This is a genomic window from Bacillus sp. FSL K6-0255, assembly GCF_045040725.1.
Lineage (GTDB): Bacteria > Bacillota > Bacilli > Bacillales > Bacillaceae > Bacillus > Bacillus subtilis.
This window is the reverse complement of the sequence record NZ_CP150278.1, coordinates 3,115,172-3,172,842: the sequence shown is the minus strand read 5'-3', so window position 1 is coordinate 3,172,842 and position 57,671 is coordinate 3,115,172. Positions and strand designations below refer to the sequence as shown.

53 protein-coding genes (2 of these 53 running past the window's edge) are annotated in these 57,671 nt (G+C 44.6%); 31 read left to right on the top strand and 22 right to left on the bottom strand.

What is annotated here, in order from left to right; translation table 11 throughout:
* From besA to MHB62_RS16545, 7 genes are all read left to right on the top strand, one after another.
* Window positions 1-586, top strand: the 3' portion of a protein-coding gene (besA, locus tag MHB62_RS16575; protein ID WP_032722448.1) for a ferri-bacillibactin esterase BesA. The gene continues 284 nt to the left of window position 1, outside the view; the window shows 586 of its 870 coding nt (coding positions 285-870); its start codon lies off the left edge, out of view; the stop codon is at window positions 584-586.
* Between the two features lie 192 nt (window positions 587-778).
* On the top strand, window positions 779-1,564 hold the full coding sequence (locus MHB62_RS16570) for a 2,3-dihydro-2,3-dihydroxybenzoate dehydrogenase (RefSeq protein WP_014480725.1): 786 nt from the start codon (window positions 779-781) through the stop codon (window positions 1,562-1,564).
* Window positions 1,565-1,589: 25 nt separating this feature from the next.
* Entirely contained in the window at window positions 1,590-2,786 is a 1,197-nt protein-coding gene (dhbC, locus tag MHB62_RS16565) for an isochorismate synthase DhbC (RefSeq protein ID WP_019712937.1), read from the top strand.
* 28 nt (window positions 2,787-2,814) lie between these two features.
* Window positions 2,815-4,434 carry a (2,3-dihydroxybenzoyl)adenylate synthase gene (locus tag MHB62_RS16560; protein WP_032722446.1) on the top strand — a complete coding sequence of 540 codons (1,620 nt, stop codon included), beginning with the start codon at window positions 2,815-2,817 and terminating at the stop codon, window positions 4,432-4,434.
* A gap of 27 nt (window positions 4,435-4,461) precedes the next feature.
* Window positions 4,462-5,400, top strand: coding sequence for an isochorismatase (locus tag MHB62_RS16555; protein WP_019712935.1), 939 nt, complete (start codon window positions 4,462-4,464; stop codon window positions 5,398-5,400).
* A 19-nt stretch (window positions 5,401-5,419) separates the two neighbouring features.
* Complete coding sequence (gene dhbF, locus MHB62_RS16550; RefSeq protein WP_019712934.1) at window positions 5,420-12,556, top strand: non-ribosomal peptide synthetase DhbF; 7,137 nt, start codon at window positions 5,420-5,422, stop codon at window positions 12,554-12,556.
* A 15-nt stretch (window positions 12,557-12,571) separates the two neighbouring features.
* Window positions 12,572-12,781: an MbtH family protein gene (locus tag MHB62_RS16545; RefSeq protein WP_003228753.1), complete on the top strand. Its 210-nt coding sequence runs from the start codon at window positions 12,572-12,574 to the stop codon at window positions 12,779-12,781.
* Window positions 12,782-12,824: 43 nt separating this feature from the next.
* Here MHB62_RS16545 and MHB62_RS16540 read toward each other — a convergent pair whose 3' ends face one another.
* The 3 genes from MHB62_RS16540 to adeR all read right to left on the bottom strand — a co-directional run bounded on the left by MHB62_RS16540 (window position 12,825) and on the right by adeR (window position 16,121).
* A complete protein-coding gene (locus MHB62_RS16540) occupies window positions 12,825-13,502 on the bottom strand; it encodes a YukJ family protein (protein ID WP_003228755.1) in 678 nt (225 codons plus the stop codon).
* A gap of 111 nt (window positions 13,503-13,613) precedes the next feature.
* A complete protein-coding gene (gene ald / locus MHB62_RS16535; protein WP_014480718.1) occupies window positions 13,614-14,750 on the bottom strand; it encodes an alanine dehydrogenase in 1,137 nt (378 codons plus the stop codon).
* 102 nt (window positions 14,751-14,852) lie between these two features.
* Window positions 14,853-16,121 carry a sporulation transcriptional activator AdeR gene (gene adeR / locus MHB62_RS16530; protein ID WP_010886604.1) on the bottom strand — a complete coding sequence of 423 codons (1,269 nt, stop codon included), beginning with the start codon at window positions 16,119-16,121 and terminating at the stop codon, window positions 14,853-14,855.
* Between the two features lie 520 nt (window positions 16,122-16,641).
* On the opposite strand from adeR, the gene MHB62_RS16525 reads away from it, so the two are divergent.
* The 9 genes from MHB62_RS16525 to MHB62_RS16485 all read left to right on the top strand — a co-directional run bounded on the left by MHB62_RS16525 (window position 16,642) and on the right by MHB62_RS16485 (window position 28,810).
* The gene (locus MHB62_RS16525) at window positions 16,642-16,935 is read left to right on the top strand and encodes a WXG100 family type VII secretion target (protein WP_003220661.1); all 294 of its coding nucleotides are present in this window, start codon (window positions 16,642-16,644) and stop codon (window positions 16,933-16,935) included.
* 69 nt (window positions 16,936-17,004) lie between these two features.
* A complete protein-coding gene (yukD, locus tag MHB62_RS16520) occupies window positions 17,005-17,244 on the top strand; it encodes an ESX secretion system protein YukD (protein ID WP_003228763.1) in 240 nt (79 codons plus the stop codon).
* 14 nt (window positions 17,245-17,258) lie between these two features.
* Window positions 17,259-18,614 (top strand): type VII secretion protein EssB, encoded by a 1,356-nt coding sequence (gene essB / locus MHB62_RS16515; protein ID WP_003228765.1) that lies wholly within the window; start codon window positions 17,259-17,261, stop codon window positions 18,612-18,614.
* A gap of 60 nt (window positions 18,615-18,674) precedes the next feature.
* Entirely contained in the window at window positions 18,675-23,162 is a 4,488-nt protein-coding gene (essC, locus tag MHB62_RS16510; RefSeq protein WP_019712933.1) for a type VII secretion protein EssC, read from the top strand.
* Window positions 23,159-26,389: a type VII secretion protein EsaA gene (gene esaA / locus MHB62_RS16505; protein ID WP_019712932.1), complete on the top strand. Its 3,231-nt coding sequence runs from the start codon at window positions 23,159-23,161 to the stop codon at window positions 26,387-26,389. The genes essC and esaA overlap by 4 nt, the downstream gene beginning before the upstream one ends.
* Window positions 26,390-26,420: 31 nt before the next feature.
* Window positions 26,421-26,876 (top strand): type VII secretion protein EssA, encoded by a 456-nt coding sequence (gene essA / locus MHB62_RS16500; RefSeq protein WP_080015537.1) that lies wholly within the window; start codon window positions 26,421-26,423, stop codon window positions 26,874-26,876.
* A 62-nt stretch (window positions 26,877-26,938) separates the two neighbouring features.
* On the top strand, window positions 26,939-27,670 hold the full coding sequence (locus MHB62_RS16495; RefSeq protein WP_015251328.1) for a (S)-benzoin forming benzil reductase: 732 nt from the start codon (window positions 26,939-26,941) through the stop codon (window positions 27,668-27,670).
* 197 nt (window positions 27,671-27,867) lie between these two features.
* On the top strand, window positions 27,868-28,398 hold the full coding sequence (locus MHB62_RS16490; protein ID WP_003244444.1) for an HD domain-containing protein: 531 nt from the start codon (window positions 27,868-27,870) through the stop codon (window positions 28,396-28,398).
* A gap of 175 nt (window positions 28,399-28,573) precedes the next feature.
* Complete coding sequence (locus MHB62_RS16485; protein ID WP_003220677.1) at window positions 28,574-28,810, top strand: YuzF family protein; 237 nt, start codon at window positions 28,574-28,576, stop codon at window positions 28,808-28,810.
* Between the two features lie 40 nt (window positions 28,811-28,850).
* On the opposite strand, the gene MHB62_RS16480 is transcribed toward MHB62_RS16485, so the two are convergent.
* Window positions 28,851-29,240 (bottom strand): DUF2283 domain-containing protein, encoded by a 390-nt coding sequence (locus tag MHB62_RS16480; RefSeq protein ID WP_032722441.1) that lies wholly within the window; start codon window positions 29,238-29,240, stop codon window positions 28,851-28,853.
* A 114-nt stretch (window positions 29,241-29,354) separates the two neighbouring features.
* Between MHB62_RS16480 and MHB62_RS16475 the strand changes: the two genes are divergently transcribed.
* The 7 genes from MHB62_RS16475 (at window position 29,355) to pdeH (ending at window position 35,038) form a co-directional block, all read left to right on the top strand.
* Entirely contained in the window at window positions 29,355-30,464 is a 1,110-nt protein-coding gene (locus tag MHB62_RS16475) for an AI-2E family transporter (protein ID WP_015483636.1), read from the top strand.
* A 59-nt stretch (window positions 30,465-30,523) separates the two neighbouring features.
* A complete protein-coding gene (locus MHB62_RS16470) occupies window positions 30,524-30,745 on the top strand; it encodes a spore germination protein (RefSeq protein ID WP_014477839.1) in 222 nt (73 codons plus the stop codon).
* 72 nt (window positions 30,746-30,817) lie between these two features.
* Window positions 30,818-31,066 carry a YueH family protein gene (locus tag MHB62_RS16465; RefSeq protein ID WP_021480501.1) on the top strand — a complete coding sequence of 83 codons (249 nt, stop codon included), beginning with the start codon at window positions 30,818-30,820 and terminating at the stop codon, window positions 31,064-31,066.
* A 71-nt stretch (window positions 31,067-31,137) separates the two neighbouring features.
* Complete coding sequence (locus MHB62_RS16460) at window positions 31,138-31,536, top strand: YueI family protein (protein ID WP_015251331.1); 399 nt, start codon at window positions 31,138-31,140, stop codon at window positions 31,534-31,536.
* A gap of 96 nt (window positions 31,537-31,632) precedes the next feature.
* Entirely contained in the window at window positions 31,633-32,184 is a 552-nt protein-coding gene (locus tag MHB62_RS16455; protein ID WP_014477836.1) for a cysteine hydrolase family protein, read from the top strand.
* Window positions 32,185-32,199: 15 nt separating this feature from the next.
* On the top strand, window positions 32,200-33,672 hold the full coding sequence (locus tag MHB62_RS16450; protein WP_003228788.1) for a nicotinate phosphoribosyltransferase: 1,473 nt from the start codon (window positions 32,200-32,202) through the stop codon (window positions 33,670-33,672).
* 136 nt (window positions 33,673-33,808) lie between these two features.
* Window positions 33,809-35,038, top strand: a complete 1,230-nt coding sequence (gene pdeH, locus MHB62_RS16445) for a cyclic di-GMP phosphodiesterase (protein WP_003243525.1) — start codon at window positions 33,809-33,811, stop codon at window positions 35,036-35,038.
* Here pdeH and MHB62_RS16440 read toward each other — a convergent pair.
* Complete coding sequence (locus MHB62_RS16440) at window positions 35,014-35,382, bottom strand: hypothetical protein (RefSeq protein WP_014477834.1); 369 nt, start codon at window positions 35,380-35,382, stop codon at window positions 35,014-35,016. The genes pdeH and MHB62_RS16440 overlap by 25 nt on opposite strands.
* A gap of 113 nt (window positions 35,383-35,495) precedes the next feature.
* Complete coding sequence (locus tag MHB62_RS16435) at window positions 35,496-35,621, bottom strand: hypothetical protein (RefSeq protein ID WP_003228793.1); 126 nt, start codon at window positions 35,619-35,621, stop codon at window positions 35,496-35,498.
* Between the two features lie 221 nt (window positions 35,622-35,842).
* Here MHB62_RS16435 and degQ point away from each other — a divergent pair, with 221 nt between their 5' ends.
* The 6 genes from degQ (at window position 35,843) to MHB62_RS16405 (ending at window position 40,706) form a co-directional block, all read left to right on the top strand.
* Window positions 35,843-35,983, top strand: coding sequence for a degradation enzyme regulation protein DegQ (gene degQ / locus MHB62_RS16430; protein ID WP_003220708.1), 141 nt, complete (start codon window positions 35,843-35,845; stop codon window positions 35,981-35,983).
* Window positions 35,984-36,167: 184 nt separating this feature from the next.
* The gene (locus tag MHB62_RS16425) at window positions 36,168-37,031 is read left to right on the top strand and encodes a polyprenyl synthetase family protein (protein WP_032722437.1); all 864 of its coding nucleotides are present in this window, start codon (window positions 36,168-36,170) and stop codon (window positions 37,029-37,031) included.
* 1 nt (window position 37,032) lies between these two features.
* Window positions 37,033-37,254, top strand: coding sequence for a competence pheromone ComX (gene comX, locus MHB62_RS16420; RefSeq protein WP_014480704.1), 222 nt, complete (start codon window positions 37,033-37,035; stop codon window positions 37,252-37,254).
* A gap of 15 nt (window positions 37,255-37,269) precedes the next feature.
* Complete coding sequence (locus MHB62_RS16415; protein ID WP_032722435.1) at window positions 37,270-39,582, top strand: histidine kinase; 2,313 nt, start codon at window positions 37,270-37,272, stop codon at window positions 39,580-39,582.
* Between the two features lie 80 nt (window positions 39,583-39,662).
* Window positions 39,663-40,307 carry a two-component system response regulator ComA gene (gene comA / locus MHB62_RS16410; protein WP_003220716.1) on the top strand — a complete coding sequence of 215 codons (645 nt, stop codon included), beginning with the start codon at window positions 39,663-39,665 and terminating at the stop codon, window positions 40,305-40,307.
* Between the two features lie 18 nt (window positions 40,308-40,325).
* Complete coding sequence (locus MHB62_RS16405) at window positions 40,326-40,706, top strand: hotdog fold thioesterase (protein WP_017695528.1); 381 nt, start codon at window positions 40,326-40,328, stop codon at window positions 40,704-40,706.
* Between the two features lie 38 nt (window positions 40,707-40,744).
* Here MHB62_RS16405 and mnhG read toward each other — a convergent pair whose 3' ends face one another.
* From mnhG to MHB62_RS16370, 7 genes are read right to left on the bottom strand one after another with little or no spacing between them, the layout of a single operon-like run.
* Window positions 40,745-41,119, bottom strand: coding sequence for a monovalent cation/H(+) antiporter subunit G (gene mnhG, locus MHB62_RS16400; RefSeq protein WP_003244302.1), 375 nt, complete (start codon window positions 41,117-41,119; stop codon window positions 40,745-40,747).
* On the bottom strand, window positions 41,103-41,387 hold the full coding sequence (locus tag MHB62_RS16395; protein ID WP_003228814.1) for a Na(+)/H(+) antiporter subunit F1: 285 nt from the start codon (window positions 41,385-41,387) through the stop codon (window positions 41,103-41,105). The genes mnhG and MHB62_RS16395 overlap by 17 nt, the downstream gene beginning before the upstream one ends.
* Entirely contained in the window at window positions 41,387-41,863 is a 477-nt protein-coding gene (locus tag MHB62_RS16390; RefSeq protein ID WP_003228815.1) for a Na+/H+ antiporter subunit E, read from the bottom strand. Before MHB62_RS16390 ends, MHB62_RS16395 begins: the two co-directional genes overlap by 1 nt.
* A 5-nt stretch (window positions 41,864-41,868) precedes the next feature.
* Window positions 41,869-43,350 (bottom strand): Na+/H+ antiporter subunit D, encoded by a 1,482-nt coding sequence (locus MHB62_RS16385; RefSeq protein WP_029725869.1) that lies wholly within the window; start codon window positions 43,348-43,350, stop codon window positions 41,869-41,871.
* Window positions 43,343-43,684 carry a Na(+)/H(+) antiporter subunit C gene (locus MHB62_RS16380; RefSeq protein ID WP_003220730.1) on the bottom strand — a complete coding sequence of 114 codons (342 nt, stop codon included), beginning with the start codon at window positions 43,682-43,684 and terminating at the stop codon, window positions 43,343-43,345. Before MHB62_RS16380 ends, MHB62_RS16385 begins: the two co-directional genes overlap by 8 nt.
* Window positions 43,684-44,115, bottom strand: a complete 432-nt coding sequence (locus tag MHB62_RS16375) for a Na(+)/H(+) antiporter subunit B (protein ID WP_003228819.1) — start codon at window positions 44,113-44,115, stop codon at window positions 43,684-43,686. The genes MHB62_RS16380 and MHB62_RS16375 overlap by 1 nt, the downstream gene beginning before the upstream one ends.
* Window positions 44,108-46,513 (bottom strand): Na+/H+ antiporter subunit A, encoded by a 2,406-nt coding sequence (locus MHB62_RS16370; protein ID WP_019712489.1) that lies wholly within the window; start codon window positions 46,511-46,513, stop codon window positions 44,108-44,110. The genes MHB62_RS16375 and MHB62_RS16370 overlap by 8 nt, the downstream gene beginning before the upstream one ends.
* A gap of 230 nt (window positions 46,514-46,743) precedes the next feature.
* On the opposite strand from MHB62_RS16370, the gene MHB62_RS16365 reads away from it, so the two are divergent.
* Window positions 46,744-46,959: a hypothetical protein gene (locus MHB62_RS16365; RefSeq protein ID WP_029318493.1), complete on the top strand. Its 216-nt coding sequence runs from the start codon at window positions 46,744-46,746 to the stop codon at window positions 46,957-46,959.
* 35 nt (window positions 46,960-46,994) lie between these two features.
* On the opposite strand, the gene maeN is transcribed toward MHB62_RS16365, so the two are convergent.
* The 7 genes from maeN to maeL form a co-directional block, all read right to left on the bottom strand.
* The gene (gene maeN / locus MHB62_RS16360) at window positions 46,995-48,341 is read right to left on the bottom strand and encodes a sodium/malate symporter MaeN (RefSeq protein WP_029725866.1); all 1,347 of its coding nucleotides are present in this window, start codon (window positions 48,339-48,341) and stop codon (window positions 46,995-46,997) included.
* 154 nt (window positions 48,342-48,495) lie between these two features.
* Window positions 48,496-49,455 carry a guanosine ABC transporter permease NupQ gene (nupQ, locus tag MHB62_RS16355; RefSeq protein ID WP_032722433.1) on the bottom strand — a complete coding sequence of 320 codons (960 nt, stop codon included), beginning with the start codon at window positions 49,453-49,455 and terminating at the stop codon, window positions 48,496-48,498.
* Window positions 49,456-50,502, bottom strand: a complete 1,047-nt coding sequence (gene nupP, locus MHB62_RS16350) for a guanosine ABC transporter permease NupP (RefSeq protein WP_029318495.1) — start codon at window positions 50,500-50,502, stop codon at window positions 49,456-49,458.
* Window positions 50,495-52,027: a guanosine ABC transporter ATP-binding protein NupO gene (gene nupO / locus MHB62_RS16345; protein WP_032722430.1), complete on the bottom strand. Its 1,533-nt coding sequence runs from the start codon at window positions 52,025-52,027 to the stop codon at window positions 50,495-50,497. The genes nupP and nupO overlap by 8 nt, the downstream gene beginning before the upstream one ends.
* A 75-nt stretch (window positions 52,028-52,102) precedes the next feature.
* On the bottom strand, window positions 52,103-53,182 hold the full coding sequence (nupN, locus tag MHB62_RS16340) for a guanosine ABC transporter substrate-binding protein NupN (protein ID WP_015384509.1): 1,080 nt from the start codon (window positions 53,180-53,182) through the stop codon (window positions 52,103-52,105).
* A 474-nt stretch (window positions 53,183-53,656) separates the two neighbouring features.
* Entirely contained in the window at window positions 53,657-54,364 is a 708-nt protein-coding gene (maeM, locus tag MHB62_RS16335) for a two-component system response regulator MaeM (protein ID WP_014477821.1), read from the bottom strand.
* Window positions 54,357-55,958: a two-component system sensor histidine kinase MaeL gene (maeL, locus tag MHB62_RS16330; RefSeq protein WP_032722428.1), complete on the bottom strand. Its 1,602-nt coding sequence runs from the start codon at window positions 55,956-55,958 to the stop codon at window positions 54,357-54,359. The genes maeM and maeL overlap by 8 nt, the downstream gene beginning before the upstream one ends.
* A 177-nt stretch (window positions 55,959-56,135) precedes the next feature.
* Here maeL and MHB62_RS16325 point away from each other — a divergent pair, with 177 nt between their 5' ends.
* Entirely contained in the window at window positions 56,136-56,693 is a 558-nt protein-coding gene (locus tag MHB62_RS16325; RefSeq protein ID WP_003228837.1) for a YufK family protein, read from the top strand.
* Between the two features lie 202 nt (window positions 56,694-56,895).
* Here MHB62_RS16325 and MHB62_RS16320 read toward each other — a convergent pair whose 3' ends face one another.
* Window positions 56,896-57,309 (bottom strand): thiol-disulfide oxidoreductase DCC family protein, encoded by a 414-nt coding sequence (locus tag MHB62_RS16320; protein WP_032722426.1) that lies wholly within the window; start codon window positions 57,307-57,309, stop codon window positions 56,896-56,898.
* A 20-nt stretch (window positions 57,310-57,329) separates the two neighbouring features.
* A protein-coding gene (locus MHB62_RS16315) for a transglycosylase domain-containing protein (RefSeq protein ID WP_080287629.1) crosses the window boundary here: on the bottom strand, window positions 57,330-57,671 show its 3' end. 1,533 nt of this gene lie beyond the right edge of the window; the window shows 342 of its 1,875 coding nt (coding positions 1,534-1,875); its start codon lies beyond the right edge, outside the window; the stop codon is at window positions 57,330-57,332.

Genomic DNA, 57,671 nt, shown 5'->3' with positions numbered 1-57,671 from the left:
AGCGGAGCCGTTCTCCTCAGCACGCCACCGGGATTTTACAATGCCAACAGCCCAATCGAAGCTGCCGGAAAGGCCCGACGGCAGAGAATGGCCGGAGCATGGCGGAGCGGAGGGCTTTTTCAGATTTATTGAAGAGGATTTAAAACCGGAGATAGAACGAGATTACCAGATTGATAAAAAAAGACAAACAATCTTTGGCCATTCGCTCGGAGGGCTTTTCGTGCTGCAGGTGCTGCTAACAAAGCCCGATGCGTTTCAAACGTATATCGCGGGAAGTCCGTCCATTCATTGGAATAAACCGTTTATTCTCGAGAAAACGGACCATTTCGTCTCTCTCACCAAGACAAACAATCAGCCTATCAATATCCTGCTTGCCGCAGGAGAATTGGAGCAGCATCATAAAAGCCGGATGAACGACAATGCGAGGGAGCTTTATGAGCGGCTGGCCGTTTTATCTGAACAAGGCATACGGGCGGAATTTTGCGAGTTTTCAGGAGAAGGACATATTTCAGTTCTTCCTGTTTTGGTCAGCCGGGCGCTGCGTTTTGCGCTTCACCCTGACGGACCGCATCTTTCAATGGGCTGAGACATACTCAGCCTTGCCTTTAAAAAATATTTGTCACTGAAATTATATTTGACTGTCACATGACATTTGGATATGATTATTTTTATAATTGATAATGATAATCATTATCAATAGATTGCGTTTTTCAAGGCGCAGCAGTCTTTTGCGCTGGATGTCTGTTCGGCATTTAGAGCGAAGAAAGGAATTGATGATATGAATGCAAAGAGTATAGAGGGAAAAATTGCTTTTATAACAGGGGCTGCCCAAGGAATAGGCGAAGCTGTTGCGCGGACGCTTGCCAGTCAAGGCGCACATATTGCGGCAGTTGATTATAATCCTGAAAAGCTGGAAAAGGTTGTGAGCAGCCTCAAAGCAGAAGGCCGCCATGCAGAAGCTTTTCCTGCGGATGTGAGAGACAGCGCAGCGATTGATGAGATCACGGCGCGCATCGAACGTGAAATGGGGCCGATTGATATTTTAGTGAATGTAGCGGGTGTCCTTCGCCCGGGACTGATCCATTCGCTTAGCGATGAGGAATGGGAGGCGACGTTCTCAGTGAATTCGACTGGCGTATTTAACGCCTCGCGTTCAGTCAGCAAATATATGATGGACCGAAGATCGGGTTCGATTGTAACAGTCGGATCGAATGCTGCCGGTGTACCAAGAACATCTATGGCGGCATATGCGTCTTCAAAGGCTGCGGCTGTGATGTTTACGAAATGCCTTGGCCTTGAGCTTGCAGAATACAATATTCGCTGCAACATTGTATCTCCCGGATCAACGGAAACAGACATGCAGTGGTCATTATGGGCCGACGAGAATGGAGCGGAGCAAGTCATAAAAGGATCACTTGAGACATTTAAAACAGGGATCCCGCTCAAAAAACTAGCCAAGCCTTCGGATATTGCGGATGCGGTGCTCTTTTTGGTTTCTGGCCAGGCAGGGCATATTACGATGCATAATTTATGCGTAGATGGTGGCGCGACCTTAGGCGTGTAACTGAATTTAAAGGAGGTTCATGAGAATGTTGGATCAAAACGTTATAACAGAAACAAAAGCGGAGCATTTGCTTCATGAATATCAGCCGGGCGCCTTTTTCTTAGCGTCTCCTCATCGTGTACTGTTAGCGAAAGGCATATGTGAAATCGTACCGGAGGCAGACGGGCAAAACCAAATGGAAACCCTTTCTGGCCGAATTGCAGAGACGCTGCGTCAGACAAAACAATCAGGGCAAAGCCGGCCGCTTGTTGTCGGGGCCGTTCCTTTTGATCAAGTAAAACCAGCGCGGCTCGTTGTACCTGAAGAAGTGCGCTGGTCAGGACCGCTTCAATTTGATCATGAGGAAAAGGAACAGCAGGCTGGGCATACATACCACATAAAGCCTGTTCCTGAACCTGAGGATTATAAAAATGGTGTTGAACAAGGGCTGGCGCGCATTGCCGATGGAACACTCAGCAAAATCGTCCTGTCCAGATCACTGCATTTGACATCGCCTGAACCGATTCAGACGGATGAATTGCTTCGCCATCTGGCTCAGCATAACACGCATGGCTACACGTTTGCCGCAGACGTGTCCAGTCAGGAGGAAACGTCTCCCCGCCGAACATTGCTCGGAGCAAGTCCGGAGCTTCTCGTTTCAAGGATGGGAACACAGGTCGTTTCCAACCCATTAGCCGGCTCAAGGCCGCGCAGTAATGATCCTGTTGAAGACCAGCGCCGGGCAGCTGAATTGCTTTCTTCCGCAAAGGATCTTCATGAGCACGCGGTTGTCGCTGACGCGGTTGCGGCAGCGCTGAGACCTTTCTGCCGGACGCTGGAGGTTCCGGAGAAGCCTTCACTGATCAAAACGGAAACGATGTGGCACCTGTCCAGCGTGATTAAGGGAGAGCTTTCCGATCCGTCTGTAACCGCACTTGAATTGGCGGCGGCGCTCCACCCGACGCCAGCCGTCTGCGGAACACCGACTGATCTTGCAAGAGAAGCGATTCTCAGCATTGAACCATTTGACCGCGGTTTCTTTACCGGCATGGTCGGATGGTGTGACGATGCCGGTGACGGAGAATGGATCGTGACCATCCGTTGTGCAGAAGCAGAAGAACGCTCACTCCGCCTGTATGCTGGAGCTGGTGTTGTGGCCGGTTCAAAGCCTGAGGACGAGCTTCAGGAGACGTCCGCAAAGTTTCGGACAATGCTGCGGGCAATGGGCGTGGATCACATATGAACAGAATGAATTGCTGGAGGGATACAACATGCTGAAAGGATTTACGCCTTGGCCTGATGAGTTAGCTGAGACCTATCGAAAGAACGGCTGCTGGGCCGGTGAGACGTTTGGAGATTTGTTAAGGGACCGGGCAGCCAAATATGGTGATCGCATTGCCATTACATGCGGAAACACCCATTGGAGCTATCGAGAGCTTGACACAAGGGCTGATCGCCTGGCTGCCGGATTTCAAAAGCTCGGCATTCAACAGATGGATCGTGTTGTGGTGCAGTTGCCAAATATCAAAGAGTTTTTTGAAGTCATTTTCGCGCTTTTCCGTCTGGGGGCGCTTCCAGTCTTCGCACTGCCTTCTCATCGAAGCAGTGAAATTACATATTTTTGCGAGTTTGCTGAAGCGGCTGCATATATCATTCCCGACGCTTATTCCGGTTTTGACTACCGTTCGCTTGCCAGACAGGTTCAAAGCAAGCTGCCGACTTTGAAAAACATCATTGTCGCAGGTGAGGCAGAGGAATTTTTACCGCTGGAGGATTTGCATGCAGAAACTGTAAAACTGCCTGAAGTCAAATCATCGGATGTGGCGTTCCTCCAGCTTTCTGGCGGGAGCACCGGGCTATCGAAACTGATTCCGAGGACCCACGATGACTACATATACAGCCTGAAGCGGAGTGTGGAGGTCTGCTGGCTCGACCACAGCACGGTGTACTTGGCCGCGCTGCCGATGGCACACAATTATCCGCTGAGCTCACCCGGCGTTCTCGGCGTATTATACGCTGGAGGAAGAGTGGTATTATCTCCTTCTCCAAGTCCAGATGACGCATTTCCTTTAATTGAACGGGAAAAGGTCACGATAACCGCTCTTGTTCCGCCTCTTGCGATGGTATGGATGGATGCGGCATCCTCACGCCGTGATGATTTATCCAGCCTTCAAGTGCTGCAGGTCGGCGGTGCCAAGTTTAGTGCTGAAGCCGCGCGCAGGGTAAAAGCTGTTTTCGGCTGCACGCTGCAGCAGGTGTTCGGAATGGCAGAGGGTCTCGTCAATTATACGAGATTGGATGATCCTGAGGAGATCATTGTCAACACCCAAGGAAAACCGTTGTCTCCATATGATGAAGTGCGTGTTTGGGATGATCATGATCGCGACGTAAAACCTGGTGAAACAGGCCATCTGCTGACGCGGGGGCCGTATACAATTCGAGGTTACTATAAGGCAGAAGAGCATAACGCCGCTTCATTTACTGAGGACGGTTTTTACCGTACGGGTGATATCGTCAGGCTGACACGAGACGGGTATATTGTCGTTGAAGGCCGGGCGAAGGATCAAATTAACCGTGGAGGAGAAAAGGTTGCGGCTGAAGAGGTGGAAAATCATCTGCTGGCGCATCCGGCTGTCCATGATGCGGCAATGGTCTCCATGCCTGATCAATTTCTTGGCGAAAGATCTTGTGTGTTCATTATTCCCCGGGATGAAGCCCCAAAAGCCGCAGAGCTCAAAGCATTTTTGAGAGAGCGCGGACTGGCGGCATATAAAATCCCTGACCGAGTTGAATTTGTCGAATCCTTTCCGCAGACAGGGGTAGGAAAGGTAAGCAAAAAGGCTCTTCGTGAAGCCATTTCCGAGAAACTTCTTGCAGGGTCAAAAAAATAAATCAACAATTTGAGAGGAAGTGTTCATATGGCTATACCTGCCATTCAGCCGTATCAAATGCCGACAGCATCTGATATGCCGCAAAACAAAGTATCATGGGTGCCTGATCCGAATCGGGCTGTCTTGTTAATACACGATATGCAAAACTATTTTGTCGATGCTTTCACAGCGGGAGCGTCTCCGGTAATAGAGCTTTCAGCGAATATACGAAAGCTGAAGAATCAATGTGTTCAGCTTGGGATTCCTGTTGTCTATACCGCACAGCCGGGAAGCCAAAATCCGGATGACCGTGCGCTGCTGACAGACTTTTGGGGCCCGGGATTAAACAGCGGTCCTTATGAGGAGAAAATTATAACCGAGCTGGCACCAGAGGATGATGATCTTGTGCTGACAAAATGGAGATACAGCGCGTTTAAGAGAACGAATCTGCTTGAAATGATGCGCAAAGAGGGACGCGATCAGCTGATCATTACAGGAATTTACGCCCATATCGGCTGTCTTGTTACAGCATGTGAAGCATTTATGGAGGATATTAAAGCCTTTTTTGTGGGAGATGCAGTTGCTGATTTTTCATTAGAAAAACATCAAATGGCGCTGGAATATGCGGCTGGACGCTGTGCGTTTACCGTGATGACTGACAGTCTTCTTGATCAGCTGCAGAATGCGCCGGCAGACGTTCAAAAAACGTCAGCAAACACTGGCAAAAAGAACGTGTTTACATGTGAGAATATCCGTAAACAAATTGCTGAGCTTCTACAAGAAACACCGGAAGACATCACAGATCAAGAGGATTTGCTCGATCGTGGTCTTGATTCGGTAAGGATCATGACATTGGTGGAACAATGGCGCCGTGAAGGGGCAGAGGTGACTTTCGTGGAATTGGCTGAACGCCCAACGATCGAAGAATGGCAGAAATTGCTCACAACCCGCAGCCAGCAAGTGCTGCCAAACGCGGATTATTTATAAAAGGAGGGTAAACAAACGGATGCCTGATACAAAAGATCTTCAATATTCTTTGACCGGGGCGCAAACTGGCATATGGTTTGCTCAGCAGCTTGATCCGGACAATCCAATCTACAATACAGCGGAATATATAGAAATCAATGGACCAATCAATATTGCTCTTTTTGAAGAAGCTTTGCGGCACGTGATCAAGGAAGCGGAATCGCTGCATGTCCGCTTCGGTGAAAATATAAACGGGCCTTGGCAGATGATAAACCCGTCTCCGGATGTACAGCTGCACGTCATTGACGTCAGCTCTGAGCCTGATCCGGAAAAAACAGCATTAAACTGGATGAAAGCTGATTTAGCAAAGCCGGTTGATTTAGGGTATGACCCTTTGTTCAATGAAGCTCTGTTTATTGCCGGGCCTGATCGTTTCTTTTGGTATCAGCGCATTCACCATATAGCGATCGACGGCTTCGGTTTTTCCCTGATAGCCCAGCGTGTGGCAAGTACATATACTGCGCTTATAAAAGGACAAACAGCTAAAGGCCGTTCCTTTGGGTCTCTCCAGGCCATTTTGGAGGAGGATACAGATTATCGCGGATCAGAGCAGTATGAGAAGGATCGTCAATTCTGGCTGGACCGTTTTGCAGATGCACCTGAAGTTGTGAGCTTGGCTGATCGGGCGCCGAGAACATCTAACAGTTTTCTTCGTCATACGGCATATCTGCCTCCGTCTGATGTAAACGCGTTAAAAGAAGCGGCTCGCTATTTCTCAGGAAGCTGGCATGAAGTTATGATTGCGGTGTCAGCTGTTTATGTGCACCGTATGACCGGCTCTGAGGATGTTGTGCTTGGCCTGCCCATGATGGGTCGGATAGGGTCCGCGTCACTGAATGTACCGGCTATGGTGATGAACCTTCTCCCGCTCCGGCTGACGGTAAGCTCTTCGATGAGCTTTTCTGAACTGATTCAGCAAATTTCCCGGGAAATCCACAGCATTCGGCGACATCATAAGTATCGCCATGAAGAGCTTCGGCGCGATCTGAAATTGATAGGAGAAAATCATAGATTATTTGGCCCTCAAATCAATCTTATGCCGTTTGATTACGGTCTCGACTTTGCCGGCGCCCGGGGCACAACGCATAATCTTTCAGCCGGTCCTGTTGATGATCTATCAATCAATGTATATGACAGAACAGACGGCAGCGGGCTGCGAATTGATGTTGATGCGAATCCCGAGGTATACAGTGAGTCTGATATTAAGCTTCATCAGCAGCGTATCCTGCAGCTGCTGCAAACGGCTTCTGCCGGAGAGGACATGCTGATTGGGCAATTGGAGCTTCTGTTGCCAGAGGAGAAAGAAAAAGTCATTTCTAAATGGAATGAGACGGCAATATCCGAGAAGCTGTTCAGCCTTCAGGACATGTTCGAAAAGCAGGCAGTTCTTACGCCAGAACGTATCGCTCTCATGTGTGATGACATTCAAGTCAACTATCGAAAGCTCAATGAAGAGGCAAACCGCCTCGCGCGTCTGTTGATCGAAAAAGGGATTGGTCCGGAGCAATTTGTCGCTTTGGTGCTGCCGCGTTCCCCTGAGATGGTGGCTTCAATGCTTGGTGTGCTCAAGACTGGTGCGGCGTATCTCCCCCTTGATCCGGAGTTTCCAGCCGACCGCATTTCTTACATGCTGGAGGATGCGAAACCTTCATGCATCATAACGACTGAGGAAATAGCAGCCAGTCTGCCTGATGACCTGGCTGTACCTGAGCTTGTGCTTGATCAGGCTGTTACACAGGAGATTATAAAACGCTATTCGCCGGAAAATCAGGATGTATCGGTTTCGCTTGACCATCCTGCGTATATCATCTATACCTCAGGATCAACAGGAAGACCGAAGGGAGTCGTTGTGACACAGAAAAGCTTAAGCAATTTTCTGCTGTCTATGCAGGAGGCATTTTCTCTAGGAGAAGAAGACAGGCTGTTGGCTGTGACGACTGTCGCTTTTGATATTTCAGCATTGGAGTTATATCTTCCGCTGATTAGCGGAGCGCAAATCGTGATCGCAAAGAAAGAAACGATCCGTGAGCCGCAGGCATTAGCTCAAATGATTGAAAATTTCGATATTAACATTATGCAGGCGACACCGACACTGTGGCACGCTTTGGTAACGAGTGAACCTGAGAAACTTCGGGGGCTTAGAGTGCTTGTAGGAGGCGAGGCGCTGCCGAGCGGTCTTTTGCAGGCGCTTCAAGACCTTCATTGTTCAGTCACGAACTTATACGGTCCCACTGAAACAACGATTTGGTCTGCCGCAGCTTTTCTTGAAGAAGGGCTGAAGGGCGTTCCTCCGATTGGGAAACCGATTTGGAACACGCAGGTGTATGTGCTTGATAATGGATTGCAGCCGGTGCCGCCGGGCGTTGTCGGAGAGCTTTATATTGCAGGCACCGGCTTGGCCAGAGGTTATTTCCATCGTCCTGATTTAACGGCGGAGCGCTTCGTTGCAGATCCATACGGACCGCCGGGAACTCGGATGTATCGGACCGGAGACCAGGCCCGCTGGCGCGCCGATGGGTCTTTGGATTATATCGGGCGGGCGGATCATCAAATCAAAATTCGCGGATTCCGAATTGAACTTGGAGAAATTGATGCCGTGCTTGCCAATCACCCGCACATTGAACAGGCCGCGGTTGTCGTACGGGAAGATCAGCCGGGAGACAAACGATTGGCGGCTTATGTAGTCGCTGATGCTGCTATTGATACTGCAGAGCTTCGTCGTTATATGGGGGCCAGTCTTCCTGATTATATGGTACCGTCGGCGTTTGTGGAGATGGACGAGCTGCCGTTAACACCTAATGGCAAGCTTGACCGGAAAGCACTGCCGGCACCAGACTTCAGCACATCTGTCAGTGATCGGGCCCCGCGGACTCCTCAGGAAGAGATATTGTGTGACTTGTTTGCAGAGGTTCTCGGTTTGGCACGCGTCGGTATCGATGACAGTTTCTTCGAGCTTGGGGGCCATTCTCTTCTTGCAGCCCGTCTGATGAGCCGCATTCGCGAGGTAATGGGAGCCGAACTTGGTATCGCCAAGCTCTTTGACGAACCGACAGTAGCCGGACTCGCTGCCCATCTTGATTTGGCGCAGAGTGCACGTCCCGCTTTGCAGAGAGCTGAGCGGCCTGAAAAGATCCCGCTCTCATTTGCCCAGCGCCGGCTATGGTTCCTGCATTGTCTGGAAGGACCGAGTCCTACTTATAATATTCCGGTTGCTGTCCGTTTGTCAGGTGAGTTGGATCAAGGATTGCTGAAAGCGGCACTTTATGACCTCGTCCGCCGTCATGAAAGTCTTCGGACGATCTTCCCTGAATCACAGGGGACATCCTATCAGCATATTTTAGATGCCGATCAAGCCTGTCCCGAGTTACATGTTACTGAAATTGCTGAGAAGGAGCTTTCTGATCGGCTTGCCGAAGCTGTACGCTACAGCTTTGATCTTGCAGCTGAACCTGCTTTTCGTGCCGAGCTTTTTGTGATCGGTCCTGACGAGTACGTGCTACTTCTTCTCGTCCATCATATTGTCGGGGACGGCTGGTCCTTAACACCGCTGACCCGAGACCTTGGGACGGCTTATGCGGCTCGCTGCCACGGACGATCTCCCGAATGGGCGCCTCTTGCTGTGCAGTATGCAGACTATGCGCTTTGGCAGCAAGAACTGCTTGGAAACGAGGATGATCCAAATAGCTTGATTGCCGGACAGCTTGCTTTCTGGAAAGAAACCTTGAAAAACCTGCCTGATCAGCTTGAACTGCCAACCGATTATTCACGTCCGGCTGAGCCGAGTCATGATGGAGATACGATTCATTTTCGTATTGAGCCCGAGCTTCACAAGCGATTGCAGGAGCTGGCTCGCGCAAATAGGGTGAGCCTGTTTATGGTGCTTCAATCCGGTCTCGCCGCTTTATTGACAAGGCTCGGGGCGGGCACCGACATTCCGATCGGCAGTCCGATCGCGGGACGGAATGATGATGCGCTGGGCGATCTTGTAGGGCTGTTCATTAATACATTGGTGCTCAGAACTGATACGTCCGGTGACCCAAGCTTTCGTGAGCTTCTAGACAGAGTACGGGAAGTGAATCTGGCCGCCTATGACAATCAGGATCTGCCGTTTGAGAGACTTGTAGAAGTGCTCAATCCGGCTCGTTCGCGTGCGACGCATCCTTTATTCCAAATCATGCTTGCGTTCCAAAATACACCGGACGCTGAACTGCATCTTCCTGATATGGAGAGCAGCCTGCGAATCAACAGTGTCGGTTCTGCTAAGTTTGATTTGACGCTGGAAATCAGTGAAGATCGCCTTGCTGACGGGACACCAAACGGAATGGAAGGACTGCTTGAATACAGCACTGATCTTTTCAAGCGGGAAACTGCTCAGGCTCTTGCTGACCGATTGATGCGCCTGTTGGAGACTGCCGAGTCTGATCCTGACGAGCAAATCGGAAATCTGGATATTCTTGCGCCAGAGGAACGCAGCAGCATGGTGACTGATTGGCAAAGTGTATCTGAAAAGATTCCACACGCATGTTTGCCAGAGCAGTTTGAGAAGCAGGCAGCTTTACGTCCTGATGCCATTGCCGTTGTATATGAAGATCAGGCACTGAGCTATGCAGAGCTGAATGAAAGAGCAAACCGGCTTGCCCGAATGCTGATTAGTGAAGGTGTCGGGCCGGAGCAATTTGTGGCATTGGCACTGCCCCGATCGTTGGAAATGGCTGTCGGCCTATTGGCGGTGCTAAAGGCCGGGGCAGCTTATCTCCCTCTTGATCCGGATTATCCGGCTGATCGAATTGCTTTTATGCTAAAAGATGCACAGCCTGCGTTTATCATGACGAACACTAAAGCTGCAAATCACATTCCGCCAGTTGAAAACGTGCCGAAAATCGTGCTGGATGATCCCGAGCTGGCAGAGAAACTAAACACGTACCCTGCAGAGAATCCAAAAAATAAGGATAGGACTCAGCCGCTTTCGCCTTTGAATACGGCGTATGTCATTTATACATCCGGCTCAACAGGTGTTCCAAAAGGTGTGATGATTCCTCACCAAAATGTAACACGTTTATTTGCAGCGACCGAGCACTGGTTCCGTTTCAGCTCAGATGATATCTGGACCATGTTCCATTCCTATGCGTTTGATTTTTCGGTGTGGGAGATCTGGGGTCCTCTGCTGCATGGCGGACGTCTTGTAATCGTGCCTCACCACGTCAGCAGATCGCCAGAAGCGTTTCTGCGCCTGCTTGTCAAAGAGGGGGTGACTGTTCTGAACCAGACACCGTCTGCTTTCTATCAGTTTATGCAGGCGGAACGGGAACAGCCGGATCTCGGACAGGCACTCAGTCTGCGCTATGTCATTTTTGGCGGAGAAGCGCTTGAACTCAGCCGTTTAGAGGATTGGTACAACCGCCACCCTGAAAATAGACCGCAGCTTATCAATATGTATGGTATTACAGAAACGACGGTGCATGTGAGCTATATTGAATTAGACCGAAGCATGGCAGCTTTACGGGCAAACAGCTTGATCGGCTGCGGCATTCCCGATCTTGGTGTATACGTGCTGGATGAACGCCTGCAGCCGGTTCCGCCGGGTGTTGCCGGAGAGCTGTATGTATCAGGAGCGGGGTTAGCACGAGGTTATCTAGGCCGGCCTGGTTTAACATCTGAACGCTTCATAGCTGATCCGTTCGGTCCTCCAGGCACCCGGATGTACCGCACTGGGGATGTGGCCCGCCTCCGCGCTAACGGTTCTCTCGACTATGTAGGACGTGCAGACCATCAAGTGAAAATTCGGGGATTCCGGATTGAATTGGGAGAAATTGAAGCCGCGCTTGTTCAGCATCCGCAGCTTGAAGATGCGGCAGTGATCGTTCGTGAGGATCAGCCGGGAGATAAACGGTTGGCAGCTTATGTCATCCCTTCGGAAGAAACATTTGATACGGCGGAACTGCGCAAATATGCTGCGGAGAGACTGCCGGATTACATGGTGCCTGCTGCCTTTGTGACGATGAAAGAATTGCCGCTGACACCGAATGGAAAGCTTGATCGTAAAGCACTGCCCGCTCCGGATTTCGCAGCGGCAGTGACAGGGCGAGGACCGAGAACGCCGCAGGAAGAAATTCTCTGTGACCTCTTTATGGAGGTGCTTCACTTGCCGCGTGTCGGCATTGATGACCGTTTCTTTGATTTAGGCGGACATTCCTTGCTTGCTGTACAGCTCATGAGCCGCATTCGTGAAGCGCTCGGCGTTGAACTCAGCATCGGCAACTTGTTCGAAGCACCTACTGTAGCCGGGCTCGCTGAAAGACTTGAAATGGGATCAAGCCAAAGCGCTCTTGACGTTCTGCTGCCGCTCCGAACAAGCGGAGACAAGCCTCCTTTATTCTGTGTTCATCCGGCAGGGGGGCTCAGCTGGTGTTATGCCGGTTTGATGACCAATATAGGAACAGATTATCCAATCTACGGCTTGCAGGCACGGGGAATCGGGCAGCGCGAGGAGCTTCCGAAAACACTTGATGACATGGCTGCCGATTACATTAAACAAATCCGAACGGTCCAGCCAAAAGGCCCATACCATCTGCTGGGCTGGTCCCTGGGCGGGAATGTCGTTCAAGCGATGGCTACCCAGCTGCAAAATCAAGGAGAAGAAGTATCCCTGTTGGTGATGCTGGACGCCTATCCGAACCACTTCCTTCCTATAAAAGAGGCGCCGGATGATGAGGAAGCGCTTATTGCCCTTCTGGCGTTAGGCGGGTACGATCCAGACAGCTTAGGGGACAAACCGCTAGATTTTGAAGCGGCGATTGAGATTCTTCGCCGTGACGGCAGTGCGCTTGCGAGCCTGGATGAAACGGTCATTTTAAATTTGAAGAATACGTATGTCAATTCTGTCGGCATTTTAGGTTCCTATAAGCCGAAAACCTTCCATGGAAATGTTTTGTTTTTCAGATCAACAATCATTCCTGAATGGTTTGCCCCGATTGAACCCGACTCTTGGAAGCCTTATATTAGCGGACAGATTGAACAAATCGACATCGACTGCCGTCATAAAGATTTATGTCAGCCGGAACCTCTGGCTCAAATCGGCAAGGTTCTCGCTGTCAAACTGGAAGAGTTGAATAAATAAGGGAGGAGAAATAGAATGGCAAATCCTTTTGAAAATGCGGATGGCACATATTTGGTGCTGATCAATGAAGAAGGCCAATATTCCCTATGGCCCGGTTTTATAGATGTGCCGAGCGGCTGGACAGTCGTTCATGAGCAAAAAGGGCGTGAAGCTTGTTTGGACTATATCCAATCGCATTGGAGCGATATGAGGCCAAACAGCCTAAAGACTGTTGAAAATGTGTAATCGTATCAAAAAGAGACTGCTTGCCGCAGTCTCTTTTTCTATCTTACGCAGACGTTTGGGTATGATCACAATCTCTGACCGGGTTTCCGTTTTCATCGGTACACCAAGATTGGGATAAAAACGCTAAAAACACAGCGGCCCACTGATCTGCAAACTGAATCAGAATACCTCCGTCATGCCAAGAGCCGTTGTCTTTTTTCCAGCGCGTATCCATTGCATTCCCTTGATTCATATGGATATTGTGCATTCCGTTAGTCGGGGTAAAGCCGAATATTTTATCTGCAGCCTGTTCAGGGCCGAATTTTGAACCGAATATATAAACCGGCGCTTTCTCATCTTGTGCTTTCTTCATATAGGTTTCAATAAAATCATTTAAATCATTATCAGGTCCTGTGATTTCATGAGGCAAAGGCTTCATTTCCCGCGGGTCAAACAAATTGCCCCGCACATAATCCAGTGCCACTTCACGGTTTGCTTCATTGATCCTTGTATATCCATACGGCATGTTCGGAAGGATGGTAATTGAGCCCGAATCAAACTGATCGTCAGCCAAATACAATACTTCAGATTCCTCAGAACTGGACATCACATTGATGGCGCACCTGTAATACGTATTCTCTTCACCGAGCATTTTGACTTGGAAATGAGGACTGTCATCATCTGTTTCCCGCTTCATGTCTAAGACTATGCCTTTTAACACGCCATATTGCTGAACAGCCATATGAATCCTCCTTTATGATCAACTTCATAGTCATAATTCGTGAAATGGTCTCTTTTTTCCTTTTAAAAAATAAAAAAGCCTGCAGAAATCTTTCTGCAAGCTCATTGTGAATTAAGCACCCGCCACAGATGATTCATCCTGTAAAGCTTTCTCGGCAGGAACATACTCATAGCCTAGATCTCTTGCTACAGCTTCATAGGTCACGTGTCCGTTTGCGGTGTTTAAACCCGCTCTCAGTGCCGCATTGTCTGCGAGCGCTTTTACTGCCCCCTTGTTCGCGATTTGCAGCGCGTATGGAACAGTAACGTTAGTCAGGGCGATTGTTGACGTACGAGGGACTGCGCCCGGCATGTTCGCTACAGCATAATGCACAACCCCGTGTTTTTCATATGTTGGCTGATCATGTGTTGTGATATGGTCGACAGTTTCGACGATGCCGCCTTGGTCGATCGCTACATCAACAATGACTGAACCAGGTTTCATTTGTTTTACCATTTCCTCAGTGACAAGAGTCGGAGCTTTAGCACCCGGAATTAATACCGCGCAAATGAGGAGATCCGCTTCCGCTACAGCATCAGCAATATTGACCGGATTAGAAATTAACGTTTTAATCTGATGGCCGAAGATGTCATCAAGCTGGCGCAAGCGGTCTGCGTTTAAGTCAATGATCGTCACATCTGCACCGAGGCCGACAGCCATTTTCGCCGCGTTTGTCCCGACAACGCCTCCTCCGATAATCGTTACTTTTCCGCGAGAAACGCCCGGCACCCCGGCAAGCAGAATGCCTTTTCCGCCTTTAGGCTTTTCTAAGAATTGAGCGCCGATTTGCGCTGCCATTCTGCCCGCAACCTCTGACATTGGCGTGAGAAGAGGCAATGTCCGGCCTTCACTGACCGTTTCATATGCGATGGCAGTTACTCCTTTATCCTTCAAGGCCTGTGCAAGCTCAGGCTCAGCTGCTAAATGAAGGTACGTAAACAGCACAAGTCCTTTGCGGAAATAAACATATTCTTCCGGCAGCGGTTCTTTTACCTTCATGACCATTTCGGCGTCCCAGACCTGCTTCGGATCAGCAATGATTTCCGCTCCTGCTGACTCATAGGCTTCATTTTCAAATCCGCTTCCAAGGCCCGCGCCTGTTTCAACCAGCACCCGGTGGCCGTTTGAAATGAGCTGAGAAACGCCCCCGGGTGTTAATGCGACACGGTTTTCATTGTTTTTTATCTCTTTAGGAACCCCTATGATCATATCTGTCTCCTCCTGTATCCTGTGATATTTTTAGTGTAGCTTGATATTTTGGAAAATTCTTTGTTTGATTAAGAAAATAAAAAAACATGGATTTGTGAAATTTCACAAATCCATGTGCCGAAGTTTGATATCTAAATAGATGGTGAATTTTTGATTCACATTTTTCAAATCAATTTCAGCGATCTGGCTGATCCGCTTAAGGCGGTAATTCAACGTATTAACGTGTATATTTAACAGCTTGGAAGCCGTATTCACGTTGCTGTCCGCTTCAATAAAGCGCTCTAGCGTCTCTACCATATTTGACTGGTGATCCCGGTCATATTGTTCCAGTTTGGAAAGCGAGTAATTATAATGGCCCGCCTGTTTCCGTTTTTCATTTAAGACATCTAAGTATTGATAAATGCCTAACTCAGAAAAGCTGAAAAGATGTTTGGTCTCTTCAGCGAACCGTTCCTTCGTTTTTAAGACGGACAATGCTTCCTGATAGGAGCGGGAGACAAAAGAAATAGAGTTGTATATTCCGCCAAAAGCGATAGAAACGTCTTCTATTTTATACCGCTCCTTCAGCTGTTTTTGCGTACTTAAAGCAAACTGTTTTAAATCTTGAAAAGGATGATCTGTTTTGGGTGAGGTTAATATAATAAGTTCATTGGAATCTACGGTCGCCAGCAGCACGTAAACCTGCTGGGTCGTTTCCTGTAAATATTGCAGCTGCTGTTCGATTTTTTCAGTCAGCTCGCCATTTATGCGGATGATCATAACGGAAAACTCTGAAGGAGCGGCCATTCCAAGCTTATGGAACCCATCCGCCATATCATCCTCCTGATGGATGTGTCCGGTCAGCATTTTCCAGAAAAATTCTTGGCTGCGTTCTTCATTTTTCGTTTTTCTGATTTGAAGTTTGAGAAGCTTGTTTTTCACTGCTTTTGCTGCCATTTGCAATGTCAGCAGATCTTCATCGGACAATGTTTTTTGGATCTCAAGCGCCCATATGAAGCCAAGTACTTGCTTGTTTTTCCAAATCGAAATAGCGACGCGATTGCTCAGCCCGACTTCATCGATTTGCTTGACTCTGATCGGCTGGTCCGTTTTTAAGAGAGCAGGAATTGTCCCGTCTTTCCACAGCTTGTTAATCACCTTCTCCGGTACCCTTCTGCCAATAATGGTAGACGTCCGGGCAGGGTCTGTGCAGTCGCTGTGTGTACTGTAGGCAAGCAGCTTGTGGTTAACATCCTCTATGGTGATCGGGCACCGCAGAACGTCGCTGATATGATCAGCCACATCTTCAAGTCTGTCAAAACTATATTTAAACGGATCATTCGGCATGGTCATAAATCTCCCTACTTTTCGTGCTTGATTTCTCTTTGACATCTCATCCCCTTCCTTTTATTATGATTGTTGTTGTTTGTGAAAATCAACAACAAAGAACAGAAGCAAAAAAACAATTTCATGAGAGAAACGTTCTATATACATTTGGCGGTGTAATCGCCTTTTTGCAGGACAGTGTATGTCTCATATAATACGACAGCTTATCCTATTAATCTTCTAAGAAAGTCATCGGAGGCAAGACTAATTAAGGAAAGAAAAAACTGAACCTTTCAGAAATGGTGCTGTAGCATCAAATTTTCTGAAAGGTTTTTTTTGGGAGTTGGAGAGTTATTTGGGTCTTTTGGATTATTCGGAGAATGAAGAGAAGATTAAGAAAATAAACCTATTTACTTTACAGTATATGTCATTTTTAAGTGATTCGGGGTAAACCATTGGACTCATTTTGTAAAATTAAAACATATTTGTTTGACTATGCCGAAAAACTGTTTTTATAATAATGACGTTCTAAAAATAAGTGAATTAGCCCATATTTAGGCTGATGGCACAGGAGGTAATGAGGAATATGGCAGGATTAATTCGTGTCACACCCGAAGAGCTAAGAGCGATGGCGAAGCAATACGGCGTTGAAAGCCAAGAAGTATTAAATCAGGTTGATCGTTTAAACCGAATGATCTCTGATTTGAAAAGCATGTGGGAAGGTGCTTCAAGCGAAGCGTTCGCAGATCAATACGAGCAGCTCAAACCTTCATTTATCAAAATGTCAGATTTGCTTCAAGATGTGAATCAGCAGCTTGATCAAACAGCAAATACACTTGAGTCTACTGACCAAGACATCGCAAATCAAATCCGCGGATAACAGTATGAAAGGGAAGGAGCGCCTGATTCAAAAGAAGACGGCGCTCTTTCTATGTAAGGGTGATCCTAAATGTATATTGATATTACAATAGATTTGAAACATTATAACGGCAGTGTCTTTGATCTCAGATTGTCAGATTACCACCCGGTGAAAAAAGTAATTGATATTGCTTGGCAGGCCCAAAGCGTATCTATGCCTCCGCGCGAAGGGCACTGGATCAGAGTGGTGAACAAGGATAAGGTGTTTTCCGGAGAATGCAAGCTGTCTGATTGCGGCATTACAAACGGAGACCGGCTTGAAATATTATGAAAGGATCTGGTTGAATGTCAGGTGAACAAAAATCATATTTAGAAAACCAATTAGAAGCTGTTGCCGAGAAAACAGATGCCGGCTATACATTTACCTTTCAACGGGAAAAAATAAAGCTTCTCGACGGTCTTGAAGCTAACGTGATCAAAGATATAAATCCATTTTTTCATAAAGAAATCGATGTGACGGATGATGAAGTAATCATCACAATCCAACCTCCCTCCTCCTATAAAGCATTCCGCTTCATGAAAGCTAAGGATAAAAAAAGTAAATGGCAGTTTGCCTATCAGCTTGTTCAAGCCGTACAGCAGCACAATCTGTCGAGGCTGAATTTGATTGTCGCTCCTGAAAACATTGTATTCGATAAAGGGCTTACGCCTTATTTTCTCCATTATGGAGTAAAAGAAAGCATTCCTCCTTACGAGCGTGATGAGGAAAGAGTATGGCAGGAGCTGAAAGCGGCAGCGGCTTTGGCAGTTGACGGCGCTTTTGCGTTTGAAGACTACCTGAAATTCAATGAAACGCTGACGTTCTCCGCAGAGGCAAAGGCGATATTAGATGCTGAATCCTATGATGATTTGCTCGAGCTGATTCAAACCCATATTGATGAGCTCGAAGCCAAAGCAAAAACATACATACATATCCCGAGAAAGAAGTGGAACATCCAGCGATATATCGGCCTGGGGCTCATTGTTTTGCTTGTACCGGCACTTATTTATTCGATGTACGCCTTATTTTTCGCGCAGCCAAAGCACCAGGCGATAGTGGACAGCAACCGTGCGTTCTTAAACAAGCAGTACAGTGAAGTCATCAGCACACTGTCCAAGTACGATGCGGAAAGCCTGCCTGAATCGGTGCAGTATCAGCTGGCGACGTCCTATGTTGAGGTCGAAAACCTGGGGAGTGCAAAAACCAAAAATATAGAAAATAATTTAGTCACCCTTCAATCAGACCCTCAGCATTTCTTATATTGGATTGATTATGGTCGAGGAGAATACAAAGAAGCGATCAGTATCGGCCGTAAGCTTGAATACAATGATTATATTTACTTTGCCCTAGCTAAATATAAACAGCAGCTTTTATCTGAGGATACAAATGATGAAGACATACAAAAAGAACTTGACTCAGTAAATAGTGAGCTTGAAAAAGCCCAAAAAGAACGTCAAGAAAATAAACAGTCTAATTCTGAAACATCGTTAGTCGATACAAGCGAAGAACAGACACAAACAGACGAAGAAAAACAAGCAGAAGAGAAAGCGGCAGAAGAAAAAGCCGCAGCCGAGGAAAAAGCGAAAAAAGAAGAACAGAAGAAAAAAGAAGACGAGAAAAAAGAAACAGAAAAGAAAGATGAGAAAAAAGATGACAAATAACGTGAGACATGAAGCACAGGTCATCGCATGCTGCCATTCGGCCGTAAGGGGGTTCGCCATTTGAGTCTATTATGGGTTTTTTACCAAAATAACGTTCAAAAATTAAATCTGTCTAACCTCCCGTCGTCTCATCCGGTGACCATAGGGCCTGATGTGAAGGATTCTGTTACGATCAGCACCATTCCATTTAATAGCGGCGTGGTTTCTCTTAAAAGAAAGGAATCCGGCGGCCAATACGAAGTTTTCCTGGGAAATGATTGTCTCGGCACGATTGAGACGGATATATCATTTACTCTCCAAACGGATCAGCAGGATATACGCTTGATATTGACGGGCAGTGAACCTGAGAAATCCGTTTATTTTACGGGAAATCGGGATGAAATTGTATGTTCCTCAGAAAAAACGAATGCAGATATTTATCTGAATCCGCAAGATTTTGCATTTGCAGAACAAAGCACGTTTTCTTTGCTTCGTGCAGGCGGCAGCTGGTCGGTCCGCCCTGAAAGCGGAACGATCTTCTTGAACGGAGAGAAAATCAACGCCAATACGCCGCTCAAGCCGGGGGATGAAATATTCTGGAACTTCACGCAAATGAGGGTGACGGAACAAGACCTTTTAGAAATTGTTCATTATGCCCAGTTTGAAACAGCGTTAACAGAAACGGTCAAACCGAGTACAGAGATGCAGAAAAAATATCCGCAGTACAGAAGAACGCCGCGGATGGTATACGATCTGCCGGATGACCGCGTTTCTTTCAGTTTTCCCTCTCAGGAGAGCGATCAAACCAACAGAGGGCTGTGGCTCGTCATCCTGCCTCCGCTTGTGATGCTGATCGTGATGGGCGTAGTTGCCATCATCCAGCCGCGCGGCATATTTATACTCGTTTCTTTGGCGATGTTTATGATGACTCTCATTACCTCGACAGTGCAATATTTCCGGGATAAAAACCAGCGGAAAAAACGCGAGGAAAAACGGGAGCGTGTATATAAGCTTTACTTAGACAATAAGCGGAAAGAGCTTCAGGCACTTGCTGAAAAGCAAAAGCAGGTTCTTGAATTTCACTTTCCTTCATTTGAACAAATGAAATACTTAACAAGTGAAATCAGTGACCGGATCTGGGAAAAATCACTTGAAAGCAAGGATTATCTCCAGCTGCGGCTTGGGACGGGAACAGTTCCGTCAAGCTATGAAATCAATATGAGCGGCGGAGACTTGGCGAATCGTGATATCGATGACCTCATGGAGAAATCGCAGCACATGCAGCGCGTCTATAAAGATATCCGCAATGCGCCGGTGACGGTCGATTTGGCAGAAGGTCCGATGGGGCTTGTCGGTAAATCGCAAATTGTGAAAAATGAGATTCACCAGTTGATCGGACAGCTGTCGTTCTTTAACAGCTATCACGATTTGCGTTTTGTATTTATTTTTCATGAAGAAGAGTATAAAGACTGGGAGTGGATGAAGTGGCTTCCGCAATTTCAAATGCCCCATATTTATGCAAAAGGATTTATTTATAATGAGCAAACCCGAGATCAGCTTCTGTCTTCACTTTACGAATTGATCAGAGAGCGTGATCTCGAAGATGACAAAGAAAAACTGCAGTTCAAACCGCATTTTGTATTTGTCATCACGAATCAGCAGCTGATCTCTGAGCATGTCATTCTCGAATATTTAGAAGGACAGCATGAGCATCTGGGCATCTCGACAATTGTCGCTGCGGAAACAAAGGAAAGCTTGTCGGAAAACATTACGACTCTTGTCCGCTACATTAATGAGCATGAAGGCGACATTTTAATACAAAAGAAAAAAGCGGTAAGAATTCCGTTCCGTCTCGATCATCATCAGCGTGAGGACAACGAACGGTTTTCACGCACACTGCGGACGCTGAACCACCAGGTCGGCATTACGAATTCCATTCCGGAAACGGTATCGTTCCTGGAGCTTTTTCATGCGAAGGAAGTAAAAGAAATCGGCATTCAGCAAAGATGGCTGACAAGTGAATCGTCGAAGTCGCTGTCAGTGCCGATCGGCTATAAAGGGAAAGATGACATTGTGTATCTGAACCTTCACGAAAAAGCACACGGTCCGCACGGCTTGCTTGCGGGGACAACGGGATCAGGGAAAAGTGAATTTCTCCAGACCTACATCTTGTCACTTGCAGTGCATTTTCATCCGCATGAAGCGGCTTTCTTACTAATTGACTATAAAGGCGGAGGAATGGCGCAGCCGTTCCGCAACATTCCCCACCTCCTCGGCACGATCACAAATATTGAAGGAAGCAAAAACTTCAGTATGCGTGCGCTTGCTTCCATTAAAAGCGAGCTGAAAAAAAGGCAGCGCCTGTTTGACCAGTATCAAGTCAATCACATCAATGACTATACAAAGCTGTACAAGCAAGGGAAAGCAGAAGTGGCGATGCCTCACTTGTTCTTAATCTCTGATGAGTTTGCCGAGCTGAAAAGCGAGGAGCCTGATTTTATCAGGGAGCTTGTCAGTGCCGCGCGTATCGGACGAAGCCTCGGCGTTCATTTGATTTTGGCGACACAGAAGCCAGGCGGCATCATCGACGACCAGATCTGGAGTAACTCGCGCTTTAAAGTAGCGCTCAAGGTCCAGGATGCCACCGACAGTAAAGAAATTTTGAAAAACAGCGATGCCGCAAACATTACCGTAACAGGCCGCGGCTATTTGCAGGTCGGAAACAATGAAGTGTATGAGCTGTTCCAATCTGCATGGAGCGGGGCGCCTTACTTAGAGGAAGTCTACGGTACTGAGGATGAAATCGCGATTGTTACAGATACGGGTCTGATCCCGCTTTCTGAGGTTGATACCGAAGATAACGCGAAAAAAGACGTTCAAACCGAAATCGAAGCTGTAGTTGACGAAATTGAACGCATCCAAGATGAAATGGGAATCGAGAAGCTGCCAAGCCCTTGGCTGCCGCCGCTTGCGGAACGTATTCCGCGCACTCTTTTCCCTTCAAACGAAAAAGACCATTTCCACTTTGCGTATGTCGATGAACCTGATCTGCAAAGACAGGCGCCAATTGCTTATAAGATGATGGAAGATGGAAATATCGGCATCTTCGGCTCTTCGGGCTACGGAAAATCGATTGCAGCCGCAACGTTCCTGATGAGTTTTGCGGACGTATACACACCTGAAGAGCTTCATGTCTATATCTTTGATTTCGGAAACGGAACGCTGCTGCCATTAGCGAAGCTCCCGCATACCGCGGATTACTTCCTGATGGACCAGTCAAGAAAAATTGAAAAGTTCATGATTCGCATCAAAGAAGAAATTGACCGCCGTAAACGTTTGTTCCGGGAAAAAGAAATCAGCCACATCAAAATGTACAATGCGCTGAGCGAAGAAGAGCTTCCGTTCATCTTTATCACCATTGACAACTTTGACATTGTCAAGGATGAGATGCATGAGCTTGAATCGGAATTTGTCCAGCTTTCCAGAGACGGACAAAGCTTGGGTATCTACTTTATGTTGACAGCAACGCGGGTGAATGCTGTCCGCCAGTCATTGTTAAATAACTTGAAAACAAAGGTTGTCCATTATCTCATGGATCAATCAGAAGGATATTCCATTTACGGCCGTCCGAAGTTCAATCTTGAGCCGATTCCGGGACGCGTTATCATTCAAAAGGAAGAGCTTTATTTCGCGCAAATGTTCCTGCCTGTTGACGCCGAGGATGATATCGGCATGTTCAACGAGCTGAAATCAGACGTACAGAAACTTCAAGGGCGATTTGCTGCAATGGAGCAGCCGGCACCGATTCCGATGCTGCCTGAGAGCTTGTCTACGAGAGAATTTTCTATCCGCTTCAAGCTGGAACGCAAGCCTTTATCTGTACCGATCGGGCTTCATGAAGAAACAGTCAGCCCAGTCTATTTTGATTTGGGCAAGCATAAGCACTGCCTGATTTTAGGCCAAACTCAGCGCGGGAAAACAAACGTCCTAAAAGTCATGCTTGAACATCTGATTGATGATGAAACCGAAATGATCGGCCTGTTTGACTCGATTGACCGCGGCTTATCTCATTATGCGAAGGAATCAGATGTTTCATATTTGGAAACGAAAGAAGATATTGAGCAGTGGATTGAAACAGCAGAAGACATTTTCAAAACAAGAGAAGCCATGTATGTAGAAGCCGTCCGCCAAGGAGACGCACAAAATCTGCGATTCTCACAAGTCGTGCTGATGATTGACGGGATAACGAGATTCCAGCAGACGATTGATACGAGAATACAAGATCGTCTCGCTAACTTCATGAAATCATACGCTCATCTTGGGTTCAGCTTTATCCCGGGCGGAAACCACAGCGAATTCTCAAAAGGCTATGACTCCTTGACGACTGAGATGAAGCAAATCCGCCACGCGATTCTGCTGATGAAAAAGTCTGAGCAAAATGTCATTCCTCTCCCGTACCAAAGACAGGAGCCTGAGATTCAGCCGGGCTTCGGATATGTTGTGGAAAACGGGAAGGAGCAAAAAGTTCAAATTCCTTTATGTTCTGCTGAAAGGGAGAGTGCTAGATGACAGAACAACGAAAAAGCTTGATCAAGTTAATATCCGCCGTCATCATCATTTTGCTGCTGCCGGTGTTGTTTTTCCGATTTATCGGAGACGACCCAACGAAAAAAGCAGTCAATTCTACCCGGCAAATCGCGGTGGTGAATGAAGACACAGGCGTATTGAGTGATGAGGTAAAGTCTGATGAAGAGGACAAATCCGCCCAGTTCGGCAAGGAAGTAGCGGCCGTTCTGGGTGAACGTCCTGATTATTCGTGGACGGTCGTAAACCGAAGCGCGGCCGAGACCGGTCTCGCTTCAAAGAAATACGATGCGATTGTCTACATTCCCTCAGACTTCTCAAAAAACATTTTGAGCTATGACAAAGACCATCCTCAAAAGGCAACGATCGAATTCAGCATTCAAGATAACCTGAATGCGGTTAACAAAGAAAAAGTTCAGCGTGAGCTTGAGGATGCCCAAAAGACAATGAACAAAAAAATGTCGGCCTTATACTGGAATTTTGTTTCGCAAAAAGTGGACAACATCAGAGGAGAATTTGACAAGATCGTCAATAAAGAATCTGAATTCCAGAATGTCATGTACAACTTTTACAAACCAAGCTCTAATGATTTAGCAGGTGAAATCAAACAGCAAAAAGACTTAATCGATGAGCTGAAGAAATCAATGAATGAAGCGCAAGGCACGACAAAAGAAAAAGCTTCTACGGCGGAGGAAGCCAAAAACACGCTGAAAGAATTCATTGATACAGTTGAAAGGTACAAAGAATATCAAGAGAATCAGAAAAAGCTGCTTTTGGCAGCCCAGGATTCAACACAGCAGCAAATCCGGACAGGTCTGGATGCCATCCAGGCACAGCAAAAGGCGAATCAGTTCAGCGAACGCATGAGCGGATTGGCAACCGGGATCGGCCAAGCGAAGACACAAATAGGACTGACAAACCTTGCGTTGAACAATGCTGAAAAGTTAAGGCAAAATCAAGTGCCATTGCAAGAAATGGGTATGAAAAAAATTGAGAATGACATGTTTAATGCATTTCTATCTCGATATAAAAGTCAATATGAAGCTATTAAATATCAAAATTTAAATCAATTGCAAGAGAATATCGGGAAGAACCGCCTTAGTTTACTTAAACCTAAGGAAAGCGACGAAAAGGAAGATGGAGAAGACACATCTGATAATAAAGATGACACAGATAAGGAAGATATTGAAGATATAAAATTGGATTTAGAGAAGCAGCGGGATGAGCTCAAAAATGTTGCAACTGAAATTAAAGATATCTCTGAAGGGTTAAAAGAACCTGAACAAGAAAAACCAACAACACCCGATGCTGAAGAACCATCAACCGATGATTCTCCTAATACTGAAGAACCGTCGAATGATATTCCAACATCCGATGATCAGCCAACAAATGAAGATACTGGCTCATCAGAAGAGGGTACTCAAGATAATGGATCACAAAATGATGTTCAAACTAACATTGAAACGGGACAAAAACATCAAGAATCTTCAAAAAACGTTCCTGAACAAGATACAAACACGGAGAATACAGGAACCTCTAAAACAGATTTCTCTTTGATTGAACTCGCAGATGAAAACGATGGCTCAAATCAAAGTGATGGGCTACAGGGTGACGGAGCTGACGGTGAAACTGATATTTCAGGTGCAAAAAAACGTCTGAACGAAGCAGCGATAAAATTAGAGGAAATAGAAAATGCACTTCAAGAAAAACAAGAGGAACATAACAACAAACTAGAGAAACATATTGATGAGTTAAATCAAGAAATTAAAGAGTTAAATAAAACAGTTTCAAAATTAAATGATCAAATTGGTGACTTAACAAAAAAGTTGGTTGATTTTGATAATAATGTCAATGATGCTTATAGGTTAATATACAATTTGGAAGACGAAATAATACAAACTTTGCAGAGTAGAGGCTATGTAGATCAGAAAGAAAAACTAAGTTCAATTTTTTCAAGTAGAATTGAAACTGATAATATTTCTAACTTGATGAAGTATTACAACTCTTTAAATTTATATAAGTCTACGCTAAATGATAATCTGGATCTAGGCTCTTTGACTATTATTAAAGGTGAAGTCATCCAAGAGCAAGATGGCAACGTCCAATCAGTCCTGGCTCTCACACCTGAAGAATCAGCCAGCTGGGAAGCTCTCAAAAACAACACGATGCAAACAGATGAGGATATTAACAGCTTCATCGACGGCATGACCAAATTTGCGGACGACTACAGCGGCTATATCCGTGACTCTCAAGCAGGTGTTCTCGACGAACTGACGAAAATCTCTGAAAGTGCCGCAAAAGCGTCAGAACAGCTTGTAACAGGCGCAACACAGGAATCTGCGACGTTCAGCAACGATGGGCTGTCTGGTACCATGGCACTGAGTGTCCAAGATACGGTCGGCCAGGAAGTGCTGCAAATGTCAGACATGATGGGTTCATTGTCTGATCGCCAGTCCGGCATCATTGATTACACAACCAACATGCAGCAAAGCGTTAATGATGTTCAAGCGAAAGCCGACACCTTAAACAACAACTGGGGGAAAAATGTCGCCTCCACGAAACTCGTGCGAAATGACGTATACGGCATACTCGGAAATACATTAGTAGACGGGCAAAACAATGGCTATGTATATGATTACTTAGCGAATCCGCTTAAAATCAGCGGAGAGGTTCCGGAAGAAAAAATTCAGACGGTACCTCCGGTTGTCATCCTTGTCATTGTGTTGATCAGCAGTCTGTTAATCGGCTATTTCAGCTCGTATTACCAAAACGCACCGCTTCTCGTCAAAGGAGCGTTATTCGGAATTCTGAATATCCTTGTCGGACTTATGATCAGCTTGTTCGGCTTGAATATTTATTCATTGCCGGACGATCAGACGATTAAGTGGTCGGTGTTTACGATTCTATTGCTGGTCGCAAGCTCTGCCTTCATCCGGACGGCATTCAGATTCGGATCAATCCCTGGCTGGGTTGCTTCAGCGGCAATGATTCTATTCTATGTCGCACCGCTTATTGATTTGATCATGCCGAACTTTACATTTGAAGATCCGGTTTCGAAAGTATATATCGACATCCAGTACGGTACTGGGCACTTGTTTACAATGGGAATAACAGTTCTGCTGATCATTACGGTGATTGCCGCGGCTCTGCCGCTGATTATCCGGCTGATGGCTGAACACACAGCAGAAAGCGATGAAACGTATGAAGCGTAATCGCAGCATGGAAAAGGGGATCATGATTTGTATGCTCTCCTTTTCCCTTTTCATACCCTCTGCCGCGGCTGCCCAAACTGAAGAAAATACAGATGTCGCGCCAAACCAGTATGAGAAAAAAGACATCGAAATCGATACGAATTATTTGCATGAAGATACCTTCTATGAAGAAAAAACAGAACTGCCTGAGGAACAGAAGGATATTACTTTTGATAAACCGAAGGACAAGGACGCCGAGCTGATAAAAGATTTGTTTACATCAACAAATGCCGAGGATTCCAACACGATTGCGGCCCAGTCGAAACAGCTTGGAATTACATTTGCTGAAAAACCAATAACAAAGACATCATCAACGGAAACAGAAGATGAACAAGAAACATCATCATTGCTGCTGCCGATGATCTATGTCGTACTGATCCTGCTCGGAATTGCAGGCATCGTGTTCCTCATCCCAAAAGTCACAGCGCAGGAAAACAAGAAGGCGTAGGCCGCGTGCTTGTGTTGTGTAAAAGCAGTGCCGTACAATAATAACGGAAAAGGAGGTTTCCAATGGAACTTTATATCATCACCGGAGCGTCAAAAGGGCTGGGTCAAGCCGTTGCATTACAGGCTTTAGAAAAGGGGCATGAAGTCCATGCCTTATCCAGAACGAAAACAGATGTCTCTCACAAAAAACTAACGCAGCATCAAATAGACCTCATCAATCTTGAAGAAGCTGAACAGCAATTTGAAACATTGCTCTCATCCATCGATCCAGATCGTTATTCTGGTATTACCCTTATCAATAACGCCGGAATGGTAACGCCGATCAAACGTGCCGGCGAAGCGTCTCTTGACGAGCTTCAGCGCCATTATCAGCTGAACCTGACTGCGCCCGTGCTTTTGAGTCAGCTGTTTACAAAACGGTTTGCTTCATACAGCGGCAAAAAGACGGTTGTCAACATTACTTCAGGAGCCGCCAAAAATCCATATAAGGGATGGAGCGCGTATTGCAGTTCAAAAGCCGGGCTCGACATGTTTACGAGGACATTCGGATTTGAACAGGAGGATGAAGAGCTGCCGGTGAACATGATTTCGTTCTCACCTGGAGTGATGGACACTGAGATGCAGGCCGTCATCCGTTCTTCATCGAAAAAGGATTTCCACCACATTGAACGATTCCGGAAATTAAATGAAACAGGAAGCCTTCGCAGTCCGGACTTTATTGCCGGCACGCTGCTTTCTTTACTAGAAAAAGGGACGGAAAACGGCCGCATTTATGATATTAAAGAGTTTTTGTAGAGCAGATATTTTCTGCTCTTTTTTTTATACAAAAGGCTGCAGCCATCGCATTTTATTGAACAGCCGCATATACTGACTGAAACGTTGCTTTTAGGGTATAACAATGATGATAAGAAGATCAAAATGATGTGACATAAGAATTGAGTTTCTCTGCAAATTATGTTAGGATTCTAAAAATATCTAAAGGAGGGGTTTCCATGAGAAAGGTTACATTAATGGATGTTTTCACCCATCCAATTGCACAAAAATATCTTCAGCGTTCCGGCGTGGCACATGCGATTGCCTGCGCTTATCATGCATACAGGCTGTCTGTGAAGGCTGACATTAATCCTGATTTAGCAGCAAAAGCGGCACTGCTTCATGACATTGGCCATTATGAATGGTATACAGACGGAAAGTGGGATTATGAGAAATACAAAAGAAATGACATTCATGCCATTAAAGGGGCGGAACGGGCGCATAAACTTCTGATTCGGCTTGGCGAGGAACCGAAAGCAGCAAAAGAGATTGCACTAGCCATTTTGCTTCATACAGATTCCTATTTGCCTGAAGGCGAATTAGATAAAAACACACTGCAGCAGATTGTCAAAAAAGCGGACGAACTGGATGAAGAGCCGGGCGGCCATCATCATTACCGCCAAATTGATCCTTCAACCGCACGAAAAAAAATAGAAAAGCTGGACCAATTAATCGACCAAGCCCAGGCATCCGTGATAAAGCCTGTATAAGTACGGAACAGCGCCAGCTTTCTTCGCTGTCTCCGCTTCATCGATACTTCCTTTACACCGCTTCCAAACGTATTCTCCTAAAATCTCCGCACCCCTTTGTTTTATCAGGTAAGCCTGTGTCATTATCCATAAGCGCGGCATAAGCTGAGATAAAACACACAAAGGGGATAAAAATATGGTCAACCAAGGTAGTCCGCAACTGGTCTCTTTAGTCGATCCTTATGTCTATCAGACCATTAAAAAGCTCATCGGCTCAAGGTTCGTTATACAGACAGTACGAGATACGGTCAGAGGCAGACTGATCGATGTTAAACCTGACCATATCACAATTGAAGGAGCCCGAAATTCTGTTTGTTTGATCAGAATCCAGCACATGATTTCCGTCACCCCAGATTACAGTGAGCGGGTCTAACAGTGCTTGCGCATGAAAAATAGGCGTACACCGGGACGTCCTATTTTTCAGTTAAGCGCTGTAAAAACGCACTATGATACATTGTTCCGTCAAGGTCAAAACCGGCAAATTCCTGATAGTCACCATCTGAAAAACAGAAAGTGACGCCGTACACTGTATAGCAGGAACGGACTGAAGCATGCTGGCAGACCCGAAAATGATAACCGTCTGAATCTTTTACATATAGCCGGGATTTCCCGGCAAATGGGGCACAGAGGTGTGCTGCCTCACCAAAACATTCGAATCCGGCAATTTTGCCATCTTGGCTGATATCCAGCAGGATACAATCATTGACTTTAAGCTCCTCAGACCGTATATTCCTGTTCCTTTTCGGAGGAAGAACATAGATATAAGCCAGTTCTGAATCTGTATCGTATGTCACGGCCTTCATCACCAACACTCCTTTCATTATATTAAGAGTTCTGATATGGGTTCATTTTTGTTACAATGATGGGGTATAAGTTCTTTTATCTGACAGACAAAGAAAAACTAGGAGGAACAAAGCTTGTTGAAATCAAAAGTCCATTTTTGGACATTGCAGATTTTATTTGTTTTGCTGATTATTTATGTAGCAACAAAAGTTTCATTTGTATTTCAGCCGTTTATTGTTTTTATCTCGACATTGTTTTTCCCGATGCTAATTGCGGGAATTTTGTATTTCATATTTAATCCGGTCGTCCGCCTGCTTGAGAAAAAAATTCCGCGGACATTATCCATCCTATTGATCTATTTACTGTTTATCGGTTTGCTTGCCTTTATTTCAGCGTCAGTCGGACCTATCATCACCTCACAGGTGACAGGGCTGTTTAACAACCTTCCTGATTATATAAAACAGATTCAGGCGCTGACAAAGGATTTGTCCCATTCTCAATGGTTTACCTGGATGATGAACCAGGATTATGTATCGATATCAAAAATTGAACAGTCATTGACAAGTTTTCTCCAAAACCTGCCGCAAAATATCACGTCCAGTTTATCTGCGGTGTTTGGTGTCGTGACAAACATCACGCTTGTTATTATTACTGTTCCATTTATCCTTTTTTACATGCTGAAAGACGGACACCGCTTTCCGCATTTGGCAGTAAAAATTCTACCGGCTTCTTATCGGACAGAAGGCTTAAAGATTTTTAAAGATTTATCCGATACGCTTGCGGCATATTTCCAGGGGCAGCTGTTAATCTGTCTTTTTGTCGGAACAGCGTGTTTTATCGGCTATTTAATTGCCGGACTGCCGTATGCCCTGATTCTTGGGATTGTCATGGCGATTACCAATATCATTCCCTATGTCGGGCCTTTTCTCGGTGCCGCGCCGGCTGTCATTGTCGGTTTTATGGACTCGCCGGCCAAAGCGCTGTTTGCGATTATTGTGGTCGTCATCGTTCAGCAGCTGGACGGAAACCTGCTGTCTCCTCTTGTGATCGGAAAGCGGCTGAATACCCATCCGCTTACGATTATTTTGCTATTAATCGGAGCGGGAAGCTTCGGCGGAATTCTCGGCATGATTTTAGCGGTGCCGGTTTATGCGGTAGTGAAGGCGTTCTTCCTGAATATTGTCCGCTTGATCAAGCTGCGCCAGCGGTCACGACTCGAGGAAAACGCAAAGCCAGCTGAATAGGCGGGCACCATTAGCGGCTCTTTGCATATGATGCTGTAAATCAATGCGGAGGTGGGGAAATGCCTGCAATTGTGGGGCCGATTTATATCATGTCAGTTACGGGTAATGCCGCGGCAAGCTTTGGAGACGTATTTGCGATTTCGCCCAAAAGCGTCGCTCATTCAGGGGCGGGGTCAGGCACATTTCAGCTTGGTGATTTTGTGAAGATTAACAACCAAACGAGTAAAACTCTCTTCAAAGATGCCGATATCACTGATGAAACAGTTTCGTTTAACGGGTAACAGCCTTTTCACAAGAGGCTGTTGCTTTTTTATTGTATAATATGGGTAGTCTTTGAATAGAGAGGTCATGTTATGAAAATCAGAAAAGCAAATATCAATACGCAAACCGGAATGATCACGGACGTGTATCTGCATGAAAACAGAAAAGAACTGCGCACGCTTGTAGCGGTACCGCAGCTGGAGTGGAGCACGATCATTTCCTATGAAGAAGATAAAGCAACTCTGCCTGAACGGCTGGAAGCGTCGTTGCGCCGGCATACAGAGGAAATCCCTGCTGGTGAGCTGGCCAAAAAAATCATTCATTGGGTAACAGAAATGTAAACGGCGCTTGAAAGTTTAGCTCCTGCCTGATCAGGTGATAATGAAGACAAACAAGACGGGAGGACAGGCTTTTGAGTGAAGATAAAATGGATCTCTATTTGCAGCAAGGAATGTATGGGCCTTTGGAGACAAAGCCTGACGAGCGCCACTTGTTTTTAGGTTCTCTAAGAGAAAGAGTCGTTTTGGCACTGACGAAAGGACAGGTGCTTAGAAGCAAACCGTATAAAGAGGCGGAGCACGAGCTGAAAAACAGCCATAACGTCACCCTTTTGATTAATGGAGAGCTTCAGTATCAGTCTTACTCTCCTTATATCCAAATGGCGAACCGGTACGGAGTGCCCTTCAAGATTGTATCTGATCTTCAGTTTCATACGCCTTTAGGCATCGTCATTGCGGCTGACATCGCTGTGAATCGTGAATTGATATATATTCAGGACGACATTTATAATCGGTCAGTGCTGAAATCTTAAGAGACAAACGGACCGTTTGTCTTTTTGTTCATGGCAATTCACTTACAACTGGAGATAAGATATAATGTTCTCATACTGATGGCGGGGAGGCCGGCTATGAAAAAAGCACTTATTTGTATTGATTATACGAATGATTTTGTGGCGAGTGACGGAAAATTGACCTGCGGGGAGCCCGGCAGAATGATTGAAGAGGCGATCGTCAATTTAACTGAAGAATTCATCACAAACGGTGATTACGTCGTATTAGCAGTAGATTCTCATGATGAAGGGGATCAATATCACCCTGAAACCCGTCTTTTTCCTCCGCATAATATAAAAGGCACGGAAGGAAAAGATCTGTACGGAAAGCTTTTGCCTCTATATCAGAAACATGAACATGAGCCTAATGTTTACTACATGGAAAAAACGAGATATTCTGCTTTTGCGGGAACTGATTTAGAGCTCAAACTCAGAGAGCGGCAGATTGGCGAACTGCACCTTGCCGGTGTCTGCACAGATATTTGTGTGTTGCATACAGCTGTTGACGCATACAACAAAGGTTTTCGGATTGTTGTGCATAAACAAGCTGTCGCCAGCTTTAATCAGGAGGGGCACGCATGGGCTCTTTCCCATTTTGCAAACAGCATCGGAGCGCAAGTGGCAGAGTAAGGAAGGGGAAAAACAGTGTTAGAGTACGGATTTAAAGATGACAGCCTGTCATTACATACAGACCTTTATCAGATCAATATGGCGGAAACGTACTGGAGAGACGGCATTCATGAAAAGAAAGCGATTTTTGAGCTGTTTTTCAGAAGGCTTCCGTTTGAAAATGGCTATGCCGTATTTGCGGGCTTGGAAAAAGCCATTGAATACTTGGAAAATTTCAAGTTTACGGATAGCGATTTGAGTTATTTACAGGATGAACTCGGGTATCATGAAGATTTTATTGAATATTTGCGCGGCTTATCTTTTACAGGTTCACTTTACTCCATGAAAGAAGGAGAGCTCGTTTTTAACAATGAGCCGATTATGAGGGTGGAGGCACCCCTGGTAGAAGCGCAGCTGATTGAAACAGCTTTGCTCAACATTGTGAACTATCAAACATTAATTGCAACAAAGGCTGCCCGGATTAAAGGCGTCATCGGTGATGAAGTTGCGCTTGAATTCGGAACAAGACGGGCGCACGAAATGGATGCGGCCATGTGGGGAGCGAGAGCAGCCTTAATCGGCGGCTTTAGCGCGACAAGCAATGTAAGAGCCGGAAAGCGCTTTAACATCCCGGTTTCCGGCACACATGCGCATGCGCTTGTGCAGGCTTACCGCGATGAATATACAGCTTTCAAAAAATACGCGGAAACACATAAGGATTGCGTCTTCTTAGTTGACACGTATGACACGCTTCGTTCAGGCATGCCGAACGCGATTAGGGTTGCCAAGGAATTCGGCGACCGCATTAATTTCATTGGCATCCGTCTGGACAGCGGCGATTTGGCGTACCTGTCAAAAAAAGCCCGGAAAATGCTTGATGAAGCAGGATTTACAGATGCGAAGGTGATTGCTTCAAGCGATTTGGATGAGCACACCATTATGAATTTAAAGGCTCAGGGAGCGCGCATTGATGTCTGGGGTGTCGGTACGAAGCTGATCACTGCCTATGACCAGCCGGCTCTCGGCGCAGTTTATAAACTCGTTGCCATTGAAGAAGATGGGAAAATGGTTGACACGATCAAAATTTCGTCCAATCCTGAAAAAGTGACGACACCGGGCAGAAAGAAAGTCTACCGCATTATTAATCAGTCCAACCATCATTCTGAAGGCGACTATATTGCGCTTTATGATGAGCAGGTGAATGATCAGAAGCGGCTCAGAATGTTCCACCCGGTTCATACATTCATCAGCAAATTTGTCACGAATTTTTATGCGAAGGATCTTCATGAGCTGATTTTTGAGAAGGGTATTCTTTGCTACCAAAACCCTGAGATTTCAGACATACAGCAGTATGTGCAGGATAACCTCAGCCTGCTTTGGGAGGAATATAAGAGAATCAGCAAGCCGGAGGAATACCCGGTTGATTTAAGCGAGGACTGCTGGAGCAATAAAATGCAGCGGATCCACGAAGTGAAAAGCAGAATTGAAGAAGAGCTTGAGGAAGAATAAAGAAAAACTGGCCTTTCATTCGCGAAGGGCCAGTTTTCTTTATGTATATATTATTTTTCATGTTTAGACAATTTTCGTCAAATTATTTGATATACTTAGGGGTGAAAGCCGCGCGTATTGTAAGGGGGATAAATCAATGAGGGTGTTTGTTGCAAGACAGCCTATTTTTAATAGAAAAGAACAGGTTGTTGCTTATGAACTGCTGTATAGAGAAAGCGAAGAGAACGTGTATAGCGCTAAAGACGGCGATCAGGCAACAACAGATTTGGTGATCAACAGCTTTTTAAACATCGGAATTGAGAAGCTGACGGAAGGGAAACGCTGTTTTGTTAATTTTACGGAAAGCCTGATGTTTTCGAATCTTCCCACCTCCTTCAATCCGAAACAGCTTGTCATTGAAATCCTTGAAGATATACCGATCACGCCGGCCCTCATTTCTAGATGCAAAGAATTGAAAAAAATGGGGTATATGCTGGCGCTTGATGATTTTTATGCAATAAATCCGCAAGATGAGGACTTACTGGAAAAACTCATGAGCTATATTGATATATTGAAAATTGATTTTCTCAAAACAACACGAATGGAACGCAGAACAATTTTGCAAACCTACGGCTGCCGCGGCCTGATTTTTTTAGCGGAAAAAGTAGAGACCCGAAAAGAATATAAACAGGCGGTCCAAGACGGCTTTCAATTATTCCAAGGCTACTTTTTCAGCGAGCCGCGCATCATCAGCGGGCATGACCTATCGACTCATTTCTATTCTTACTATGAACTGCTTAACGAACTGAGTAAAGAGCAGCCTAACATAAAGCGTGTGACAGAGTACATAGAGCGGGATTTATCACTGTCCTATCAAATTTTAAAATTTTTAAACTCATCCCACAGCCGTTTGAGCCAGAAAATTGAAAGCATTCAACAGGCCATTATGCTGCTGGGATTTAATGAAATCAAACGGTGGATATATATTCTTTCCTTTAAGGATTTAAGCAGGAAAGGGCATTCCAGCAAGCACGAAATCATTAAGATTTCTCTGATAAGAGCAAAGCTTTGCGAACTGCTGGCGAGAAAGACATCCCGGCCGCAGCCAGCTTCTTATATGCTGATCGGAATGTTTTCTCTCATAGACACCCTCCTGCATAGAGAAATAGAGGAAATTGTTCAAGAATTGCCTTTAAAAGATGAAGTCGGGCAAGCATTATTAGGCCATCAAAACGACTACTACCAAATGCTTGAGCTTGTGAAATTAATTGAAAGCAACAACTGGGACACTTGCTCGGAATTAGGCAATCAACTCGACAAAGAAGAAGCGTATGAATGTTATCTTGAGGCTCTGGAATGGTGTCATAATCTTATGGACGCAAAATGATTGCGGTCCTCTGACCACCGCAAAGCAAGAATGATTCGGCTTTGCGTTCCGATAAGGCTGATATAGATGCCGTCGGGATTAAAGACCGTATCCACTTCATGCCGGACGCCCATTTGTTTGATCAGGCGCTTGATGGTTTGTTTATCGGACTGCTCGGCTGCGGTCAGAATGCGGCGCGAGAGCTCCCGCGAGCCCGCAATGCGGCCGAGAACGAGCTGGGCATCCGCAAATATCCCTGCGGCCTGCCTCGCTGAACGGATAAAGGTATCAATATTGTTGGCAGGAGCGGGCGGACGGCGTACCTCATACGGATACACGTAAAACCAGGGATAACGATATCTCATGGGAGCACCTCGCAAAAAAGGATGTTTCTATATGTATAGATCCCTAATTGCCGAATATGACAAAGCGAAAAGGCCACAACTTTAGCGTTGCGGTCTTTTTCGGTGTTTGTCGGTCAGGAAACGCCAAGAATCGCATATTCAATTTTGAAAATACGGTATGAAGGACTATAGTCTTGCTTAGTGAAAATGCGAAACCCGTTAAAATCAAGGAGATTAAGAATCTTTCTCAATTTCAGCACATATAAACGCTCTTTCACATAGAAAGATAGTCCCGTTCTTGTTGTGATTCCTTTGAGTATAAGGACCTATTTAGATTTGCGGTGTCACGCAGGACTTTTTTGTATACTTTTCGGTGAAAAATAAGCCGAAAGCAGATACACTATTAGTAACAGATCAAATACCTAGGACTCGTTCACCATACACAATTCATTGATCTTTCAAAAAAAGGAGTGTGGAAACGATGGAAAAGAAACTTGAAGAAGTAAAACAATTGTTATTCCGACTCGAACTTGATATTAAAGAAACGACAGATTCATTACGAAACATTAACAAAAGCATTGATCAACTCGATAAATACAATTATGCAATGAAAATTTCGTGAAAAAGACTTGGAAACAAGTCTTTTTTTTCGTTCTACCGATACAATAAATGGATAAAGTATTATATGATTGTTAAAAAACGAAAAACCTGCTGTCCTTTAAATGTCCCATTTAGTAAAATGGAATGGGAGGGGGGAAGTCGTTATTGAGCAGATATGTTTAGATTCTGTCCGGATCAAGGAGAAAATGAAGGAGATTGTGGATGAAAATATTTTAAATGAGGACTTAAAAGTGAAGCTCATTTCTTTTATCAAAGAAAAAAAACAATTTTCATTTGCAGAACTGGCTTATTACCATTACATAGCATTTGATGGAAAAAACGACAAAGCAATTGAGTTATTGGCGTCAGGTATAGAACTTTTAATTTTATCTGCGGACATTTTTGACGATATTGAGGATAAGGACAATCTTCAGGCTTCTTGGATGAAATTAGATCCTTCTATAGCAACTAACGCAGCTACCGCACTTTATACATTAAGTCTGCAAGTAATAGGTTCAGTCTCAAATCATCCAAAACTTTTAAGCCTTACTTTGCAATATTCACTCCAATCTTTACAAGGACAACATGTAGATTTGAATTTAACAGCCTCATCAGAATCAGAGTATATTGAAATGATTAAACTTAAGTCGGGTTCTCTGGTAACATTGCCCAGTATTCTTGGTGTATATCTGGCAACTGGAGAATATAATGAAACAGTTGAGGAGTATTCACGTTATTTAGGTATAGTCGAGCAAATTGCAAATGATCACTATGGACTTTATTACCCTAACAATAATGACTTCAAAACTAGACATACGCTTGCCTTCAATTATCTTAAAAATAAATTTAACCAATCATCAATTGACTTATTAAATTTTTATGCGCAAGAAAATCATATGATAAATAATTTGGAAGATTTGAAGGGAAAGTTAAGAGAATCAGGTGTAATACAATATTTGAATGTTATAAAAAATTTAGCAGTGGAAAATTTTAAGGAATCATTCAAAAAACTGAGATTAGATGAACAAAGAAAAAATAAATTACTTATTCAATTATTAAGGGGGATTTAATTTGAAACATATTGATAAAATCATTAGCCATCTAGTAAACAACCCGGAAGCGTTTGATCAATTTAAGAATGGGAACTTAACCTTGCTAAATATAAATGAAAAAGAAAAGAAAGCAATATTATACGCGTTTGAACAAGGAGAGGTGCCAAGAACAAGCAAGTGGCCTCCAATAGAAGCTATTAGTAATTTTTTTGAGGATGATAAAAGAAAAAGTTTGATTTAATTACGGGATGATGTGATGTACAGATATATTAACGTCTATAAATATTTGTCTCTAGTTTTTATCATTTTAAGTTTTATTTATGTTATATACCTCTCGTATAGCTTTGCTTTTAACATCTTCGTAGGTGCGGATGTAAAGATAAATGAACAGGGTAAGTTAGAGGTCACCAATGTTTTAGATTATACAGATGAATATTATTCAGGTGTGAAAAAGGGAGATATCATTCTTGAAGTAAATGGGGAGAAAGGCAGTGATATTCAATTAAAAAGTGGAAGATTGGTCAATGTAGAAAGTTTAATTGTTGAGAGAGATAATAAATCATTTCATTTACAAAATGTAAGCCTAATCAGTGAAGAAAATTTATTTATGTATCTCATTCCTGTAATATCTTATTCAATCTGTTTATTTTGTATATTTTTTATTTATAGAATAAATAAAGTAAGAAAATCAACTTCTGCTTATATTTTAATTTTATTTTTGTTATTTGTATCAGTAGCGTATGTAAGTGCATGTGGAGCAAGAAGAGGTGAAGAGATAAGCACTTATCTGCTTGTTCTTACTTTAGTCAGTTGTCCGGTGTTATATATTCATTTTATATATAAATACTTTATAGAATTAGGAACAAAGTTATTCGAAAAGAAGATTTTAATCATTATGTATATGCTCCCGCTAATAAATCTTTTATTAGAGGACGTTCTGAGTAATAGATTAAAATCTTCGGCTTTTTTGTCTAATCTGAATTTGATTTCATTTTTTGTCCTAGTTCTTACTGTATCGATTCTTATCCATAAAGGGATAAGAAAATTTAAACAAAAAGAGCAAAAGTCAATTTTGAAAGTCCTTGCTTATACAAATATCTTTTCTTTCAGTCCGTTTATTGTCTTTTTTGCTGTTCCATATGTGTTTTTCGAGAAGTATGTCTCACCTTTTAGTTTGGCTGCTTTTACACTTGTTATACCTTTTTCTTTAGTATATCAATTTATGACTAATAGACTTTATAATATCGACTTTGTTGTGGGGCGGCTTAAGTACTACGGTTTTTTAGCCATTACACCTACTATTATCGTAGTGACCATCTTTAATTACATTCAGCAACCAAAGGATATCTTTTATTTAGTTAAACTAACAATTGCAATATATGTTCTTATGTTTGCCGTTTTTTACTTTAAAGAAATCATTGATTTTCGTTTCAAGTTGAAAAGATTTACAGAGAAATTTAATTATCAAGATGGGATTTTTAAATTTACTCAGTTGATTAAGCAAGCATCATCAGTAGATCAAGTACTTAATCACTTTAAAAATACAATCCTAGAAGTATTAAACATAGATAATGCTTGCGTGTATGATAATTCTAAAGGGGAAATCACCCTTCTTAGTAAGAACAACTTTAAAGATCTGACTTATAAAAATCATGAGCAATATGTGAAAAATTTTTCTGGTGATATCGGTAAAATTAAAGAGTTTAAACAAGGTTTTATTATTAAAATAGGTGAACGAGGAGACAGATCATTTTTAGTACTCTGTTTCTCAAGTTATAATACTTTTAAGTTAACAAGGGATGAAATTGCATGGCTTCAAACATTAGCATTTTATACAAATGTCTCATTGGAAAACGTTATGAAAATCGAAGAATTGATGGTGCATCTTGAGGATTTAAAACAACAAGAATCCAACCCCGTATGGCTCAAAAAACTCATGTACACGATCGAGGAAAAACAACGCTCGGATCTCGCCCGCGATCTCCACGATTCGGTTCTTCAGGATTTGATTTCCTTAAAACGCCAGTGTGAGCTGTTTTTGGGTGATTTCAAGAAGGATGATAATCCGTGCCGTGAAGAGGTGCAGGACAAGCTTGTACAGATGAATGAGCAGATGTCTGATGTGATTTCGATGACGAGGGAGACGTGTCATGAGCTGCGGCCGCAGCTTCTGTATGATCTTGGGCTGGTCAAGGCGCTGTCGAAGCTGGTGGCGCAGCAGCAGGAGCGGGTTCCGTTTCATATTCGTTTAAATACCGGGAGATTTACGGCTTCCCTTGATCTGGATTCGCAGCTGAATTTGTACCGGATCATTCAAGAGTTTCTGTCTAATGCGGTCAAGCACTCTCAGGCGACGGATGTGCTGATTATGCTCATCAGTATTCAAAACAAAATCGTTCTTCATTATGAGGACGATGGCGTTGGGTTTGATCAGGAAAAGAATACTGAGCATTCCATGAGCATGGGGCTTTCTGGCATTAAGGAGAGAGTCAGGGCTTTAGATGGGCGCCTTCGGATTGAAACAAGTGAAGGAAAGGGCTTTAAGGCTGATATTGAAATCGAATTGTAATGGATTTATAACGGAAACGACTTGGCACAGGCCAAGTCTTTTTTATAAAATGGAAAAGAGTGAGTAAAAGGGAGGAAAACATGAAAAAGATACTAGTGATTGATGACCATCCGGCTGTCATGGAAGGCACCAAGACAATTTTGGAAACGGATTCGAATTTGTCTGTTGATTGTCTCAGTCCTGAACCGAGCGAACAGTTTATCAAGCAGCATGATTTCTCGTCATATGATCTCATTTTAATGGATCTGAATCTAGGCGGCGAGGTCAATGGGATGGAGCTTTCTAAACAGATTTTACAAGAGAATCCTCATTGTAAAATTATCGTGTATACCGGTTATGAGGTCGAGGATTATTTCGAGGAAGCGATTCGTGCGGGTCTGCACGGTGCCATCAGCAAAACGGAATCTAAAGAAAAGATCACCCAATACATATACCACGTACTCAACGGAGAAATTTTAGTCGATTTTGCTTACTTTAAACAGCTGATGACTCAGCAAAAAACAAAGCCGGCTCCTTCCTCTCAAAAAGAACAAGATGTGCTCACACCTAGAGAATGCCTGATTCTTCAAGAAGTTGAAAAGGGATTTACAAACCAAGAAATCGCAGATGCCCTTCATTTAAGCAAGCGGTCCATTGAATACAGCTTGACATCGATTTTTAATAAGCTGAATGTCGGTTCACGGACGGAAGCGGTTTTGATTGCGAAATCAGACGGTGTACTTTAAATGTTGGGGGTGTAGATGATGGATACGAAACACACATTGCTTGAAGCGCTTGGTATAGAGATTGTTGAAAACACAGCGGAACGATGCGTTGCGGTCATGCCGGTGGATCATCGGACAGTTCAGCCATTCGGATATTTGCATGGGGGCGCTTCAGTGGCCCTGGCGGAAACAGCGGCGAGCGCAGGTGCACAGAACCTGATTGATCATTCAACACAGGCTTGTGTCGGTTTGGAGATTAACGCCAACCATTTAAAATCTGTAAAGGAAGGAACGGTAAAGGCGATAGCCGAGCCCGTTCATATCGGCAGAACGACGATTGTCTATCACATTCACATATATGACGAGCAAGAGAGGCTGATCTGTATATCCAGATGCACGCTGGCTGTCATCAAGAAATAAAAAAACAGCCGGAACTCTGCCTGTCCGGCTGCTTATTTTTATAAATAAGAATCCTCTTTTCGTTTAATCACAAAGTTTCTGATTCCGTTATAGTCATCCTGTACGCTTCTCTCATCAAGCTTGACGCCGGAGTTATACGCAGCACGGCAGATCAAGTGCCCGCCGATAGGCGACGTAATAAAGATAAAGAGAATCCCAAGCAGGATTTTAGCGGAGAGCTCCCCCGTCACAAACCACAAATAGAAGAAGACACCGAGCAGAATCATATTGACACCCAATGTTGAGCCTTTAGAAGCAGCATGAGCGCGTGTAAACACATCGGGAAGGCGAAGTACGCCAAATGAAGCAATGAGGCATATAAGAGCACCCAGCAAAATGAATACAGCCACAACGACCTTAGCGGTTTCGATCATTTTCGATAATCTCTCCTTTCTCCAGGAACTTGGAAAATGCGATCGTTCCGATAAACGATAAAATCCCCAGCAACAAAATAATATCCAAAAACGCACTTGTTTTCAGCAAAATGGAGACAAGCGCCGTGATTGCGATCAGATTGATGCCGATTGCATCCAGAGCCACGACCCGGTCAGGCACAGTCGGACCTTTAATGACACGAATGACATACAAAAAGGTAGACACTGCCATAATGCCGAGCGCGATTTGCAGGATCAGCGTAAACATCACCGGCTCACCTCCTGTATGGCTTTTTCAAATGACTCCCGAATGTCAAAAATCGCTTTTTCCGCATCCTCGATATCCATTGCATGAATATAAAGTATTGTTCTGTCATCTGAAATATCCATCACCAAGGTTCCCGGCGTTAATGTAATGAGCAGAGAAAGCAGGGTGATTTCCCAGTCCTTCGTCAGTTCAGTTTTAAAAGCAAAAATGCCCGGTCTGATATTCAGTTTTGGAGATAAGACTGATTTCATCACACTGACATTGGCAAGGTACAGTTCCTTTATAAAAATGAAACAGAGCTTGATGATAGAAATCAATTTCCATAGATAAAACTGGCGAGTGAAAAAGCGCCGGAAGAAAAAGAGAGAGAGCATTCCCAGAATATAGCCTGTAATGAATCCTGCGGCGCTTGGACTGTTGCTCAAGAACATCCAGCAAAAAGCGAGAAACACATTTAATAAAATTTGAAATGCCATGCGATCTACTCCTTCAGAACAGCTTCGATATATTTTTCCGGATTCAGCAGCGTCTCGGCCGCTTGATCAACGTAAGGCGACACCCATTCTGTACCCAACCCGAAGAGAAGAGACAGCAAGAGAAAAATAGCTGCAGGATAAAGAAGTCCTTTAGCTGTTCGATGATTTGGTTTTGGCGTTTCTTTTTCTTCGCCCCAAAACGCATGTATAAAGATCCTCAGCACAGAGTACAGTACAAGCAGACTCGAAAGCAGAATCAGCATGGATATCGTAAATTCACCTTCTGCGAAGCCGCCCTCTGCAATTTTAAATTTGCCGACAAATCCGCTCAGTGGCGGAATGCCTGCAAGAGAAATAGCGGAAATGAAAAACATCCATCCAAGAACAGGATAGCGTTTGATCAGCCCGCCCATTTTATGCAGGCTCGCGGTTCCAGTCAATGCGATCAGCGTACCTGCCAGCATAAACAAAGCACCCTTAATCAGCATATCGTGAATCAGATAGTAGATCGCGCCCTGAATGGATGCGGGGGTGTGTACTGCCACACCGAACAAAATCACGCCGACAGCGGTAATAATGTTATAGATCACAATTTTCATGACATTCGAATAAGCGAGTGAACCGATCACACCGAAAATCACAGTCAGCGCCGCCAGCCAAATCATCAGCTGATGGGTAAAGGCAGTATCGTGAATAAAAATCAATGTGAAAACCCTCGTAATCGCATATAACCCGACTTTTGTCAGCAAAGCGCCGAACAACGCGGAGATTGCTGCCGGTGGCGCGTAATAAGAGCCTGGAAGCCAAAAGTAGAGGGGGAAGATTCCGCCCTTCATGCCAAATACCAAAAGCAGCAGGACACCAATCACAGTGATCAGCCCGGTTTGTCCTGATTCGCTGATTTTCACGCTAAGATCCGCCATGTTTAACGTGCCGGTTACAGCGTATAAAAAGCCGACCCCTATGACAAACAGGGCAGACGATACGATATTAAACACAATATATTTAAGGGATTCCCGCAGCTGAATTTTTGTGCCGCCTAATACAATCAGCATATAGGAAGCAATAAGCAGAAGCTCAAAAAATACGTACATATTAAATAAATCGCCTGTTAAAAACGCTCCGCTGACACCGGCAAGCAAGAACTGAACGCCGGAGTAGTAAAAGGAGCGCTCCCGTTTTTCACCGACGGAACGGAAGGAATAAAGCCCAACCAATAAACCGATGACCGCTGTTGTGAGAACGAGCAGGCTGGCGAATTGGTCTGCGGCGAGCACAATGCCGTACGGCGCTTTCCAGCCGCCTAAGCTGAGTGTCTGGATACCTTTTGTGAAGACAGTCTGTACAAGTATGCCGCTAATCACAATCCCGATGGCCGATGCCGCCGTGCTGAAGATTCTCATGAGCATAAGATTCTTCGTCATGAAAATCAGAAGAATAGCCGACAAAAGCGGGATCAGGATTGGCAAAATAACAAAATTATTCATGTTGATCATTTCCCCTCATTTGATCCATATCGTCCGATTTCAATTCCTGATAAGCGCGAAAGGCCATGACGAGGATGAATGATGTAACGCCAAAAGAAATGACAATTGCGGTCAAAATCAGGGCTTGCGGAAGCGGATCGACAAATGATTTGGCATGCTCGCTCAAAATCGGAGCGGCGCCTTTCTTTAACCCTCCCATAGTCAAAAGCATTAAATGAACGCCATGGCTTAACAGTGCTGTTCCGATAATGACGCGAAGCAGGCTTTTAGACAGCAGCAAATACGTAGCAGCCATAAAAATAATACCGGCTAATACAGCCATTAAGATTTCCATTATTCTTCCTCTCCAATCGTTTGAATAATGGTCATCGTTATGCCTACGACAACAAGATAAACGCCTAAATCAAATATCGTCGCTGTGGCGAGCTCCGTTTTCCCAAGGATCGGCAGCTGAAAGTATCCGAATGTGTGGGTTAAAAAAGGAGCCCCGAAGACAAAGGAGCCAACGCCTGTTAATACAGCGAGCAGAAGGCCGGCTCCCGCGACATAAATGAAATTGACCGGCAAAAGGGAACGCACGGTTTTTAAATCATACGCCAAGAGCAAGAGAACGATGGAAGAGGACGTGATCAGTCCGCCGACAAAGCCTCCTCCGGGCGCGTTATGCCCTGATAAAAATAAATAGAAAGAGAAAAGCAAAATGATAAAGGATACAAGCTTTGTCGCAGTTTGAAGAATCAAGTCATTTGTTTTTTGTTCATTCACCGCTTTTCCCCTCCTCTTTTACTTTTGTTTTAATCATGCTGTAAATGCCGAGAGCGGCTATCGTTAATACCGTAATTTCAAACATTGTATCAAATCCCCTGAAATCAACGAGAATGACATTGACGACATTATCCCCTCCGCCGAGATCGTGGCTGTGTTTGACAAAGAAGGACGCAATGCTGTCTTTTGTCCGCTGGCTTGAGGATGCGATGCCGAGCAGAGTAACGATAACACCGACGCCTAAAGAAATGATAAAATTTGTCATCCGGAACGTTCTCGTTTTTGTTTTCAGTCTCAGTTTCGGCAAATGGTAGAAGCAAAGCAGAAACAGTGCCACAGAAATCGTTTCAATGACGAGCTGAGTCAATGCCAAGTCCGGCGCTCTGAAAATGACAAAAAACAATGCAAGCGTATAACCGACAACACCGAGTGCAATGATCGCCGTCAGTCTTGACCTAGCAAAAACAGTCGCCACTGTGGCGCTGATCATGACAAGCGTCAAAATGATTTCGTATACACCGATTTTAGCCATGCCTTCCGTTTTAAATGAAAATCCGCCTTTAATGGCAAAAGCTCCGCCTATCAGAATGATGAAACCAGCGAAGATATACAGCAAATAATCTCTTAAAAACCCGGTCATATATTGTTTTGTGACCCGGTAAGAGCCTTTCTCCATCAGAGTCAAAAGCTTATCGTATAACCGGTTGAGTGTGAGTTTCGAAGGAAACAGTTTATAGATTCCTTTCCACTTATTCAGCGACAAATAACCAATTGTTCCGATCACAACAATACCCGCAGTCATGAGCAATTCCGTTGTAACCCCATGCCACTGTGAAATGTGAACGTGGAATTTCTCATGGCCGGCAAGCAGTGTCGGATAGATTGAGTTCATCGCAGGCTCTATCAGGCTGTACGACAATATATTCGGGAAAAAGAAGAGACTGACAGCCAAAGCGACAAGAATGACCGGTGGTACGAGCATGCCGACAGGCGCCTCGTGAGCCGGTTTTTCAAGCTGCTCAGGCTGGTAATTTCCTCTGAATGTTTTAAACAGCAATTTCATGCTGTAGATAAACGTAAATACACTTCCGATCCAGGCGAAAAGAGGGAACAGAACGCCCCATGTCTGCACGTTGAACAGGTCAAAATGTGTCACGCGAAGCATGCTTGTGAAAAACATTTCTTTACTCAAAAATCCGTTAAACGGCGGTAAGCCGGCCATTGAAAATGTCCCGATTAAGGAAATGGTAAATGTAATCGGCATAATCGCCATCAGGCCGCCTAGCTTCCGGATATCCCGTGTGCCTGTTTCGTGATCGATAATCCCGACTGCCATAAACAAGCTTCCTTTAAAGGTTGCGTGGTTGATTAAATGGAAAATGGCAGCCATAGCGGCAACTGTATAATATTCTGTATGGCCGTAATGAAGGGCCGCAGCACTGACTCCGAGCATGGAGATGATCATGCCGAGCTGGCTGACGGTTGAAAACGCCAAAATCGATTTTAAATCAGTTTGTTTCACGGCATGGAATGAACCCCAAACCATCGTAAAGAGGCCAACGAGGGACACGATCCAAAACCACTGAGCTGAAAAGGCGAAAATAGGACTGAATCTCGCAATCACATAAATGCCGGCTTTTACCATAGTAGCTGAATGGAGATAAGCGCTGACAGGCGTCGGAGCTTCCATCGCGTCAGGGAGCCAGATGTAAAAAGGAAATTGCGCTGATTTCGTAAAAGCCCCTAATAAAATGAGAATCATAGCCGGGATAAACAATTCGTGGCCGGCAATTAATTGAACCTGATGAACCATCTCTCTAATGCTGAAGGAATCCGTTATCAAATAAAGGAGAATAAATCCGCCGAGCATGCACAGCCCGCCGCTGACCGTAATCAAAAGTGATTTGGCTGCGCCATAGCGCGACTTTTCCCGCTTATACCAATAGCCGATCAGCAAAAAGGATGAAAGGCTTGTAAGCTCCCAGAACATGTAGAGAACCATGACATTGTCTACTAGAACGACGCCGAGCATGGCGCCCATGAACATCAATAAGTAGACATAAAAGGGCCCAAGCTGTTCTTTTTCTTTCGATAAATAAAAAATGCTGTAAAGAGTGACCAAAGAGCCAATGCCTGTGATCAGTAAAGCGAATAATAACCCGAGGCCGTCTATATAAACGGTAAAGTTAATGCCGAGTGACGGAATCCACTCTAATACCGATCGAAGTGTTTCTCCAGACTGTGTCATCCTGATCATTGGGAGAAAGTATATAAACAGCAAGACGGGCAGGATCAACACAAACCAGCCCGTATGCACTCTTTTTGCGTATTTTGCCAAGAAGGGAATGATAAAAGCAAATAAAAAAGGCGATAAAATAGCAAGATGTAAGAGCTGCAAAGATAAGACCTCCTTTTCTCGTTCTCAATTGAAAAATGCGCTATGTATGAAATATACGGTCAAACGACCTAGTCCAAATTATATCGCACTTTTCTGCAAGCTGCCACGCTTCGAACTGCTGTAATGGGTTTTTATGAGTTCTTTTGACCTCAAAATAAGTCTAACAAAAAAGAGGTTATTTGTATATTTAAAATCAATCCTGATCAAGCTGAAGGAAAGGAGCTGGTCATGTGAAAACAAAAGTCGTGATGTGCTCAGGTTTATTCTGCTCAGTATTTGCAGGGGCATTCATGTTGAATCAATATGACGGGCGCAGCGGTGTGGCCGCTAGTGATGAGTGGGAGCTGTATTTACTGGAGCACCACCTGTCAGCCAGAATGAGTGAGACGGAATCAAAGGATCTGCCGTTTGGTCCCCGAGAGTATATTCGGATTGTGAATAAATAAAAAAAGAGTTCCGCATAAAACGGAACTCTTTCTGTTTATGAAGTGAAAAAACGAAGCAGCACTGTCGCGCAAATAACTGTGCCTGCACCGCCGAGACGGGTTGAAATTTGGGCAAACGGCATAAGGCCCATTCTTCCTGATGCCGATAAAATGGCAACATCACCCGTTCCGCCGAGGCCGCTGTGGCAGCAGGTAACGATTGCGGATTCAACCGGATACATGTTCATCAGCTTGCCTACAAAATATCCAGAACCAATCATCGCGATAACAACTGAAATACAGATGATGACAAAAGGAATAGAAATCACAGACGCTACGTCATCCAACGGAATAAAGAGGATGCCGAGACCGACCATCAGCGGCCATGTAAAGCTTGAAGAAATAAACTTATAAAGCTGGTAAGCGCCTTCTTCCATTTTTTTCGGAAGAATATTCGCATACTTGACAGCCGCAGCTGAAATAATCATTAAGATCGCGCCCGGGATGAAGATGAATTTCTCCAATAACCCGCCAAAAATAAAGAATGTACACGCGAGCAGAACTCCCGCTCCCATTAGTTTAAAATCAATTTTTGCTTCGGCTTCTTTTTGATTGAAAATCTCATTTGCTTTTTTAGATTTTACGAGACGTCCGTTCCCATTTAGATCTGGACGCTTGTCGCCAAGCTTTTTCATTAAGGCTGCACATATGATAGCAAAAACGTTTCCTATAATTGCGGCTGGCACCAGCTGAGACACAAATACATCGGCGGATGAGCCCAGTATTTGTGAATAGGCGATTGAAAGCGGCAAAATCCCTTCACCTATTCCCCCGGCAATAATCGGGACAACAACAAAGAAAAAGGAATCATAGGCACTATAGCCAAAAATAAATCCGACAAGGATGCCGGCTGCAACGGCCGCGATTGTTCCTGCAACCAGTGGAACGAACATTCTGATAAACCCCTGTATTAAAACAATTCTGTTCATACCGAGGATACTTCCCACAACAAGGCACGCGATATAGAAATAAAGGAAGTTAGACGTTTTCATCAAGTTGGTTACAGCGTCTAAAGATGTTGAATTCAGTACATTGTAAAAGACTAAAAATGAAGGAACAAACAAAGATAAAATAGCAGGGCCGCCAATATCCTTCAATATCGGTATGCGTTGGCCTATGTCTCCGAGAAACACACCAAGAATCATAATGATGGCAAACCCGCCAAGCATATTTGCCGGCAGCTCATTGTAATAGGCTGCAAGAATAATAATAACTGCTAATACTGTGTATAATGGCAGAGGAATCACACCGATTTCCCAAGACCAGATTTTTTGAAACAGGTTTTTCCCCTGTGAGTCTTTTGGCTCAGGTGAAATTGTCCCCGTTTTTGGAATTGCTCCCATGTCATACACCCCCATGTATTGTTTGTTACAGTCTACAAGAAAGCGTTAACACTTCATATTTTTTTAAGTTAAAAAACTAATAAACAATTAAATTAAGGGGGTCTTTTGGATTAGAAAAAAATCCCTGAGAATCGTCTTCCCAGGGGAAAATGTTTTATCTTTTTCCTTTAATATAAGGCACGCCATTGGCTTTTGGCGCATCTGCCCGCCCGATAAAGCCGGTTAAAGCGAGAATCGTTAAGACATAAGGAGCCATCAGCATATACACATTTGGTATGTCTTTAAAAAGAGGGAGCAGCGATCCAATGATGCTTAAGCTTTGGGCGAATCCGAAAAACAGGGCGGCCCCCAGTGCTCCGATTGGATGCCATTTTCCGAATACAAGCGCTGCCAGGGCGATAAAGCCTTGCCCAGAGATGGTAGAGTGCGTGAAATCAAGCGCAATTGTGGAGGCATATACGCCGCCGCCGAGACCGCCGAACAATCCGCTGATCATCACGCCGATGTAGCGCATTTTATATACGTTGATTCCCATCGTATCGGCCGCCATCGGATGCTCGCCGACAGAACGGATACGAAGGCCGAACGGCGTTTTGAATAAGATAAACCAGGAAATAAAGGCAAGTGCTATTGCAAGAATAGACGTATAATAGACATCCGAAAAGAAGATCTTTCCCAAGACGGGAATATCGCCCAAACCGGGGATTTTCGTCTTATAAAAAGGCTCTGGAATTTTGTCTGTCTGCGCTTTGCCGTAGATCAGTTTGACGATAAATAAAGTTGCCCCAAGCGCCAGCATGTTAATGGCGACACCGCTGACTGTCTGGTCGGCGCGAAACGAAATCGCCGCTGCCGCGTGAATCAGTGAAAACAGGGCGCCTGCTGCCATGGCGGCAAGGAGCGAAAGCCAAGGTGCGGCGGCACCTAATTCCTGACCAAAAAATAAATTAAATAACACGCTGGTGAACGCCCCGATAATCATGAGGCCTTCTAAGCCGATATTTACAACGCCTGATCTCTCGGAAAACACGCCGCCGAGAGCAGTTAAAATAAGCGGGGCCGCATAGACGAGTGTTGCAGGGACAATGATAGATAAAATCTGCACAATGTCCACTTAGTTCGCCCCCTTTTTCTTCAATTTGCCCATGACGAAACGAATCGCATAGCTTGAAGCCACAAACAGAATAATAATAGCAATCACAATATCAACGACCTCTGATGGAACGCCTGATTCAATCGGCATATTTAATGCGCCGATTTTCAGCCCGCCAAGCAGGCATGCTGCCAGTACAACGCCGATGGCTGTGTTTCCCCCGAGAAGAGCGACAGCGATACCGTCAAAGCCTACGCCAGTAAATGCGCCTTTCACTGCGGCGTATTCGAATGTTCCTAGCCCCTCCATGGCTCCGGCAAGGCCTGCAAAAGCGCCGGAGATAAGCATGGAGGTCATGATATTCTTCCGCACGCTCATGCCGGCATACTGGGAAGCGTGCTGGTTAAACCCGACCGCCCGGAGCTCAAATCCTTTTGTAGTTTTGTTGATGATAAACCACATGATAACTGCTGCGAGAAGGGCAACGATGATTCCCAAATGCAGCCGTGAGTAATCGGTGATCTGTTCAAGAAAAGGAGAGCGGAGGGAGGCGGATTCGTGAATTTTCCCCGTCTTGTCCTGATGATCTGTCAAGACGTTTGAAATGATGTAATTGGTCATGTGCAGCGCGATATAATTCATCATAATGGTGACAATGACTTCATGAACGTAAAATCGCGCTTTCAAAATGCCGGGAATAAACCCCCATAATCCTCCTGCAGCTGCCGCTGTAATCAATGCGAGCGGCAAGTGAATATATGCCGGTCCGTCAAACGCCGTACCGACCCAAACCGCTGCTGTCCAGCCGACGAGCAGCTGTCCCTCGACGCCGATATTAAAGAGTCCGGTTCGGAATGCAAAGGCGACAGCCAATCCAGATAAAATATAAGGCGTAATTTGCCGGATTGTTTCTCCGACATAATAGATTTCTCCGAATATCCCATTCCACAAAGCCGAATATCCGCTAGCCACACTGTAGCCGCTCACAAGCATAATCAACGCGCCGGCCGCAAGACCAAGTATGATTGCGATGAGCGGCACGAGTAAATGAGAGAGTCGTTTAACCATTTGCTTTCCCCGCTTCCTTTTGCGTGCTTCCTGCCATCAAGAGACCAAGCTCCTGTTCAGTGGTTTCCTGCGGATTAACGCTGGCGATAATGCGTCCTTCAAAAATAACGGCGATTCTGTCACTGAGATTCATAATTTCTTCAAGCTCAAACGAGAGGAGAAGAACGGCTTTCCCGGCATCACGCTGCTCAATGAGCTTTTTATGGACAAATTCAATCGCTCCGACATCAAGGCCGCGAGTCGGCTGGGCGGCAATTAATAAATCAGGATTTCGGTCTATTTCCCGCCCGATAATCGCTTTTTGCTGGTTTCCGCCTGACAATGCCCGAGCGTGTGTATATTCATCCGGCGTTCTGACGTCGTACTCGCTGATCAGGCTGCGTGCTTTTTTGTACATTTCGCCTTTATGTAAAACGCCCAATGCTGAATACGGCTTTTTGTAATAGCTTTGCAGCAGGATATTCTCTCCGATTGGAAAATCAAGGACGAGACCGTGTTTATGGCGATCCTGAGGAATATGCCCGATCCCGGATTCAGTGATTTTTCTTGGCGTCAGGTTTTGGATCTGTTTTCCGTTTAAGGTGATTGTTCCTGAATCTGTTTTGCGGAGTCCTGTCACCGCTTCGATCAGCTCTGATTGCCCGTTTCCGTCGACGCCTGCTATGCCGACTATTTCTCCCGCTTTGACAGAAAGAGACAAATCTCTGACTGTCTCTATTCCGCGGGTATCCTTTACAGTTATGCCGTCAATCGCAAGCACTTCCGCTCCCGGCTGAGCAGCTCTCTTTTCGGTTTTGAACGATACCTCACGGCCGACCATTAGACTGGCGAGTTCGTCTTGGTTTGTATCACGGACATCAAGGGTTTTGATGCCTTTTCCTTTACGGATAACCGTAACGCGGTCACAAATCTCCATAATCTCTTTCAGCTTATGGGTGATTAAGATGATGGACTTCCCTTCTTTGACCAGGTTCTTCATAATTTGCATCAGTTCCTTAATTTCATGAGGCGTCAAAACAGCCGTCGGTTCATCAAAAATCAGAATGTCGGCACCGCGGTAGAGGGTTTTTAATATTTCTGCGCGCTGCTGCATACCGACTGATATGTCAGCTGCTTTTGCTTCAGGATGGATCTGCAGGCCGTATCGATCGGAAATGTCCTGCACCTCTTGGCCAGCACGCTTCCGGTCAATTCTGCCAAACTTCTTTGGCTCCTTCCCGAGAATAATATTTTCAGCAACTGTAAAGGTGTCAACAAGCATAAAGTGCTGGTGCACCATTCCAATTCCAAGGTCATTCGCTTTGTTCGGGCTGTTGATGTGCACCTTCTCGCCGCGCACCCGAATTTCACCCCGCTCCGGCTGATACAGCCCGAAAAGGACATTCATCAATGTTGATTTCCCCGCTCCGTTTTCACCGAGCAACGCGTGTATTTCGCCTTTTTTGACTTGAAGATTGATATTGTCATTGGCGACGATACCTGGAAACGCCTTGCGGATATTGAGCATTTCAATGACATATTCCATTGATTGACCGCTCCTTTATTTCAAAATAAAAGAAAAACAAGGGATAAGGGCTCGACCTCCTTATCCCTGCGATTCTTATTCAGCTTTGAAGGTTTTGAGCTCTTTCTCAGTTGCCGGGACTTCCAATCCGTCGATGATTTTTTTCTTCCATTTATCGACCGCTTTGATCACATCATCCGATAGATTTTGTTTAGATGGAGAAATGCCGACTCCGTCTTGATCAAGCCCGTAGGTAAGTGTTTCGCCGCCCGGGAACTTTCCGTCACTCGCTTTTTTCGTTACATCTTCAACGACTGTATCTACTTTTTTCACCATGGAAGTGAGGGTGACGTTATCATCTGTTCCTTCTACCTGGCCTTCTGCGTATTGGTCTTTATCGACACCGATGACCCAGACATCGCGTTTTGGATCTTCTTTTTTCAGGTTTTTCGCTTCAGTAAAGACGCCTGTGCCAGTGGCGCCCGCAGAGTGATAAATAACATCTACGCCTGATTTATACATGCTTTCGGCGGTTGCTTTGCCGACATCGGCTTTATCGAACCCCCCTGCGTATTTCACTTCTACAACGGCTTTAGGGTTAACTGCTTGTACGCCGGCACGGAAGCCGACCTCGAATTTTTTGATTAACTCTGATTCCATGCCGCCTACAAAGCCGATTTTTCCTGATTTGCTTGATAGGGCTGCGGCCACTCCGACGAGAAATGAGCCTTCCTGCTCTTTAAACGTAATACTTGCGACGTTGTCTTTATCGACAACAGCATCTATAATCGCAAAGTTTGTATTTTTGCGCTGGTCAGCAATTTCGCTGATTGAATCCTCCATTAAGTAGCCGACGCCGTAAATTAAGTCAAAATTCTCACGCGCCAATTTATTTAAGTTCGTTGTATAGTCTGCATCTGATTTGGATTGAAGATAGTCGTAACCGTTTTTGCCTTTTTTCAGCCCATTCTCTTTCCCAAAGGCTTGGATGCCTTCCCAGGCTGATTGGTTGAAGGATTTGTCATCCACTCCGCCTACGTCAGTAACCATCGCCACACTGAATTTGTTTTTGCCTTCGCCGGAGCCGCTGCTTTTTTCGCTGTTTCCGCATGCTCCTAATATGGTGCCTGCTGCGATCACAAGTGACATCGCCAATCCGATTTTTCGTTTATTCAAGATATAACCCCCCCAGAAAAATTTGGTTCAAAGCTGATCCGGCCAGTCATATGATGGACTGTTCTGAACAATTTCTTAGAATCGATAAAATTTTCTGATAATAACAAATGGAATGCGCTGAGACAGTTCTATTCTTCCCTGAATAAGCGTGGTGTGAGTATTTCCTTCGAAAGGCGGGGAAGAGAAGGATGCGGAAGGCGTTCCGGGCGGAAAACCGTGACATCGTTTTCTGAAGTAAGACTTATGACTTAGTTTTTCGGGATCAACTAACCAATCATAATTTATCATTTAACTAATAAGAAATAAATAGAATTTCGCATAATTTTTTAAAAAGTATCTATTTTTAGAATTGTTTGCTTAAAAATGTGAAAGGCCCTTTGTTATTCTTGTATAACTTATCAACAATAGAATCAAGCATCTTGGCAAGAGATATGACAGGAAAAACGCACTGCTCAAAGCGAGCAGTGCGTTTTCTTATAGATATTGCTTTATTCCGTTAAGGTTACTGTTGTTGACGTTGTACTGAAACACAGGTCTTCCGATCGTTCCGTACGCCATTTCTACATTCAGAACCTGTATATCTTCAAGAAACTTTAAGTATTTTCGTATGGATACTTGAGAGATTTCTGTGTGCTTTGCCAAGTCTTCTGTCGTAAAAGATTCATTTTCAAATGACTGGATACTGGACCAGATCAGCTTCAGCGTGCTTTTTGTCAGGCCTTTAGGAAGCTGCACTTTTTCTGTTGCTTCTTTCTTTTGAAAAAGCTCGGCGTCCAGTTCTTTTTGGCTCATGTTGCGATGGGTTGAATACACCTTTTGTTTTCGTCTGTAATCAGACAAAGCCGTTTGGAAACGTTCAAATTCAAATGGTTTGATTAAATAATCAACAGCTCCGTACCGAAGTGTTTTCTTGATCACGTCAAGCTCGCTGGCCGCTGAGATGACAATCACGTCAACCGCTTCATTTTGTGCTCTCAATTCCGTCAGCAGTTCCAGCCCGTTTTTTCCCGGCATATAAATATCAAGCAAAATGAGGTCGATATGATGCTCGCCTAAAATATGCAGAGCGCTTTGAAAGGAAGAAGCGATGCCTTTCAGCTGAAAGCCATCTATTTGGCTTAAGTATCGTTTATTTAATTCACCCACCATGGGGTCATCTTCAACTATTAGTACATTAATCATGATTTTCCTCCTTCGGTTCGTACGGGATGCGAATACTGAATGTCGTTCCTTCATTCTTTTCGCTTGTGAGGATCATTTGGCCTTTTAAATTTTCGATGCTTTGCTGTGTGAAATAAAGGCCGAATCCCCGGTTTTTGCCCTTTGTTGAATAGCCTTGTTCAAATACTTTGGCTTGGTCTTCTTCAGACATGCCTGCTCCAGTATCGGTAATTTCAATATCAAGTATGCTGTTATGGAAGCGCATGGACATGGTGATTTGTTTTTTCGGCATATCGGCAACGGCGTCTAAGCCATTGTTGATGAGATTTCCGATGATTGTAATAAGTTCATGGATGACAGAAGGGTCTGCCGCGTTCGGGATGACACCGTTGCATTCAATATCAAGATTTGCGCCCTGTTCACGTATAAAGCTTTGCTTTCCGAGCAGAAAACCGGCCAGTACGGAGCTTTTGACATCATTTATAATTTCACTTGTTTCTGATTTTTGCTGTATGGCTATATCTTTAATATAATCTCCAAGATCGTTATACTCTTTCAGCTGGACGAGACCTAATATCACATGCAGTTTGTTCATAAATTCATGAGACTGCGCTCTCAGTGCGTTTGCATACATTTTAACACCGGAAAGCTGTTCAGCTAAATGTTTTACCTCGGTCTTGTCTCGGAATGTCGCAATCGCTCCGACAGTTTGTCCTTTCAGCTGGATAGGAACTTCATTAAACACAAGCTCCAGCCCGTTAATGCGGACGTCTCTGTCTTGAAGGGGTTTTTTTGTCTCAATGACCTTTTTCAAGCGGCTTTTCGGCAAGATGTCATCTACATCCTGATCAATGGGATTTGTGTTGATGCCCATTTTGACGAATAGGCGTTTTGCTTCCGCGTTGGCAAGTTTAATTTTGCCATGTTCATCGACAGCGAGTATTCCTTCCTTCGTCGATTCCAGCATCGCGCTCCGTTCTTCAAGCAGAGTCGCAATTTCATAAGGTTCAAGTCCGTACATGATATTTTTCACTGTACGGGCGACGATAACGGCTCCGATCACACCGACGAAGATGCTGACGCAAATAATAAAGTAAAGCGGCCGTAAGCTATGGCTGATCACTTCATCAATTTCATTTACGGTGATGCCGACCGCGACTGCACCGACTTGTTTTCCATTCTCCGCGTAGACAGGGACGAACGCTCTCTGCGATTTCCCGAGCGTGCCAGAGGCTGTGCTGATATGGACATGCCCTTTTAATACCTCGGACTCATCACCGCCTCTGAATTTTTTTCCGATTTTGCTCGGGTCAGGATGAGTTTTGCGGATACCGCTCATATCCATGACGACAACAAATTCCGTGCCGGTGATTTTCTGAACCCGCTTTGTGTAGCTCTGCAGTTCCTTTTGTTTTTTCCCGTTTTCTAAAGCAGCGGCTGTCATCGGCGCCTCAGCTACCATTTCAGCAGTCTGCAGCGCAGTGGCCTTTTCCTGATCTCTAATCCGTTTGGTGGTTTGGGCACCGACTGTAAAAAACGTAATGAGCAATGCGATTAATACAACAATACAAACAAATATGGTGAGTCTGGTTTGCAGTTTTAATGTTTTTTTCATATAAAACTTCCTTACGTTTTATGATTCCTGCGTACTACTTTACTCTCAAAATGCTGCTTTGTGAAGATTTGGGACTGTAATTCTTAAAAAGGAGAAAAAATGGAATAATTTATCTTGTCAATGTGTTTTAAGTCCTCCATAATAAATGAGGTAGATTATAGAAAGGGACTTTTTTATATGAAAAATACTTATTTGACAGGATATTTTCCGCTGATTGCGATCCTGCTTTTTAGTTCGTCCTTATCCATCTCAACTTCACTTTATGCGTTGAAGATGCTGTCTTCATTTGGAATGTATGATGGAATGCTCGATTATTTTTCAGAGAAAGGAATCAGGCTTGCGTTATTTGCTGCCTTTGCACTTTTATATTTTATGGTTCTGTCCGCTCTGAAATTAATTGCAAATACCGTGACCGAGCTGTCATTGCTGTTTTTTGCTAATGATCCGGAAGGGAACAACCTGAAAAAACTCAGAATGGGTTCCATGATTTATTTGGGCGGCGGGATTTTATCCTTTGTGCTCTTGCAAAATGTCATTTGGATTGTGATCTGGTTTGCGGTCGTTACGCTCGCTTACTTTGTGTTTACCGTGTACCGGATTTATTCGACGCTTTCTCTCATGTCATTAGTCGGATTCATTCTATTGGAACTGCTGTTTTGGTTTACCTTTGTTATCGGTATTCTGTTCATATTTATCAAGCTTTATAATAGCATAATGGCTAGCTTACCTGTGTAAGCTAGCCATTTCAGCGTTTGGTGGTCAGATTTGCGCTTCGTGCTCTATACGCAATAAAACGGCGGCTAGATTCTCAGGTTTCCGCCGTTTCACAACTTCAAAAGTTTTCAATCACGCTGAAAAGATGACAAAATCCTAAAACGAAGCCGTTTTAGGATTTTGTCAACAATCTGTGATGGCTAGCTTCCTAGCCATTTTTTATTTACGGTAAAAATCTTTTTTTAATAGAAGGGGAGGGGAGCATACATTCATTTTTTTTGCCAAACCACTTATAGCGGTTTTTGGCAATGAAAGAATAGACCATATCTCTGACAGGCTTCGGCACTGCGAAAAAAAGGACGAAGAGCCGCCATGGGCCTCGCAGCTGCCTGAAAACCTTAATGGCTGCAGTTGACTTTGTGTACACTTGGCCGTCTTCAATAAAGACAAAGCTGTCAAACCGATCAGTCGGAAGCCCGCTTTTTTTCAGCAGGCTCTGTCCTGTTTCCGACTGCAGCGATGTGAAAGAAATCAATCCGTCCGGATCACGTTTAATGATAAATTGCACGGCGCCATTGCATAAATTGCAGACACCGTCAAACAGCAAAACGCGATTTGGAATTTGTTCTGAAGTCACCCCATATCTCCTCCGATCCTTTAATAAGCAGCTTGCAGCGTTCCTTTCCAGATGGAAAGCTGAGGGCTGATGCTGTGAAGATATTCAACGCTGGTCGGTGTATCCTTTCCGACCCAGACACCCATTGTATACGTATCAGTCAGGCCGACAAACCACATATCGTGATAATCATTTGATGTTCCGGTTTTACCGCCGATGTAAGGCGCATTGAAATATGCTTTTTTCCCTGTTCCGCTTTTCACAACGGAAGACATCAGTTTTTTCAGCTGCATGTTCGTGCGGACGCTGAATATTTGAGTCGCTTTATCATTCCATTTATAAAGTGTTTCTCCTTTAAGGTCTGTCACCTTTGTAATCGCATG

Coding starts and splice junctions, on each gene's coding strand:
- MHB62_RS16455 (WP_014477836.1), top strand. CDS start 31,633: ATGAAAAAAGCACTTATTTGTATTGATTATACGAATGATTTTGTGGCG.
- MHB62_RS16470 (WP_014477839.1), top strand. CDS start 30,524: ATGCCTGCAATTGTGGGGCCGATTTATATCATGTCAGTTACGGGTAAT.
- maeL (WP_032722428.1), bottom strand. CDS start 55,958: ATGAAAAAAACATTAAAACTGCAAACCAGACTCACCATATTTGTTTGT.
- maeN (WP_029725866.1), bottom strand. CDS start 48,341: ATGGGAGCAATTCCAAAAACGGGGACAATTTCACCTGAGCCAAAAGAC.
- comA (WP_003220716.1), top strand. CDS start 39,663: ATGAAAAAGATACTAGTGATTGATGACCATCCGGCTGTCATGGAAGGC.
- maeM (WP_014477821.1), bottom strand. CDS start 54,364: ATGATTAATGTACTAATAGTTGAAGATGACCCCATGGTGGGTGAATTA.
- MHB62_RS16390 (WP_003228815.1), bottom strand. CDS start 41,863: ATGGCATTTCAAATTTTATTAAATGTGTTTCTCGCTTTTTGCTGGATG.
- MHB62_RS16425 (WP_032722437.1), top strand. CDS start 36,168: ATGAAGGAGATTGTGGATGAAAATATTTTAAATGAGGACTTAAAAGTG.
- MHB62_RS16490 (WP_003244444.1), top strand. CDS start 27,868: ATGAGAAAGGTTACATTAATGGATGTTTTCACCCATCCAATTGCACAA.
- dhbF (WP_019712934.1), top strand. CDS start 5,420: ATGCCTGATACAAAAGATCTTCAATATTCTTTGACCGGGGCGCAAACT.
- MHB62_RS16485 (WP_003220677.1), top strand. CDS start 28,574: ATGGTCAACCAAGGTAGTCCGCAACTGGTCTCTTTAGTCGATCCTTAT.
- MHB62_RS16385 (WP_029725869.1), bottom strand. CDS start 43,350: ATGAATAATTTTGTTATTTTGCCAATCCTGATCCCGCTTTTGTCGGCT.
- nupP (WP_029318495.1), bottom strand. CDS start 50,502: ATGGTTAAACGACTCTCTCATTTACTCGTGCCGCTCATCGCAATCATA.
- esaA (WP_019712932.1), top strand. CDS start 23,159: ATGACAGAACAACGAAAAAGCTTGATCAAGTTAATATCCGCCGTCATC.
- MHB62_RS16560 (WP_032722446.1), top strand. CDS start 2,815: ATGCTGAAAGGATTTACGCCTTGGCCTGATGAGTTAGCTGAGACCTAT.
- yukD (WP_003228763.1), top strand. CDS start 17,005: ATGTATATTGATATTACAATAGATTTGAAACATTATAACGGCAGTGTC.
- MHB62_RS16480 (WP_032722441.1), bottom strand. CDS start 29,240: ATGAAGGCCGTGACATACGATACAGATTCAGAACTGGCTTATATCTAT.
- MHB62_RS16555 (WP_019712935.1), top strand. CDS start 4,462: ATGGCTATACCTGCCATTCAGCCGTATCAAATGCCGACAGCATCTGAT.
- essB (WP_003228765.1), top strand. CDS start 17,259: ATGTCAGGTGAACAAAAATCATATTTAGAAAACCAATTAGAAGCTGTT.
- pdeH (WP_003243525.1), top strand. CDS start 33,809: ATGAGGGTGTTTGTTGCAAGACAGCCTATTTTTAATAGAAAAGAACAG.
- MHB62_RS16440 (WP_014477834.1), bottom strand. CDS start 35,382: ATGAGATATCGTTATCCCTGGTTTTACGTGTATCCGTATGAGGTACGC.
- adeR (WP_010886604.1), bottom strand. CDS start 16,121: ATGTCAAAGAGAAATCAAGCACGAAAAGTAGGGAGATTTATGACCATG.
- mnhG (WP_003244302.1), bottom strand. CDS start 41,119: ATGATCGAAACCGCTAAGGTCGTTGTGGCTGTATTCATTTTGCTGGGT.
- MHB62_RS16380 (WP_003220730.1), bottom strand. CDS start 43,684: ATGGAAATCTTAATGGCTGTATTAGCCGGTATTATTTTTATGGCTGCT.
- essA (WP_080015537.1), top strand. CDS start 26,421: ATGCTCTCCTTTTCCCTTTTCATACCCTCTGCCGCGGCTGCCCAAACT.
- MHB62_RS16545 (WP_003228753.1), top strand. CDS start 12,572: ATGGCAAATCCTTTTGAAAATGCGGATGGCACATATTTGGTGCTGATC.
- nupO (WP_032722430.1), bottom strand. CDS start 52,027: ATGGAATATGTCATTGAAATGCTCAATATCCGCAAGGCGTTTCCAGGT.
- MHB62_RS16395 (WP_003228814.1), bottom strand. CDS start 41,387: ATGTTTACGCTGATCCTGCAAATCGCGCTCGGCATTATGGCAGTGTCT.
- MHB62_RS16405 (WP_017695528.1), top strand. CDS start 40,326: ATGGATACGAAACACACATTGCTTGAAGCGCTTGGTATAGAGATTGTT.
- MHB62_RS16570 (WP_014480725.1), top strand. CDS start 779: ATGAATGCAAAGAGTATAGAGGGAAAAATTGCTTTTATAACAGGGGCT.
- dhbC (WP_019712937.1), top strand. CDS start 1,590: ATGTTGGATCAAAACGTTATAACAGAAACAAAAGCGGAGCATTTGCTT.
- MHB62_RS16540 (WP_003228755.1), bottom strand. CDS start 13,502: ATGGCTGTTCAGCAATATGGCGTGTTAAAAGGCATAGTCTTAGACATG.
- MHB62_RS16495 (WP_015251328.1), top strand. CDS start 26,939: ATGGAACTTTATATCATCACCGGAGCGTCAAAAGGGCTGGGTCAAGCC.
- MHB62_RS16465 (WP_021480501.1), top strand. CDS start 30,818: ATGAAAATCAGAAAAGCAAATATCAATACGCAAACCGGAATGATCACG.
- ald (WP_014480718.1), bottom strand. CDS start 14,750: ATGATCATAGGGGTTCCTAAAGAGATAAAAAACAATGAAAACCGTGTC.
- MHB62_RS16325 (WP_003228837.1), top strand. CDS start 56,136: ATGAAAAATACTTATTTGACAGGATATTTTCCGCTGATTGCGATCCTG.
- MHB62_RS16415 (WP_032722435.1), top strand. CDS start 37,270: ATGTACAGATATATTAACGTCTATAAATATTTGTCTCTAGTTTTTATC.
- MHB62_RS16525 (WP_003220661.1), top strand. CDS start 16,642: ATGGCAGGATTAATTCGTGTCACACCCGAAGAGCTAAGAGCGATGGCG.
- degQ (WP_003220708.1), top strand. CDS start 35,843: ATGGAAAAGAAACTTGAAGAAGTAAAACAATTGTTATTCCGACTCGAA.